57 protein-coding genes and 1 pseudogene (2 of these 58 cut by a window edge) are annotated in these 56,943 nt (G+C 71.9%); 43 read left to right on the top strand and 15 right to left on the bottom strand.

Features of this window, described 5'->3' with window-relative positions; translation table 11 throughout:
- The 4 genes from O3438_RS15830 to O3438_RS15815 all read left to right on the top strand — a co-directional run.
- On the top strand, positions 1–386 hold the 3' end of the coding sequence (locus O3438_RS15830; protein WP_269680681.1) for an NAD(P)H-dependent glycerol-3-phosphate dehydrogenase. Its footprint begins 634 nt before the window's first position; the window shows 386 of its 1,020 coding nt (coding positions 635–1,020); the start codon falls outside the window, past its left edge; the stop codon is at positions 384–386.
- 7 nt (positions 387–393) lie between these two features.
- Positions 394–1,512 (top strand): cystathionine gamma-lyase, encoded by a 1,119-nt coding sequence (locus O3438_RS15825; protein ID WP_269680680.1) that lies wholly within the window; start codon positions 394–396, stop codon positions 1,510–1,512.
- A gap of 8 nt (positions 1,513–1,520) precedes the next feature.
- Entirely contained in the window at positions 1,521–2,309 is a 789-nt protein-coding gene (locus tag O3438_RS15820; RefSeq protein WP_269680679.1) for a putative protein N(5)-glutamine methyltransferase, read from the top strand.
- Positions 2,310–2,509: 200 nt separating this feature from the next.
- The gene (locus O3438_RS15815; RefSeq protein ID WP_269680678.1) at positions 2,510–3,559 is read left to right on the top strand and encodes an ROK family protein; all 1,050 of its coding nucleotides are present in this window, start codon (positions 2,510–2,512) and stop codon (positions 3,557–3,559) included.
- A 198-nt stretch (positions 3,560–3,757) separates the two neighbouring features.
- On the opposite strand, the gene O3438_RS15810 is transcribed toward O3438_RS15815, so the two are convergent.
- Both O3438_RS15810 and O3438_RS15805 read right to left on the bottom strand, forming a co-directional pair.
- On the bottom strand, positions 3,758–3,958 hold the full coding sequence (locus O3438_RS15810) for a DUF397 domain-containing protein (protein ID WP_269680677.1): 201 nt from the start codon (positions 3,956–3,958) through the stop codon (positions 3,758–3,760).
- A 5-nt stretch (positions 3,959–3,963) separates the two neighbouring features.
- Positions 3,964–4,809, bottom strand: a complete 846-nt coding sequence (locus tag O3438_RS15805) for a helix-turn-helix domain-containing protein (RefSeq protein WP_269683658.1) — start codon at positions 4,807–4,809, stop codon at positions 3,964–3,966.
- 281 nt (positions 4,810–5,090) lie between these two features.
- Here O3438_RS15805 and O3438_RS15800 point away from each other — a divergent pair, with 281 nt between their 5' ends.
- Both O3438_RS15800 and O3438_RS15795 read left to right on the top strand, forming a co-directional pair.
- Positions 5,091–5,309, top strand: a complete 219-nt coding sequence (locus O3438_RS15800) for a hypothetical protein (RefSeq protein ID WP_269680676.1) — start codon at positions 5,091–5,093, stop codon at positions 5,307–5,309.
- Between the two features lie 196 nt (positions 5,310–5,505).
- Entirely contained in the window at positions 5,506–6,606 is a 1,101-nt protein-coding gene (locus tag O3438_RS15795; protein ID WP_269680675.1) for a D-alanine--D-alanine ligase family protein, read from the top strand.
- A gap of 72 nt (positions 6,607–6,678) precedes the next feature.
- Here the strand turns inward: O3438_RS15795 and O3438_RS15790 are convergent, their stop codons facing one another.
- Both O3438_RS15790 and O3438_RS15785 read right to left on the bottom strand, forming a co-directional pair.
- Positions 6,679–7,383: a DUF3515 family protein gene (locus O3438_RS15790; protein ID WP_442929611.1), complete on the bottom strand. Its 705-nt coding sequence runs from the start codon at positions 7,381–7,383 to the stop codon at positions 6,679–6,681.
- Between the two features lie 9 nt (positions 7,384–7,392).
- Positions 7,393–7,626 (bottom strand): Lrp/AsnC ligand binding domain-containing protein, encoded by a 234-nt coding sequence (locus tag O3438_RS15785; RefSeq protein WP_030487446.1) that lies wholly within the window; start codon positions 7,624–7,626, stop codon positions 7,393–7,395.
- Between the two features lie 153 nt (positions 7,627–7,779).
- Between O3438_RS15785 and O3438_RS15780 the strand changes: the two genes are divergently transcribed.
- Both O3438_RS15780 and O3438_RS15775 read left to right on the top strand, forming a co-directional pair.
- Positions 7,780–8,712: a thiamine-phosphate kinase gene (locus O3438_RS15780; RefSeq protein WP_269683657.1), complete on the top strand. Its 933-nt coding sequence runs from the start codon at positions 7,780–7,782 to the stop codon at positions 8,710–8,712.
- Between the two features lie 30 nt (positions 8,713–8,742).
- A complete protein-coding gene (locus O3438_RS15775) occupies positions 8,743–9,204 on the top strand; it encodes a GNAT family N-acetyltransferase (RefSeq protein WP_269680673.1) in 462 nt (153 codons plus the stop codon).
- Between the two features lie 86 nt (positions 9,205–9,290).
- Here O3438_RS15775 and rpmB read toward each other — a convergent pair whose 3' ends face one another.
- The gene (gene rpmB / locus O3438_RS15770) at positions 9,291–9,482 is read right to left on the bottom strand and encodes a 50S ribosomal protein L28 (protein ID WP_011905179.1); all 192 of its coding nucleotides are present in this window, start codon (positions 9,480–9,482) and stop codon (positions 9,291–9,293) included.
- Between the two features lie 287 nt (positions 9,483–9,769).
- Here rpmB and O3438_RS15765 point away from each other — a divergent pair, with 287 nt between their 5' ends.
- Together O3438_RS15765 and recG are read left to right on the top strand one after the other, a co-directional pair.
- The gene (locus O3438_RS15765; RefSeq protein WP_269680672.1) at positions 9,770–11,383 is read left to right on the top strand and encodes a DAK2 domain-containing protein; all 1,614 of its coding nucleotides are present in this window, start codon (positions 9,770–9,772) and stop codon (positions 11,381–11,383) included.
- A complete protein-coding gene (gene recG, locus O3438_RS15760; protein ID WP_269680671.1) occupies positions 11,380–13,578 on the top strand; it encodes an ATP-dependent DNA helicase RecG in 2,199 nt (732 codons plus the stop codon). The genes O3438_RS15765 and recG overlap by 4 nt, the downstream gene beginning before the upstream one ends.
- Before the next feature lie 316 nt (positions 13,579–13,894).
- Here recG and O3438_RS15755 read toward each other — a convergent pair whose 3' ends face one another.
- On the bottom strand, positions 13,895–15,403 hold the full coding sequence (locus tag O3438_RS15755) for a cell wall anchor protein (RefSeq protein WP_269680670.1): 1,509 nt from the start codon (positions 15,401–15,403) through the stop codon (positions 13,895–13,897).
- 305 nt (positions 15,404–15,708) lie between these two features.
- Between O3438_RS15755 and rsmD the strand changes: the two genes are divergently transcribed.
- From rsmD to O3438_RS15710, 9 genes and pseudogenes are all read left to right on the top strand, one after another.
- Entirely contained in the window at positions 15,709–16,272 is a 564-nt protein-coding gene (gene rsmD, locus O3438_RS15750) for a 16S rRNA (guanine(966)-N(2))-methyltransferase RsmD (protein ID WP_269680669.1), read from the top strand.
- A complete protein-coding gene (gene coaD / locus O3438_RS15745; protein WP_088991071.1) occupies positions 16,269–16,751 on the top strand; it encodes a pantetheine-phosphate adenylyltransferase in 483 nt (160 codons plus the stop codon). Before rsmD ends, coaD begins: the two co-directional genes overlap by 4 nt.
- A gap of 205 nt (positions 16,752–16,956) precedes the next feature.
- Complete coding sequence (locus O3438_RS15740) at positions 16,957–17,454, top strand: hypothetical protein (RefSeq protein WP_088991070.1); 498 nt, start codon at positions 16,957–16,959, stop codon at positions 17,452–17,454.
- 111 nt (positions 17,455–17,565) lie between these two features.
- Entirely contained in the window at positions 17,566–18,129 is a 564-nt protein-coding gene (locus O3438_RS15735) for a YceD family protein (RefSeq protein ID WP_088991069.1), read from the top strand.
- A 5-nt stretch (positions 18,130–18,134) separates the two neighbouring features.
- The gene (rpmF, locus tag O3438_RS15730) at positions 18,135–18,308 is read left to right on the top strand and encodes a 50S ribosomal protein L32 (RefSeq protein ID WP_030335284.1); all 174 of its coding nucleotides are present in this window, start codon (positions 18,135–18,137) and stop codon (positions 18,306–18,308) included.
- Between the two features lie 108 nt (positions 18,309–18,416).
- Entirely contained in the window at positions 18,417–19,403 is a 987-nt protein-coding gene (locus O3438_RS15725; protein ID WP_269680668.1) for a phosphate acyltransferase PlsX, read from the top strand.
- A pseudogene (gene rnc / locus O3438_RS15720) lies at positions 19,400–20,164 on the top strand (ribonuclease III); the annotation flags it as partial. The gene O3438_RS15725 and the pseudogene rnc, both read left to right, overlap by 4 nt.
- A 214-nt stretch (positions 20,165–20,378) precedes the next feature.
- A complete protein-coding gene (mutM, locus tag O3438_RS15715; RefSeq protein ID WP_269680667.1) occupies positions 20,379–21,236 on the top strand; it encodes a bifunctional DNA-formamidopyrimidine glycosylase/DNA-(apurinic or apyrimidinic site) lyase in 858 nt (285 codons plus the stop codon).
- A 222-nt stretch (positions 21,237–21,458) separates the two neighbouring features.
- Positions 21,459–23,678: an MMPL family transporter gene (locus O3438_RS15710; RefSeq protein WP_269680666.1), complete on the top strand. Its 2,220-nt coding sequence runs from the start codon at positions 21,459–21,461 to the stop codon at positions 23,676–23,678.
- 52 nt (positions 23,679–23,730) lie between these two features.
- On the opposite strand, the gene O3438_RS15705 is transcribed toward O3438_RS15710, so the two are convergent.
- Positions 23,731–24,567 carry an endo alpha-1,4 polygalactosaminidase gene (locus O3438_RS15705; RefSeq protein ID WP_269680665.1) on the bottom strand — a complete coding sequence of 279 codons (837 nt, stop codon included), beginning with the start codon at positions 24,565–24,567 and terminating at the stop codon, positions 23,731–23,733.
- A 116-nt stretch (positions 24,568–24,683) separates the two neighbouring features.
- Positions 24,684–25,817: a CAP domain-containing protein gene (locus O3438_RS15700; protein ID WP_269680664.1), complete on the bottom strand. Its 1,134-nt coding sequence runs from the start codon at positions 25,815–25,817 to the stop codon at positions 24,684–24,686.
- 372 nt (positions 25,818–26,189) lie between these two features.
- Here O3438_RS15700 and O3438_RS15695 point away from each other — a divergent pair, with 372 nt between their 5' ends.
- From O3438_RS15695 to O3438_RS15685, 3 genes are all read left to right on the top strand, one after another.
- Positions 26,190–26,384 (top strand): hypothetical protein, encoded by a 195-nt coding sequence (locus O3438_RS15695; RefSeq protein WP_007456482.1) that lies wholly within the window; start codon positions 26,190–26,192, stop codon positions 26,382–26,384.
- A gap of 350 nt (positions 26,385–26,734) precedes the next feature.
- Positions 26,735–30,349 carry a chromosome segregation protein SMC gene (smc, locus tag O3438_RS15690; protein WP_269680663.1) on the top strand — a complete coding sequence of 1,205 codons (3,615 nt, stop codon included), beginning with the start codon at positions 26,735–26,737 and terminating at the stop codon, positions 30,347–30,349.
- Positions 30,349–30,969 carry an HAD family hydrolase gene (locus tag O3438_RS15685; protein WP_269680662.1) on the top strand — a complete coding sequence of 207 codons (621 nt, stop codon included), beginning with the start codon at positions 30,349–30,351 and terminating at the stop codon, positions 30,967–30,969. Before smc ends, O3438_RS15685 begins: the two co-directional genes overlap by 1 nt.
- Before the next feature lie 7 nt (positions 30,970–30,976).
- Here O3438_RS15685 and O3438_RS15680 read toward each other — a convergent pair whose 3' ends face one another.
- The 5 genes from O3438_RS15680 to O3438_RS15660 form a co-directional block, all read right to left on the bottom strand.
- Entirely contained in the window at positions 30,977–31,498 is a 522-nt protein-coding gene (locus O3438_RS15680; RefSeq protein WP_269680661.1) for a DinB family protein, read from the bottom strand.
- Between the two features lie 44 nt (positions 31,499–31,542).
- Entirely contained in the window at positions 31,543–32,037 is a 495-nt protein-coding gene (locus O3438_RS15675; protein ID WP_269680660.1) for a universal stress protein, read from the bottom strand.
- Positions 32,038–32,046: 9 nt separating this feature from the next.
- A complete protein-coding gene (locus tag O3438_RS15670; RefSeq protein WP_269680659.1) occupies positions 32,047–33,672 on the bottom strand; it encodes an MDR family MFS transporter in 1,626 nt (541 codons plus the stop codon).
- A gap of 145 nt (positions 33,673–33,817) precedes the next feature.
- Positions 33,818–34,258: a MarR family winged helix-turn-helix transcriptional regulator gene (locus O3438_RS15665; protein ID WP_269680658.1), complete on the bottom strand. Its 441-nt coding sequence runs from the start codon at positions 34,256–34,258 to the stop codon at positions 33,818–33,820.
- Positions 34,259–34,268: 10 nt separating this feature from the next.
- On the bottom strand, positions 34,269–35,996 hold the full coding sequence (locus tag O3438_RS15660) for an alkaline phosphatase D family protein (protein WP_269680657.1): 1,728 nt from the start codon (positions 35,994–35,996) through the stop codon (positions 34,269–34,271).
- A gap of 149 nt (positions 35,997–36,145) precedes the next feature.
- Between O3438_RS15660 and ftsY the strand changes: the two genes are divergently transcribed.
- From ftsY to O3438_RS15610, 10 genes are all read left to right on the top strand, one after another.
- Positions 36,146–37,327: a signal recognition particle-docking protein FtsY gene (ftsY, locus tag O3438_RS15655; protein ID WP_145785096.1), complete on the top strand. Its 1,182-nt coding sequence runs from the start codon at positions 36,146–36,148 to the stop codon at positions 37,325–37,327.
- Positions 37,328–37,333: 6 nt separating this feature from the next.
- A complete protein-coding gene (locus tag O3438_RS15650; RefSeq protein WP_197699270.1) occupies positions 37,334–38,197 on the top strand; it encodes a phosphotransferase in 864 nt (287 codons plus the stop codon).
- Between the two features lie 276 nt (positions 38,198–38,473).
- A complete protein-coding gene (locus O3438_RS15645; protein ID WP_269680656.1) occupies positions 38,474–39,886 on the top strand; it encodes an ammonium transporter in 1,413 nt (470 codons plus the stop codon).
- 25 nt (positions 39,887–39,911) lie between these two features.
- Positions 39,912–40,250 carry a P-II family nitrogen regulator gene (locus O3438_RS15640; RefSeq protein WP_172862163.1) on the top strand — a complete coding sequence of 113 codons (339 nt, stop codon included), beginning with the start codon at positions 39,912–39,914 and terminating at the stop codon, positions 40,248–40,250.
- A gap of 7 nt (positions 40,251–40,257) precedes the next feature.
- Positions 40,258–42,588 (top strand): [protein-PII] uridylyltransferase, encoded by a 2,331-nt coding sequence (locus O3438_RS15635; RefSeq protein WP_269680655.1) that lies wholly within the window; start codon positions 40,258–40,260, stop codon positions 42,586–42,588.
- Positions 42,589–42,932: 344 nt separating this feature from the next.
- Positions 42,933–44,075, top strand: coding sequence for a sensor histidine kinase (locus O3438_RS15630; protein ID WP_269680654.1), 1,143 nt, complete (start codon positions 42,933–42,935; stop codon positions 44,073–44,075).
- Positions 44,072–44,728, top strand: a complete 657-nt coding sequence (locus O3438_RS15625; protein ID WP_269680653.1) for a response regulator transcription factor — start codon at positions 44,072–44,074, stop codon at positions 44,726–44,728. The genes O3438_RS15630 and O3438_RS15625 overlap by 4 nt, the downstream gene beginning before the upstream one ends.
- 109 nt (positions 44,729–44,837) lie before the next feature.
- Positions 44,838–46,397 carry a signal recognition particle protein gene (gene ffh, locus O3438_RS15620; protein WP_269680652.1) on the top strand — a complete coding sequence of 520 codons (1,560 nt, stop codon included), beginning with the start codon at positions 44,838–44,840 and terminating at the stop codon, positions 46,395–46,397.
- Between the two features lie 68 nt (positions 46,398–46,465).
- Positions 46,466–47,044: a Uma2 family endonuclease gene (locus tag O3438_RS15615; protein WP_269680651.1), complete on the top strand. Its 579-nt coding sequence runs from the start codon at positions 46,466–46,468 to the stop codon at positions 47,042–47,044.
- Between the two features lie 18 nt (positions 47,045–47,062).
- Positions 47,063–48,142: an amidohydrolase family protein gene (locus tag O3438_RS15610; RefSeq protein WP_269680650.1), complete on the top strand. Its 1,080-nt coding sequence runs from the start codon at positions 47,063–47,065 to the stop codon at positions 48,140–48,142.
- A gap of 174 nt (positions 48,143–48,316) precedes the next feature.
- Here O3438_RS15610 and O3438_RS15605 read toward each other — a convergent pair whose 3' ends face one another.
- Together O3438_RS15605 and O3438_RS15600 are read right to left on the bottom strand one after the other, a co-directional pair.
- Entirely contained in the window at positions 48,317–48,913 is a 597-nt protein-coding gene (locus O3438_RS15605) for a TetR/AcrR family transcriptional regulator (protein ID WP_269680649.1), read from the bottom strand.
- Positions 48,914–48,934: 21 nt separating this feature from the next.
- On the bottom strand, positions 48,935–49,492 hold the full coding sequence (locus O3438_RS15600; RefSeq protein WP_269680648.1) for a hypothetical protein: 558 nt from the start codon (positions 49,490–49,492) through the stop codon (positions 48,935–48,937).
- A 69-nt stretch (positions 49,493–49,561) separates the two neighbouring features.
- Here O3438_RS15600 and proS point away from each other — a divergent pair, with 69 nt between their 5' ends.
- The 11 genes from proS to O3438_RS15545 all read left to right on the top strand — a co-directional run.
- Positions 49,562–50,968 (top strand): proline--tRNA ligase, encoded by a 1,407-nt coding sequence (gene proS, locus O3438_RS15595; RefSeq protein WP_269680647.1) that lies wholly within the window; start codon positions 49,562–49,564, stop codon positions 50,966–50,968.
- A gap of 14 nt (positions 50,969–50,982) precedes the next feature.
- Positions 50,983–51,630 carry a DUF402 domain-containing protein gene (locus O3438_RS15590; RefSeq protein ID WP_269680646.1) on the top strand — a complete coding sequence of 216 codons (648 nt, stop codon included), beginning with the start codon at positions 50,983–50,985 and terminating at the stop codon, positions 51,628–51,630.
- Between the two features lie 230 nt (positions 51,631–51,860).
- Positions 51,861–52,349, top strand: coding sequence for a 30S ribosomal protein S16 (gene rpsP, locus O3438_RS15585; RefSeq protein ID WP_269680645.1), 489 nt, complete (start codon positions 51,861–51,863; stop codon positions 52,347–52,349).
- Positions 52,324–52,584: an RNA-binding protein gene (locus O3438_RS15580; protein WP_172862164.1), complete on the top strand. Its 261-nt coding sequence runs from the start codon at positions 52,324–52,326 to the stop codon at positions 52,582–52,584. Before rpsP ends, O3438_RS15580 begins: the two co-directional genes overlap by 26 nt.
- The gene (rimM, locus tag O3438_RS15575) at positions 52,584–53,141 is read left to right on the top strand and encodes a ribosome maturation factor RimM (protein WP_269680644.1); all 558 of its coding nucleotides are present in this window, start codon (positions 52,584–52,586) and stop codon (positions 53,139–53,141) included. Before O3438_RS15580 ends, rimM begins: the two co-directional genes overlap by 1 nt.
- Before the next feature lie 11 nt (positions 53,142–53,152).
- Positions 53,153–53,926, top strand: a complete 774-nt coding sequence (gene trmD, locus O3438_RS15570; protein ID WP_269680643.1) for a tRNA (guanosine(37)-N1)-methyltransferase TrmD — start codon at positions 53,153–53,155, stop codon at positions 53,924–53,926.
- A 143-nt stretch (positions 53,927–54,069) separates the two neighbouring features.
- Entirely contained in the window at positions 54,070–54,426 is a 357-nt protein-coding gene (gene rplS / locus O3438_RS15565; protein WP_088991045.1) for a 50S ribosomal protein L19, read from the top strand.
- 181 nt (positions 54,427–54,607) lie between these two features.
- On the top strand, positions 54,608–55,480 hold the full coding sequence (gene lepB / locus O3438_RS15560) for a signal peptidase I (RefSeq protein WP_269680642.1): 873 nt from the start codon (positions 54,608–54,610) through the stop codon (positions 55,478–55,480).
- A 10-nt stretch (positions 55,481–55,490) separates the two neighbouring features.
- Entirely contained in the window at positions 55,491–56,126 is a 636-nt protein-coding gene (lepB, locus tag O3438_RS15555; RefSeq protein ID WP_145785079.1) for a signal peptidase I, read from the top strand.
- A gap of 53 nt (positions 56,127–56,179) precedes the next feature.
- On the top strand, positions 56,180–56,713 hold the full coding sequence (locus O3438_RS15550; protein WP_442929725.1) for an NUDIX hydrolase: 534 nt from the start codon (positions 56,180–56,182) through the stop codon (positions 56,711–56,713).
- A protein-coding gene (locus O3438_RS15545) for a ribonuclease HII (RefSeq protein ID WP_269680640.1) crosses the window boundary here: on the top strand, positions 56,707–56,943 show its beginning. Its footprint extends 576 nt past the window's final position; the window shows 237 of its 813 coding nt (coding positions 1–237); its start codon is at positions 56,707–56,709; its stop codon lies off the right edge, out of view. Before O3438_RS15550 ends, O3438_RS15545 begins: the two co-directional genes overlap by 7 nt.

The following is a 56,943-nucleotide window of genomic DNA, read 5'->3' as shown; positions in this document are numbered from 1 at the left end:
GCGACAACACCCGGGCCATGCTGATGACCCGAGGGCTGGCCGAGACGGCCCGACTGGGCGTGGCGCTCGGCGCGGACCCGATCACCTTCGCCGGCCTGGCGGGCATGGGTGATCTGGTCGCCTCCTGCTCCTCCCCGTTGGCCCGCAACCGGACCTTCGGGGAGCACCTGGGCCGGGGCGAGACGCTGGAGCAGGCCCAGACCGCCACCCGCCAGACCGCCGAGGGCGTGAAGAGCTGCCTGGCGATCCGTGACCTGGCCCGCGCGCACGGCGTGGAGATGCCGATCACCGAGCACGTCGAGCGGATCTGCCACGAGGGGATGGATCCGCGCCTCGCCGTGGAGACCCTGATGAGCCGCACCGCCAAGCCCGAGTCGTACGAGTGAGCATCCGATGAGCGAGTTGGGAGACGGCACCCGCTGCGTGCGCGCCGGCCTGCCCGAGGCGAAACCAGGCGACCCGTTCCTGCCGGGGCCGGTCTTCGCCGCGCCGTACCACCTCGACCCGTTCCAGGGCCCCGGCGCGTCGCCGAACGGCTACGGTCGCCCGGACAACCCGACGCGGCGGCTGCTGGAGGCCGCCGTGGGCGAGTTGGAGGGCGGTGAGTGTCGCGTCTTCGCCACCGGTCAGGCGGCCATCACCGGCCTGCTGCTGACCCTGCTGCGCCCCGGGGACACCGTGGTGCTGCCCACCGACGGCTACTTCCCGGTCCGGGCGTTCGCCACCGACGTGCTGGAGGCGATCGGCGTCCGGGTGCTCTTCGTGCCGACGGTCGGGCCGTACCCGTCGTTCGAGGGGGTCCGGCTGGTGCTGGTGGAGACGCCGGCCAACCCGGGTCTGGACGTGGTCGACGTGGCGGCCCTGGCCGAGAGGGCGCACGCCGCCGGCGCGCTGCTCGCCGTGGACAACACCACGGCCACCCCGCTCGGTCAGCGCCCACTCGACCTCGGCGCCGACCTGGTGGTCGCCTCCGGCACGAAGGCGCTCACCGGCCACTCCGACCTGCTGCTGGGTTACCTGGTCAGCCGGTCCGCCGAGCTGATCACCGCGGTGACGACCTGGCGGACGACCACCGGTTCGGTTCCGGGGGCGTTCGACGCCTGGCTGGCACACCGGTCGCTGGCCACCCTCGACCTTCGGCTGGCCCGGCAAAGCGCGAACGCCGCAGCCGTCGTCGACCTGCTCGCCGGCCGTCCGGATGTGAAGGGCCTGCGCTGGCCGGGGCGGCCGGACGACCCGGCCTACCCGGTGGCCTCGACCCAGATGCGCCGGATACCGGGGGTGCTCTCGTTCGACCTGGGCAGCGCCGAACGGGTGGGCCGGTTCGTCGAGGCCGCCCGGCTGGTGGCGGCGGCGACCTCCTTCGGTGGCCTGCACACCACGGCGGACCGTCGGGAGCAGTGGGGTGACGACACCGCCCCGGGCTTCGTCCGGCTCTCCTGCGGGGCCGAGGACACCGCGGACCTGGTGGCCGACATCGCCGCCGCCCTGGACGCGGCCGGGCCGGTCTGAGGCCGCCGGTGCCACCGCCGTCCCCGACCGGCCGGGCCGCTCTCGTGGACCGGCTGCGCGCCGCCGGTTGCGTCTACGCCGAGGACGAGGCCGAGTTGTTGCTGGCCGCCGCCGACTCCCCGGCCGCGTTGGTCGACCTGACCGACCGTCGGGTGGCCGGTGAACCGTTGGAGTACCTGCTCGGGTGGGCCGAGTTCGCCGGCCTGCGGATCGCCGTCGACGCCGGCGTCTTCGTGCCGCGTGCCCGGACCGCCCTGCTGGTCCAGGTGGCGGCCGAGGTTACCGGCCCGGCCCCGGCTGTCGTGGACCTCTGCTGCGGGTCCGGGGCCACCACCGTCGCGCTGGCACACCGGCTCACGCCACGCTGGCTGGCCGCCGCCGACATCGACCCGGCGGCGGTGGCGTGTGCGCGGCGCAACGTGGACGGGCTGAACGTCGAGGTGTACGAGGGCGACCTCTTCGCGCCGCTGCCGCCGCAGTGGCGGGGTCGGCTGGACCTCGTCGTCTGCAACGCCCCGTACGTGCCGACCGGGGCGGTGGCGCTGATGCCTCCCGAGGCGCGGCTGCACGAGGCCCCGGTGGCGCTCGACGGCGGGCCGGACGGGCTCTCCGTGCTGCGGCGGGTGGGCGTCGACGCGGCCGGATGGCTGACCCCGGGAGGACACCTGGTGGTCGAGGCCGGCACCACCCAGGTGGACGCGCTCTGCGCCGCGTTCAGCGCCGCCGGCCTGATCCCCGCCGTGCGCCACGACGAAGACCTGGACGCCACAGCAGTAGTAGCCCAAAACCCCACCTGACTCCCGGCCCGGGCTGAACCGGTCGATCATGGAGTTGTGGTGTCCAGTTTTCGCCACATCGCATCATTTCCTCCCCACCGCAACTCCATGATCGACGGGGAGAGGCTGGGCTCGGAGCCGGGCGGGGTGGCCGGGCGTGGCGGGGGAGAGGGCTTGGCACTAGCCTCGGCTCACACTCATGACGGCGGGAGGCGGTTTCGGTGGGCAGCGCAGGGGTGCCGGTGGTCGTCGGGTTGGACAACGGCGGCACGAGCAACAACGCCACGGTGCTGACGGTGGACGGCCGGTTCCTGGTGGACGGGCTGCTGGAGATCCCCAGCGAGGTACGGGCCGGCCCGGACGCGGCGATCGAGGCGCTGGCCCGGGCGCTGGACGGGGCCCTGGCACAGACCGGGGTGCCGCGCGAGCTGGTCCAGGCGGTCGGGTTGGACACTCCCGGCCCGGCCAGCGCCGACGGCGTCATCTCGTCCCGGGGTTCCACCAACTTCTCCCAGCCGGCCTGGCGGGGCTTCGACGTGCGCGGAGCGCTGGAACGACGGCTCGGCCTGCCGGTGATCTACCACAACGACGGCAACGCGGCGGCGCTCTACGCCCACCACGTGCACTTCGGCGCCGAGGCGATGACCCGGTCGTCGGTCTCCGCGATCGTCGGCACCGGCCTCGGTGGCGGCGTGGTGGAGAGTGGTCGGGTGATCGCCGGTGCGGCCGGCATGGCCGGGGAGCTCGGTCACGTGCACGTCCCGCTGACCGGGCTGCTCGGCCCGGACCAGCCGGAGCCCACCTGTGCCTGCGGCTTCACCGGTGACGTCGAGAGCGTTGCCTCACTGACCGGCATCGAGCGCAACCTGCTGCCGTACTGGCTGACCCGGTACCCGGACCACCCGCTCGCCGCCGAACCGGTGGCTCGGGCGGCGAAGCTGGTGCGCGGGTACGGCGAACGGGGAGACGCCCTCGCGCGGGATCTGTTCACCCAGCAGGCGATGGCGCTGGGGCGGCTGTTCACGGTGGCGGCGAACTTCACCGACCCGCACGCGTACTTCGTCGGTGGTGGGGTGGTCGAGGCGGCACCGGAGTTCCGTGACTGGTTCCTGGCGACGGTCCGGGAGCACACGGTGCTGCGCGAGGAGCAGGCGGCAGTGGCCACCTTCGCGCTGGTGCCGGACCGGGACATGGCCGGTGCCCGGGGCGTGGCGATCGCCGCTCTGGAGAGGCTGCGCGCGGCCCCGGAGCCTCGCCCGCTGGTGGCCTGAGCCTGCCCACAGTCGCCTCGTCTGGCCGGCCGTGCCAGGAGTCTGCCGTGTCGTCGGTGCCACCGGCCTGCGGGTTGGTCCCGGTCCGGCGTCGGGTAGGTCGTGTCCCGGCCTGGCCCGCCGCGCGCCCTGAGAGGCGGCGCGGCGGGCGGTCGGCAGGTGGGGTGTCGGTTCGGTGAGTGGTGTGCGGCGGTCTGGTCAGGGGCGCGGTGGCGCCTGGGCGAAGGCCGCCCACGCGGCCGTCGCGAACAGCAGGGCCGGGCCGGCCGGGTCCTTGGAGTCGCGGACGGCCACCAGCCGTGGCAGCGCGGCAACCTCGACGCAGGCGCCCTCGTCGCCGCTGCGGCTGCTCTTGCGCCACGCCGCCCCGGCCAAGGCCGCTGTGATTGTCGGTGTCATCGGTCCTACCGTCCCTTCAGGGCTGACAGGAGCATCTCGCGGCTGTCCGCCGGGCTGAGCGCCACGCTTCGGAGATGCTCCATGATCTTGGTGCAGGTACGCGTCTCGCCGGCCCGGTCGAGGATCATCTGACCTGCCACGGTCTCCACCGAGGCGATGATCGGATCCTCCGGGTCGGCGAACTCGAGGATGTGCAGTGAGCCCCGCGTGCCCCGGTGGTAACCGGCCGACAGGGGGATCACCTGGACGCTGATGTTCGGCAGCTCGGCCATCTTGACCAGGTGTCGCAGTTGCCCGTCCATCACCGACTGGTCGCCGACCGGGCGTAGCAGCGCGCCCTCGTCGATGATCGCGTCGAAGATGGGTGGGTTGTCGCCGGTGAGGCGCTGTTGCCGGTCGAGCCGGATCTTGACCCGCTGTTCGACCAGGTCGTCGCCGAGGGTGTGCGGTCCGCCGCGCATCACGCCACGGACGTAGTCGGCGGTCTGCAGCAGGCCGGGCACCACCGAGGGCTCGAAGTTGGCGATGGCGGTCGCCTCGGCCTCCAACGCGATGAAGTCGATCGTGCGTGGATCCAGCAGGTACGAGTACGACACCCACCAGCCCGGCTTGCGGGCGTCTTTGGCGAGTAGCACCGCTGCGGCCACCTCCTCGGCACTCACCCCGTACGACGTGAGCAGGGCGCGCACGGTGGCCGGGGTGATCAGGGTCTGGGCGTTCTCGTACCGGGAGAGGGTGCTGCGGGTGCTGTTGATCTCATCCGCCGCGGTCTCCAGCGTCAGCCCGGCGGCTTCCCGGTGTTGGCGCAGGGCGATGCCGAGCCGGCGGGCGCGGGCGGTCTTGGGGGCCAGGCATCGATGGTCGCACACATTTGCGGGAACGTCTGCATGAGAGAACGTCGATGAGAGTTGCATTCACGGCTGTACACGTGTCAATCTGTTATCGCGTCCTCACCGCCGGTTGTCGTGGCGACGGTGGTGGTGAGCGACCGGAGGGGATGGGGCGCGCGGCGATCGGGTTTCTCCCCCGTACCCGATCGTCGCGTGCCGCCCCTCCATCCCGGCCCGCCGGAAGGAGACGACGTGGGAACCTGCCCGCAGCCCCCCGCCGTGTGCGACGCGGGCGGCTTTCGATGACCCGCTTCCTCGTGGTGCTCACCGACGTACGCCCGGTCGACGGCATCGAGCGCAACGAGCGGGTCGCGCCGGAACGGCGCCGCCAGGTGGTCGGCGCCAACAGCCGGGAGGCCGCCGACCGGATCGCCGGAGCGTTCATGGCGTTGGGCATGGTGCGGGCCGGCCGACAGCGGGTCAAGGTCATAGCCGTCGGTCGGCGGCACTCCCGGGACTGAATAGCCCCAGGTCAACGGCCCTGTGAGACAGCCACTGTCTCGTCACGCACCGTATATCTCCTGTTGACCGATTGCCGTGTCGTGCTGCGGCTCGCCGGGTATCGCCTCGCCCTGCCGCCACGCACAGTAAGGTCAACCGGGTGAGCGCCACCGGCGAGCACGACCAGCCGCAGTCGCGTACGAAGAGGTGACCGGAGTGACCACCCCAGGCAAGACCCGCGTGGCGATCGTGTTTGGCGGCCGCAGCCCGGAGCACGGCATCTCCTGCGTCAGCGCCGGCAGCGTGTTCGGCGCGCTCGACCCGGACGAGTTCGAGGTGGTGCCCGTCGGCATCACCCGGGCCGGCCAGTGGGTGCTGACCGACGGAGATCCCGCCCAGCTCGCGATCAACGCCCGCCAGCTGCCGGAGATCACCGCCGAATCCGGCGACGACATCGTGCTGCGCGCCGACCCCACCGGCAACGGGCTGATGGTCCTCGACCCCACCGAGGGTCCGCGGGTGCTGGCCGACGTGGACGTGGTCTTCCCGGTGCTGCACGGCGCGTACGGCGAGGACGGCACCATCCAGGGAATGCTGGAGATGGCCGGCATCCCCTACGTCGGGGCGAACGTGTTCGCCTCGGCCGCCGCGATGGACAAGGAGTTCACCAAGAAGCTGTGTGCCGTCGAGGGCATCCCGGTCGGCACGTACGCGGTGCTGCGCAACGGAATGACCCTCAGCGAGCAGGACAAGGAGCGGCTGGGCCTGCCGGTCTTCGTCAAGCCGTCCCGGGCCGGCTCGTCCTTCGGTGTCAGCAAGGTCAGCGACTGGGCGCAACTGGACGACGCGGTCGCCGCCGCCCGGAAGTTCGACCCGAAGGTCATCATCGAGGCCGCGATCATCGGCCGCGAAATCGAGTGCGGGGTCTTGGAGGGCGAGGCCGGCGGCGCGCCGGAGGCGTCCGTGCTGGCCGAGGTGCGGGTCGTCACCGACCACGACTTCTACGACTTCGAGGCGAAGTACCTCGACGACTCGTGCGAGTACGACATCCCGGCCAACCTGCCGGAGCGGGTGACCCGTCAGGTGCAGGAGTACGCCGTCCGCGCGTTCACCGCGCTGGACTGCGCCGGCCTGGCCCGGGCGGACTTCTTCGTCACGCCCGAGCTGGACGTCTACCTCAACGAGATCAACACGATGCCCGGGTTCACCCCGACGTCGATGTTCCCGCGGATGTGGGCGGCTTCCGGCCTGGAATACCCGAAGCTGGTCAACCGACTGATCCGTACCGCCCAGCGGCGCGGCATCGGCCTGCACTGAGCGCGGCGTCGGCCTGCACTGAGCCGGCCGGCCCCGCCCGCGTACGTCAGCCGGTGCGGGGCCCGCTCAGCGTCAGCGCTGGCAGCCGGACGGGATGGCGCCGCCGGACGGCACAGTCGCCACGATCGTGCTGGAGATGGTCGGCACCCACTGCAACGGCTGCTCGTACGAGCGGGGGACCCGCACGGTGATCAGTGTTTCCCGGTCGACGGTGCTGAGCACTGCCGCGTCGGCCTGCTCGGCCAGGTGCCAGCAGACCCGGTTGACCGTCCAGACCTCGTCGGTGTCGGGGAACGTCGGCTCGGCGCCGCCGCAGGCCACGGTGAGCGCCGGGTCGCCGTAGGCGGCGTTCTGCTCGGGGCCGGCGGTCACCGGCCGCTGCGCCAGATCGCGGATGCTCGCCGGAAGCTGGGAGAGCAGAGCCCGGCAGACGGTGGCCGGGCGGGCGGCCAGCGCCGGGGCGGCCATCTGCACCGGAGTGGTGGACTGCACCCGGGCGCTGCTGGCGGACGGGCTCGGCGCGGCGGCCGGGGTGTCCGGGGCGAGCTTGGTGAAGGCCAGCACGGCCACCAGCAACGTGATGGGCAGCGCGATCACCGTGGCCAGCAGGGCGGCGCCGCGGATGGTCCGGTCCCGACCGGCCGGCGCGGCGGCGGCCGGGTCGACCGGTTCGCGGTTACCGTCAGCCGGCCCACGCGTGCTGTCGGCCGCCTCGCGCGTGCCGTCAGCTGCCTCGCGCGTGCCGTCGTCGTCCAGAGCGGAGGAGGAGGTCGTCATCTCGTCCACTTACAGCCGCACCACCGAACACGTGAGGGTGCGGGTGATGCCGGGCACCATCTGCACCTTGCTGACGATGAGTTTGCCGAGCTCGTCGACGGTGTTCGCCTCGGTGAGGACGACCACGTCGTACGGCCCGGTCACGGCGTCGACCCGTACGACGCCGGGGATGTCCGCGATGAGACCCGCCACGTCACGTGCGCGGCCGACCTCGGTCTGGATGAGGATGTACGCCTGTACCACGACTCGACCTCCGTCCGTCGCCGCCCGGGAGCGGCCCGAAGGGTGAAACTACCTTACGGACCAGGTCTGATCCCTATCGGTGGTCAAGGAGCAGCGGTGAGCGAGCAGGGCGGGGCCGGGCGGCACGGGCGGAACTCCGGTGGTGGCGTCAGCGTGTCCGGGATCGGGGAGTTCGGGCTGATCGGGAAGATCACCGCTCGGCTGTCGTACGGGCCGACGACACTGCTGGGTCCGGGTGACGACGCGGCGGTGGTGACTGCGCCGGACGGCCGGGTCGCGGCCTCCACCGACGTGCTCGTCGACGGGCGACACTTCCGGCGGGACTGGTGCTCGGCCCTCGACGTGGGGCACAAGGCGGCGGCGGCCAACCTGGCGGACATCGCGGCGATGGGCGCGACGCCGACGGCCCTGCTGGTCGCCCTGTGCATGCCGGCAGACCTGGAGACCGGCTGGGCGGAGGGGTTGGCCGACGGGCTGTCCGCGGAGGCGTCGTCGGTCGGCGCGAGCGTCGTCGGCGGGGACATGTCCTCCAGCCCCACGCTGACCGTCGCGGTCACCGCTCTCGGCGACCTGGAGGGGCGTCCGCCGGTGCTGCGGTCCGGCGCCCGTCCCGGGGACGTGCTCGCCCTGGCCGGTCGCACCGGGTACGCGGCAGCCGGGCTGACCGTGCTCACCCGGGGCTTCCGCACGCCCCGGGTGCTGGTCGAGGCGTACCGGCGGCCGCAGGTGCCCTACCCGGCCGGTCCGCAGGCCGCCAAACTCGGCGCCACCTCGATGATCGACGTGTCGGACGGGCTGCTCGCCGACCTCGGGCACGTGGCGACGGCGAGCGGGGTGGCCATCGACGTACGCCGGGACGCCTTCGAGGTGCCCCGGCAGATGGCCGACGCCGCGCAGGCGCTCGGCGTCGACCCGTACACCTGGATCCTGACCGGTGGCGAGGACCACGCGCTGGCCGCGACCTTCCCTCCGGCGGTGGCGCTGCCGTCGGAGTGGCGGCCGATCGGCGTGGTCACGCACGGTGGCGGTGTGACGGTCGACGGGGCGCCCTACGACGGCCCGACCGGCTGGGACCACTTCCGTTAGGGTCCGGTGCCCCGCCGTACCCTGGATACCGTGAGTGAGATCGAGATCCGATTGGTGCGGTTCGACGCACCGGTGGCGCAGCAGTTGATCAAAGCCGCACTGGCCGACCTCGGTGCCCGCTACGGCGGCACCGGCGACGACACACCGGTGGACGCCACCGAGTTCGAGCCGCCGGACGGCGCGTTCCTGGTCGCCTACCTGGCGGGTGAGCCGGTCGGCTGCGGTGGCTGGCGCAGCCACGGTGCGGACACCGCGGAGCTGAAGCGGATGTACACGGCACCGGCGGCGCGGGGCCGGGGCGTGGCCCGCAGGGTCCTGGCCGCCGTGGAGCGCTCGGCGCGTGAGCAGGGCCGCAAGCGGGTGGTCCTGGAGTGCGGGGACAAGCAGCCCGAGGCGATCGCCATGTACCGCTCCGCCGGATACGAGCGGATCCCGAACTTCGGCTTCTACAAGGACGCGGAGGGCTGCGTCTCCTTCGGCCGCATCCTCTGACCACGAGCGGTCCCCACCACACGACAGAGCCGGCGGACCTCAAGGGTCCGCCGGCTGAGCCGTACGAGAAAGTGGGTGCTACCGCGTCAGGCGCGGGTGACCTTGCCGGCCTTGATGCACGAGGTGCAGACCTTCAACTTCTTGGTGTTGCCGCCACCGGCCGGGGTACGCACCGACTGGATGTTCGGGTTCCAGCGGCGGTTGGTCCGCCGGTGCGAGTGGGACACGTTGTGGCCGAAGCCCGGTCCCTTGCCACAGACGTCGCACACGCTAGCCACGGGATACTCCTGGGATTGATACGTTCATGGGGTCGCCGGCAGGTGCTGCCCGGGCAACCTGGTCAGGTTACCCGATGACTCGCCGACCCGGCCAACCGGCCCGGTCCGGCGCTCGATTGTGCTCCGGCTCCCACCTGGTCGCGGGCCCGTCCGCCCGAGAGTGGGCCGGCCCGGCGGCAAGGTTACCGGAGGGGCCCGGTCGCGTTGCGGTGACCGCCGGACCGGGAGGCGGGGGACACGCCGGACGACTCCGGCGCGTGTCGGTGCGCGCCAGTAGGCTTCTGCCCGTGCTGGACACCCTCGACGCCGCCACGGTCCGCCGCTGGTGCGCGAGCGGGTTGGCCGCGCTCAAGCGCCACCAGGGCGAGATCGACCAGCTCAACGTCTATCCGGTGCCCGACGGCGACACCGGCACCAACCTGGTGCTCACCCTCACCTCGGCCCAGCAGGCACTCGCGATGGACCTGGACACTCTGCCCCACAGCGGGCCGACCGCACACGGGCACGCGCTGCGGTTGATGGCGCAGGGCGCGCTGCTCGGCGCGCGGGGCAACTCCGGCGTGATCCTCTCGCAGATCCTGCGGGGCTTCGCCGACGAGGTCGCCGTCGCACCGGTGGTGCGGGGCCGGGAGTTGGCCGCCGCGCTGCGCTCCGGCACCGCGGCCGCGTACACAGCGGTCACCCGGCCGGTCGAGGGCACTCTGCTCACCGTGGTCGCGGCGGCCGCCACGGCAGCCGACCAGGCGGACACCGACGATCTGCCGGCGGTGGCCCGCGCGGCGGCCCGAGCCGCTACCGAGGCGCTCGCCCGGACACCGGAGCAACTGCCGGCCTTGGCCCGCGCGGGTGTCGTGGACGCCGGCGGCCGAGGGCTCTGTGTGCTGCTCGACGCCCTGGTCGCGGTGCTCACCGGCGAGACCGCAACCCACCCCGCGCCGACGCCGCGCTCCGCCCGTCCGGCGGCCACCGCCGCCCGGGAGACGGGTTCCGAGGAGTACGCGTACGAGGTGCAGTTCCTGCTCGACGCCCGGGCGGAGGCGGTCGACGGGTTGCGCCGGGCATTGGACGCGTTGGGAGACTCCCTGGTCGTCGTCGGCGACGGACGGGAGCCGGAGGGCACCTGGAACGTGCACGTGCACGTCAACGACGTGGGCGCGGCGGTCGAGGCGGGGGTCGCCGCCGGTCGCCCGTACCGGATCTCGGTGACCCGTTTCGCCGACCAGCAGGAGCCGCCTCCCGGGCCGGTGGCGACCGGTCGGGCCGCGGTCGTGGTCGCCACCGGGGGTGGCATCGCCGAGCTGTTCGCCGCGGAGGGCGCGACGGTGGTGCCGGGCAACCCGTCCACCGGTGAGTTGCTGGACGCCGTCCGCAGCACCGGCGCGGCCCGGGTGGTGGTGTTGCCCAACGACGCCAACACGGAGGCCGTGGCCAGCGCGGCGGCACGCGAGGCCCGCCGGCACGGCGTCAGGGTGAGCGTGGTGCCGACCCGCTCACCGGTGCAGGCGCTCGCCGCCCTCGCGGTCCGCGACGGCGACCGCCGCTTCGAGGACGACGTGATCGCGATGGCCGAGGCGGCGGGCGCGTGCCGTTACGCCGAGGTTTGCCATGCCAGCCGGGAGGCGCTGACCGTGGCCGGCCCGTGCCGGCCCGGCGACGTGCTGGCGCTGGTCGAGGGGGAGGTGCACCTGATCGGCACCGACCTCACCGACACCTGCGCCGCGGTGGTCGACCGGATGCTCGGCGGCGGTGGCGAGATGGTCACCCTGTTGGCCGGGCTGGACGCCCCGGCCGGGCTCACCGACGCCGTCCGCGCCCACGTCGAGAGTCGCTGGCCGTTCGTCGAGGTGCACGCGTACCCGGGCGGCCAGCCGTTTTATCCGCTCCTGGTAGGGATCGAATGAGCGAACCAGCCACCGTGGACACTCCGCTGAAGAAGCTGGTCGGGGACAAGACGGCCAAGGCGCTGGCCGCCCACCTCGACCTGCACACGGCGGGTGACCTGGTCTACCACTTCCCGCGCCGCTACGACGAGCGCGGCGAGCACACCGACATCCGTTCGCTGGACGTCGGCGAGCAGGTCACCGTGCTGGCTCAGGTGCAGCGCACCGCGGTGCGTCCGATGCGGCAGCGGCGGGGCAACCTGCTGGAGGTGACCGTCGGCGACGGCTCGGGCGGAGTGCTGATGTTGACGTTCTTCGGCAACCAGGCATGGCGGGAGCGCGAGCTGCGTCCCGGTCGGTGGGGGCTGTTCGCCGGCAAGGTCACCGAGTTCCGGGGCAAGCGACAGCTCAACGGCCCGGAGTACGTGCTGCTCGGCGAGGGTGGGGAAGGCGAGGCGGCGGTCAGCGACGAAATCGAGGAGTTCGCCGGCGCGCTGATCCCCGTCTACCCGGCCGCCGCGGCCTTGCCGACCTGGGTGATCGCACGGTGCGTACGGGTCGTGCTGGACACGTTCACCCCGCCGGACGACCCGCTGCCCGCCGAGGTGCGCGCCAGCCGCAAGCTGGTCGGGCTGGGCACCGCACTGAAGGAGATCCACCGGCCGTCCAGCAAGGAGGCGCTGCACCGGGCACGGCGGCGGCTCAAGTGGGACGAGGCGTTCGCCGTCCAGTTGACACTGGTGCAGCGCAAGCACCGGGCAGCCGACTGGCCGGCCCGACCCCGCCCGGCCCGCACGGGTGGGCTGCTGGAGGCCTTCGACGCCCGTCTGCCGTACGAGCTGACCGAAGGCCAGCGCGACGTGGGCGTGGAGATCGCCGAGGATCTGGCCGCACCGCACCCGATGCACCGCTTGTTGCAGGGCGAGGTGGGCTCGGGCAAGACGGTCGTGGCGTTGCGGGCGATGCTCCAGGTGGTCGACGCCGGTGGCCAGGCCGCGCTGCTGGCACCCACCGAGGTGCTGGCGGCCCAGCACCACCGCGGCATGCTCGACCTGCTCGGGCCGCTCGGTCGTGCCGGTGAGCTGGGCGCCGCCGAGCACGCCACCCGGGTCGAGCTGGTCACCGGCTCGCTGGGCGCGGCGGCCCGTCGCCGGGCGCTCGGCGAGGTGGCCAGCGGTGCCGCCGGCATCGTGCTCGGCACCCACGCCCTGCTCTACGAGGGGGTCGACTTCGCCGATCTCGGCCTGGTGGTCGTCGACGAGCAGCACCGCTTCGGCGTGGAGCAGCGCGACGCCCTGCGGGCCAAGGCCGACCAGCCGCCGCACGTGCTGGTGATGACGGCCACCCCGATCCCACGCACGGTGGCGATGACCGTCTACGGCGACCTGGAGGTCTCCACCCTCTCCCAACTGCCCCGGGGGCGGTCACCGATCGCCTCGCACGTGGTGCCGGCCGCCGAGAAGCCGGCGTACCTGGACCGGGCCTGGCGTCGGCTGCGTGAGGAGGTGAGCGCCGGCCACCAGGCGTACGTGGTCTGTCCCCGGATCGGTGACGGTCCCACGTCCGACGAGGAGCCGCCACCCGAGGACGACAACGGTCGACGCCCGCCGCTGGCGGTGACCGAGGTGGCCCCGCTGCTGGCCGAGGGGCCACTGCACGGCCTGCGGATCGGGGTGCTGCACGGTCGCCTGCCGGCCGACGAGAAGGACGCGGTGATGCGCTCCTTCGCGGCCGGCGACCTGGACGTGCTGGTGGCGACCACGGTGATCGAGGTCGGCGTGGACGTGCCGAACGCGACAGTGATGATCGTCCTCGACGCCGACCGTTTCGGTGTCTCCCAGCTGCACCAGTTGCGGGGCCGGGTCGGGCGGGGTGCCGCCGCCGGGCTCTGCCTGCTGGTCAGCGAGGCGGCCGAGGGCTCCTCGGCACGGGAGCGGCTGGACGCGGTGGCGTCCACGAGCGACGGTTTCAAGCTCGCCGAGCTCGATCTGGAGCAGCGCCGCGAGGGCGACGTGCTGGGCGCCACCCAGTCCGGTCACCGTTCACATCTGCGGCTGCTGTCGCTGCGGCGGGACACGGATCTCATCCGCGACGCCCGCGCCGAGGCGATCACCCTGATCGAGGCCGACCCGGAGCTGAGCCGTAACCCGGCGCTGGCCGCCTCGGTGGCCGCGCTCGTCGACGAGGACCGCGCGGAGTACCTGGAGAAGGGCTGAGCCCGCCGGACCTGCCCTGCACCGGGCAGCCTTGACCTGCCCGGCCCTGACCAGCTCCGGGCCCGGCCTCCCTGGGCCCGGCCGGCCCAGCCCCGGCCCGCGCTCCGCGCGTGATCCACTCCTGTTTCAGGAAACCGGGGTGTCGAGCCCTGAGGGATGCCCCGACTTCAATGACTCCGAGTTGATCACAGCGCACGGGGCATGACGGGCCAGGGCTGGGATGAGGCCGCGCAGGGCTCGGCGGGCCACCCCGCGCATGACGAAGGGCGCGCCGACCGGGTGGTCGGCGCGCCCTCAGTTGTCAGAGCGGGTTGTCTCAGGCGGTGAAGGTCACCCGACGACGCCGAGCGATGACGAAGAGCACCGCGCCAGCGATCAGCAGCGCGATCGCGCCGGCGGCGATGCCGCCCGCCGCCGCACCGGTGACCGGGAGGCCCGGCTCCTCGCCGCCGGCGCCACCGCCACCGCAGTTGCCCTCCGGCGTGTAGACCGCTTCCATCTCCAGGTCGAGGTCAGGCAGCGCGACGAGAGCCGACTCGGCCTTGCTGGCCTTGAAGGTCACCGTCTCCGACTTGCCGGCCGCGACCGTGCGGGTCTCGTTCTTGTCGCCGTAGGTGAACGTCGCCTTGACCGGGAGACCACCCTCGGGGTTGGTCACGGTGAGGGCGAAGTCCTTGCAGTCGGCCTTGGTGGTGACGACCGGCAGCGGGCAGTCCTCGGGGCGCTCCCACGCGTACGTGCCGTTCTCGACCACCTTGCCGTCGACCAGCACCTCGATCTTGCCGGCGTCAGCCGCGGGCACGACAACGCTGGTGTCGGCCTTGCCAGCCGGGACGGAGACCTTCTTGGTGAAGCCGTTCTCGCCCTTGACCTCGAACTCGACGGCGTACTTGCTGATCTTGCCGTCGTTGCTCAGCGACACGGCGACCGAACCGTCGCAGTTGGACGCGAAGGTCGAGGCGGGGGTGGTGCAGCTCTTGTTGCCGCCGTTGTACCAGCCCTGCGGGCCCTTCGAGCGGTTGCCCGGGGCGCCCGGGGAGCCGAGCTTCTTGTTGTCGTAGCGCTTGCCACCCTCGACCAGCTCGTCGATGACCTCGTCCTTGCCGCCCCAGATCAGGTCGACCTGCGTGTGGCAGTCCGGGATCTCGACGTTCAGCGTGATCTCGGTCTGGGTGCCGCCGATCCAGTTGCTGTCCGGCGTGCCGTAGACGTACTGCGGGGTGGCGAACTGCGGCCGGGGCGCGAAGTACGACACCAGCGTGAACCACTGCTTGCCCTCGCCGCAGAGCGGCAGGTCACCGTCGAGCTTGACGGTGGCGGTGCCCTTCGGGCCGTCGAAGGTGTGGCTGTACTTGGCCTTGTCGACGTCGACGCACTTCGGGGTCGGCGCGCAGGAGCTGTCGGCGGCCAGGTTGATGCTGCCGTCGTTGGTGGCTTCCTGCCCGTTCTTCTTCCACTTGCCGAACACCGTGAGCTTGGCGCTCTTGGTGTCGCCCGGCACGCGCTGGACAGCCAGCACGCTGCCGCTCTTGCGGATGACGGAACCCTCCAGCGGGACGGCCTTGGAGCCCTTGACCGGCACGGTGACCTCGGTCGACGGGTCCGCGGTCACCTTCTTGAGGGTGACAGCCTTGTCGCGCTCGCTGTTCTCCACCTTCCAGGTGATCACTCGCTCACCGGTGAGGCGGTCACAGTCGGCTACGGCGGTGATCGTGGTGTGGTGCGCGCTGGCCGGGCCGGCCACCGCGACTGCCCCGGTGAGGCCGATGAGGGCGGCTCCCAGGATGGCCAGCGGTCGCTGTAGCGACAGCTTGGGACGGATCACGGGTACTCCTGGAGTGCTGAAGCGTCAGGGGTGTGGCACGGGAGTGACAGTGGACGGTCGCTGCACGTCCGATCGGAGAGGCGCCCTCCCGTACCGCGGGCCGGTGGGTTGCCGCCGGCACCCGGCAGACCCTAGCGAGATCGCCTCACATGAGACAGCGCTCAGGATTCGCTAAGACGGATGTTATGAAGTTGAGATCATTGATATACGAGAAGTGATCACGTGATCTTCCTGGTGGTACCGACCGTGTCGGCCGGCGGGTCCGAAGAGTCGCGTAGCGTCGCGGGCATGAGCAGGTGGAGACCATGACCCGGATCGTGGCCGGCACACTCGGTGGCCGGCGGATCGCCGCGCCTCCCGGTGCCGGCACCCGACCCACGTCCGACCGGGTTCGGGAGGCACTGTTCAGCGCCATCGAGGCCGAGGTCGACCTGGACGGCGCCCGCTTCGCCGACCTGTACGCCGGCTCCGGCGCGGTCGGGCTGGAGGCGCTCTCCCGGGGTGCTCGGCACGTGCTGCTGGTCGAGTCCGACCCACGCGCGGCCCGAGTGATCCGGGAGAACGTCGCGACCCTCGGGGTCGGCCCGGCAGCCCGCCTGGTCGCCGGCAAGGTGGCGACGGCGCTGGCCGCCGGCCCGGACGGCGGCCCGTACGACGTGGTCTTCGCCGACCCTCCCTACGCGGTGCCGGACGAGGAGATCACCGCTCTGTCGGCGGCGCTGGTCGGCGGTGGGTGGCTGGCGCCCGACGCGCTGGTGGTGGTGGAGCGGTCCAGTCGCACCAGGCAGTTCGACTGGGTGGACGGCATCACCCCGGACCGCAGTCGCCGTTACGGCGAGACCACACTTTGGTACGGTCGCCGATCATGAGACGTGCGGTGTGCCCCGGTTCGTTCGATCCGGTCACCAACGGACACCTCGACATCATCGGGCGGGCCAGTCGGCTCTTCGACGAGGTGATCGTCGGTGTGCTGGTGAACCAGTCGAAGAGTGGTCTCTTCACCGTCGAGGAGCGGATCGACATGCTCCGCGAGGTCACCTCGTCGTACGGGAACGTGCGGGTCGAGTCGTTCCGCGGGCTGCTGGTCGACTTCTGCCGGGCCCAGCAGGCGAGTGTGCTGATCAAGGGCCTGCGCGCGGTCAGCGACTTCGACTACGAGTTGCAGATGGCCCAGATGAACATCGGGCTGGCAGGCGTCGAGACGCTCTTCATGCCGACCAACCCGCTCTACTCGTTCCTCTCGTCGAGCCTGGTCAAGGACGTGGCCAAGTGGGGTGGCGACATCTCCGCGCATGTTCCCGACCCGGTCCGTAAGGCTCTCCAGGCCCGTCTCGGCCCCCGTAGCTGATCCGCCCTCCGTCACCGGGCGCCCCTTTTGCCAGAAATCGAGGCAAGAGTACGGGCACGGTGGGCGCCGGGTGACGATGTCGCGACGCGCCGGGTTGGGGCGGATGGGGCGCGGGTGGGGCGGGCACGCCATGATTGGTGGCGCGGGGAACGGCCGTAGCCCGCATCATGGAGGTCGGCCGAAGAACGACAGGAGTGAGGTACCGGTGGACCCGCTCGATCGCATCGACGAACTGATCGCCATGGTGGAGCAGGCCCGCTCCGTCCCGATGTCGCGCAACAACTGCATGGTCGACCGGGGTGAGACGATCGCGGCCCTCGACGAGATACGTGCCGACCTCCCCGCCGACCTGCGTCGCGCCGCCGCGCTCCTCGAGGAGCGGGACAAGATCATGGAGGCCGGCAAGCGTGAGGCGGACCGGATCATCAGCGAGGGTGAGGCAGAACACGCCCGCCTGGTCTCGGTGAACGAGATCACCGTGTCGGCCGAGCACGAGGGTGCCCGGATCATCGCGGAGGCCCGAGCCGAGGCGCAGCGCCTGCGTGAGGAGGTCGACGACTACGTCGACACCGCGCTGGCCAACTTCGAACAGTTCCTCACCCGGGCGCTGGCCTCGATAGAGCGCGGCCGGGACAAGATGCACGCCCTGCGGGAGATCGGCACGTTCGCTGGGGACGAGGCGGAACGCCCGCTACCCTTCTGAGCGGCACCTCACCAGCCGACATTCTCGCCGAAGGCGTCGCCCCCGGTTCGACGGTCCGGCGGTCGTCCAGGTAACCTTTTTTGTCGGCCTCTCACCGGCCGGAGTCTAACTATGCCCAAGCACTCGCCATCGACACTCAACCCCAGGTCGCCGCTGGTCCTCGACACGAGGGACCTGCCGCGCCGCCCTGGCGCGTTGCGTGAGGTCAAGCGGGTCGTGCCGGCACCGGCGGACCTCGGTGTGGAGTTGATCGGCGTGCCGGAGGGTGCGGATCTCGACCTCGATCTGAGGTTGCAGTCCGTGTCCGAGGGCGTGCTCGTCTCCGGGACCATCACCGGTCCCGTCAAGGGCGAGTGCGGCCGTTGCCTGCGCGAGATCAACGACTCGATGGGCGTGACGATCCAGGAGCTGTACGCGTACGAGGACAGCACCACGGACGCCACGACCGACGAGGACGAGGTGGGCCGGATGCAGGGCGATCTGATCGACCTGGAGCCGGCGCTGCGGGACGCGTTGGTGCTCACGCTGCCGACCAACCCGCTCTGCCGGGAGGACTGCCCAGGACTGTGCCCCGAATGCGGGGCGCACTGGGACGATCTGCCGGCCGACCACAGTCACCAGCAGATCGACCCGCGTTGGGCGGGCCTGTCGCAACTGACCGTTACAGAGGAGTAAGAACCGTGGCCGTCCCGAAGCGCAAGATGTCGCGCAGCAACACCCGGTCCCGCCGGGCGAACTGGAAGGCGACGGTGGTCGCGACCGTTGCGTGCCCGCAGTGCAAGTCCCCGAAGCTGCCGCACGCCGCCTGCTCCGTCTGCGGCACCTACAACGGCCGCCAGGTTCTCGAGGTCTGACCTGGACGCCCAGTGACGCCCCCGACCCCAGGTCGGGCGGCGCGCGCATCCTGGCATTCGCCCGGTGCCCCGGCTCCCGATGCCCGGCCGACTCCGGCCGGCGTTCCCGTGGAGCCGGGCACCGCGCGGATCGCCGTTGACCTCCTCGGCGGGGACGACGCTCCCGCCGTCGTGGTTGACGGCGCTCTGCGGGCCATGCGTGCCGACCCTGACCTGCACCTGCTCCTCGTCGGTCCGACCGAGGTCGCCGACGAGTTGATCGCTGAGCTCGATCCGGCGCAGCGCGTCCGGGTCGCCGTGCGGCCGGTGCGCGACGTCGTCGGCATGGCCGACTACCCCAGTGCGGCCCGCAAGGAGAGCACCGTCCGCGCCGCGGTCACCGCCGTGCGCGACGGCACCGCCGATGCGCTGGTGTCCGCCGGCGCCACCGGCGCCACCGTCACCGCCGCCGTTCTCGGCCTCGGCCGTTGGCCGGAGATTCGCCAACCCGCCCTGGTCGCCACCCTGCCCGCCGTGGTCGGGCCGGTGGTCCTGCTCGACGTCGGTGGCTCCCTGGAACCCCGCCCGGCCACCCTCGCCCGCCACGCCGTCCTCGGCGCCGCGTACGCCGCGGTGGCCCACTCGATCTCCGCGCCCCGGGTCGGGCTGCTGTCGGTCGGCACCGAGGCTGGCAAGGGCGACCGGGTCCGCCGGTCCACGGACCCGCTGCTCGCCGCCGAACAACTCCCCGCCGGGGCGCGCTACGTCGGCCTGGTCGAGGGGTACGACGTGACCCTCGGCGCGCGCGCCGATGTGGTCGTCACCGACGGGTTCACCGGTAACGTGCTGCTCAAGGCCATTGAGGGCGCGTACGCCATGGCCGGCGGCCCTCCCGCCGAAGGTGGCGCTCCCCGCGCTGCCGCCCTGCTGGGCGTGGCGGGGACGGTGGTCGTCTGCCACGGTTCCGCCCGCGCCGGCGACGTCGCCTCCGGCATCGCCCTCGCCGCTCACCTGTGGCGACGACGCGCCACCGATCTGGTCTCCGCGTTGCTCGACGGCGACGCCGCGACGGACCGCGCCAACCGTTCCACCGACACCGAGGTACGCACATCATGAGCAACGACAAGAGGCGGCGGGTATCCGTCGGTCACCTGGAAGCCGCCTTCGGCGTGAGTCTCGAACCCGAGCTGCTCCAGCGCGCGCTGACCCACCGCTCGTACGCGTACGAGAACGGTGGGCTGCCCACCAACGAGCGGCTGGAGTTCCTCGGCGACTCGGTGCTCGGCGTGGTGATCACCACAGCGTTGTTCCACAACCACCCGGACCTGCCCGAGGGGCAGCTGGCGAAGCTGCGCGCCAGCGTGGTCAACATGAGGGCGCTCGCCGACGTGGCCCGTGGTCTGGGCCCGGACGGCCTCGGCGCGTACCTGCTGCTCGGCAAGGGTGAGGAGACCACCGGCGGTCGGGACAAGGCGAGCATCCTGGCCGACACGCTGGAGGCGCTGCTGGGCGCGATCTACCTCCAGTACGGGCTGGACACCACGGGCATCGTCATCCACCGACTCTTCGACCCGTTGATGGCCGAGTCGGCTGGTCGGGGTGCCGCCCTGGACTGGAAGACCAGCTTGCAGGAGTTGACGGCGGCGCTCGGGCTCGGCGTTCCGGAGTACCGGATCGAGGGCACCGGCCCGGACCATCTGAAGACGTTCACCGCGTGGGTGGTGGTGGCCGGCAACCGGTACGGCGGCGCCGAGGGGCGCAGCAAGAAGGAGGCCGAGCAGCGCGCCGCCGAGGCCGCCTGGCGGACGCTCGCCGAGCAGAACGGCCACACCGGCGACGACAGCCAGACCAGCGGTGGCGGCCAGAACGGCGCTGCCAGCCAGAACGGTGCTGCCAGCCAGACCGGTGAGGCCAGCCAGAACGGCGCTGCCGGTCAGAACCGCGAGGCCAGTCAGAACGGCGAGGCCAATCAGGACGCCCGGGGCGGGCTGCTGGAAAGCGCCGAGCGGGCGGCCGAGGCCGAGCAGGCCGACCACCTGGCGCAGGCCCTGCCGGCCGGGGGCGCCGACGGCCACGAGACGGGGTCGCGGCGTGCCTGAACTGCCCGAGGTCGAGACCGTCCGGCAGGGGCTGGCCCAGTGGGTGGTCGGCCGCCGGATCGTCTCGGTCGAGGTCCGTCACCCACGTGCGGTCCGTCGGCACGTGCCCGGTGATGTGCACTTCGCCGACGTACTCGCCGGTCGGACGGTGCTCGACGCCCGCCGCCGGGGCAAGTACCTGTGGCTGCCACTGGACAGCGGCGACGCGATCATCGGTCACCTCGGCATGTCCGGCCAGATGCTGCTCCAGCCAACCGGCACCGCCGACGAGACCCATCTGCGGGTCCGGTTCCGGTTCGCCGACGACGGGCCGGAGCTGCGTTTCGTCGACCAACGCACGTTCGGCGGCCTCTCGGTGAGCGAGGGCGGCGCCGAACTGCCCGACGAGATCGCGCACATCGCCCGTGACCCGATCGACCCGGAGTTCTCCGACGCGGATTTCGTCGCCGCTCTGCGCCGCCGACACACCGAGGTGAAGCGGGCGCTCCTCGACCAGACCCTGATCTCCGGGGTGGGCAACATCTACGCCGACGAGGCGCTCTGGCGTGCCCGGCTGCACGGCGGCCGACCCACCGACGCGTTGACCGCCCCGGCCGCGCAGCGCCTGCTCGGCCACGTCCGTGACGTGCTCGGCGAGGCGATCGGTCAGGGCGGCACCAGCTTCGACGCCCTCTACGTCAACGTCAACGGCGAGAGCGGTTACTTCGACCGGGCGTTGAACGCGTACGGCCGCGAGGGCGAGCCGTGCCGTCGGTGCGGCGCGCCGATTCGCCGCGAGGCGTTCATGAACCGGTCCTCGTACAGCTGCCCGCGCTGCCAACCGCGCCCCCGGGGTTCCCTTCGGGGATGACCCGGAGTCGACTCCGGGGCGGCGTCGGCGGGTCGCCGCGGGTCGCTCCGGGCTGGACCCCGGCGTACGTCCGATTCGTGGCTGATGCCCGCCGCGCCGACCCCCGCCGGCCAGCCCAGGGTTTCCGGGGCGGGCCGGGGCCGATCCCCGATGTGACCGCCTCGTCACGCCCCTAACGTCAGCTCCGTTGACTGGGGGGCTGACGTGACAGGGGGATCCGAGATGCGGAAAAGACCGGTGACGGTGCGGCTGGCGCGGTGGAGCGCCGAGCACCCGTGGCGGGCGATCGCGCTGTGGGCGGTGTTCGTCGCGGTGTGCTTCGTCGGCGGCAACGCCGCTGGTCTCAACGAGGCCACGAGCGGTGACCAGGCCATCGGTGAGGCGGGGCGGGCCGGTCTGATCGTGGACGCCGCCAACTTCGACGACCCGGCCGTGGACAACGTCCTGATCACCTCTCGGGGCGGTGCGCTGGACCGGGCGACGGCGACGGCAGCGGCCGACGACGCGGCGGCCCGGCTGCGAACCGTCGTCGGGGTGGCCGCGGTCGGTCAGCCGGTCACCGCCCGGGACGGATCGGCGTTACTGGTGCCGATCACCATGTCCGGTGACCCGGAGACGGCCTCGGATCGGGTGCAGCCGTTGCGCGACGCGACAGCCGCCGTGCAGGCCGCACATCCGCAGGTGCGCGTGGAACAGGTCGGTGGACCGTCGATCGGCCAGGCCCTCGACGACACCCTGGGCAAGGACTTCGAGCGTGCCGAGCTGCTCAGCCTGCCGGTCACCCTGGCGATCCTGATCATCGCGTTCGGGGCGTTGATCGCGGCCAGCGTGCCGGTGCTGCTGGCGCTCTCGTCGGTCGCCGCCGCGATGGGTCTGTCCACCCTCGCCTCGCACCTGGTGCCGGCGACCGACACCACGGCCCCGGTGATCCTGCTGATCGGTATGGCGGTCGGGGTCGACTACTCGTTGTTCTACATCCGTCGCGAGCGGGAGGAGCGCGCCAAGGGCCGCTCCGGCCTCGACGCCGTGGAGATCGCGGCGGAGACGTCCGGTCACGCTGTCGTGGTCTCCGGCCTCGCGGTGATGATCTCGATGGCCGGGCTGCTGCTCGCCGGCGACGTGGTCTTCTCGTCCCTCGCGGTCGGCTCGATCCTGGTGGTCGCCGTCGCGGTGACCGGCTCGCTGACAGTGCTGCCCGCCCTGCTGGCCCGGCTCGGCCGCTGGGTCGACCGGCCCCGGGTGCCGCTGCTCTGGCGGCTCACCGCACCGCGCACCGGCCGGCACGGCCAGCCCCGCGCGCCCCGGCTCTGGCCCGCCGTGCTCCGCCCGGCGCTGCGCGCGCCGGTGGTGACGCTGGTCATCTCGGTCGGACTGCTGCTCGCCCTGGCCGCGCCCGCGCTCGGCATGAAGCTGAAGTTCCCCGGCATGGAGGACCTGCCTCGCACCACGCCGGCAATGCAGGCGTACGACAGGCTCACCGCCGCGTTCCCGAGCACCGGCACCAACCACGTGGTCGCTGTGCGGGCCCCGGCCGACCAGGCCGACCGGGTACGCGCCGCCCTGACCGACCTGTCCAGCCGGGCGGCCGGCGATCCGCTGTTCGCCCCGGTCGAGGCGGACGGCCCGAAGATCGAGGTGTCGGCCGACCGGCGGGTGTCGGTGCTGGACGTCGCCACCCCGTACGCCAGCCGGGACGACCGGTCGGTGCAGTCGTTGGAGAAGCTGCGCGAGGATCTGGTCCCGGCCGGATTGCGGGGCATCCCCGGCATCGAGTACGCGGTCGGCGGCAGCGTCGCCGACAGCGAGGACTACGCGGCCCACGTGCGGGACAAGTTGCCGCTGGTCATGGGCTTCGTGCTGGTGCTGACCTTCCTGGTCATGGTGTTCACCTTCCGGTCGGTGGTGGTCGCGGCGAGCTCCATCGCGTTGAACCTGCTCTCCGCCGGCGCCGCGTACGGGCTGCTGGTGCTGGTCTTCCAGGGTGAGTGGGCCGAGGGACTGCTCGGCTTCACGTCGATGGGCGCCATCGTGTCCTGGTTGCCGCTGTTCCTCTTCGTGGTGCTCTTCGGCCTCTCGATGGACTACCACGTCTTCGTGGTCAGCCGGATCCGCGAGGGGGTACGGGCCGGAATGCCCAACCGCGATGCCGTGTCCTACGGGATCACCTCGTCCGCCGGGGTGGTGACCAGCGCGGCGATCGTGATGGTCGGCGTGTTCTCGATCTTCGCGACGCTGAGCACGATCGACATGAAACAGCTCGGCATCGGCCTCGCGGCGGCGATCCTGCTGGACGCCACGATCATCCGGGGAGTGGTGTTGCCGGCCCTGATGACCATGTTGGGCGACGCCAACTGGTGGGCCCCGCGCTTCCTGCGCCCTCGCCCGGCCGCCGCGCCGGTCGACCCGCCGGCGCCCACCCCGGAGCTGGTGCCGGTGCCCTGACGTCGAGAGCGTCGGGCCGGGTCGCGACCGCGCGACCCGGCCCGACACCGGCTCAGGGCAGCGGGCAGGCCTCCCGGGACGCGTCCAACGCGCGGTCCTTCCGGATCGACGCGAAGCCGTATCCGACGGTGGTCACACAGAAGTCGTCGGTAGAGCCGGAGTATTCCACGTGGAAGACCGGCTTGCCGGCGTCGGCGAACGGCAGCAGCTTGGCGCACTGGGCCAGCCGTACGCACTCCTCGTTGACCACGAAGTCGAAGTCCGGGGCCAGCGCGGCGAGCTGCGGCACGTCGTTGACCAGCCCGGGGGAGAGGCTCAGCGAGCGGGCCAGCTCGGCCAACCGTCGGTTGAACAGCAGTTGGTCGTCGAAGTCGAGCGGGAAGCCGGTGCGGAACGCGTACCCGTCGGCGTCGGCGAGCGCGACAGCGCCGAACCCCTTGCCCCGGCACAGCCGGAACCGGTCGGCCAGCACCGGTTCGAGCGCGTCCCAGCCCCTCACGTCCAGCCACCGGCTGTCCGGCCGGGGCCCGGTCGAGCCCTGGACGACGTGCGGGAACCGGTTGGCGTCCGGGTCGGTGGAGCGGACCGACCCGACGTGCACCTGGCAGATCAACCGGCGGTCCCGGGAGCGCAGTTCGGCGGTCTCCGCAGCGGTGGTGGCCACCGGGTCGAGCAGGAAGACCTCCGCCTGCACCGTCGGGTCCAGCGGCCCGCTGAGCTGCCACTGCCACTGCCAGTGGCGGGACTGCCCGGCGGGCCAGGCGGTGGGCGCGCCGGGCGGGGTCAGCGCCGGGCGGCACCCGTACGCCGGCACGGCCAGGAGCAGCGCGACGCCGGCCGACGCGACGCGGTGCAGTGGGCGTCGCCGTAGCCGTGGCCGGATCCGCATCGGCTGCTCCCGGGGCCGGGGCGGCCCGTCGCCGCCCTCACCGGTACGCCGGCCCCACGCTCGGCCCGACGTACCTCATCGGGTCAAACGAGCGCGGGGGCGCGGACGACGCGCGGTCAGCGCGGTGCGGCGAAGACCTGCGTCCAGTACGGCCCGTTGCTGTCGGCGATGCCGACGCCGATCTCGGTGAACGCGCAGTTCAGGATGTTGGCCTTGTGGCCGGAGCTGTTCATCCAGGCGTCCATCACCGAGGTCGGGGTCTTCTGGTTCCAGGCCACGTTCTCGCCGTACGTGCGCCAGGCGTAGCCGACCCGGTCCAGCCGGACGCCGGCGTTGCTGCCGTCACTGCCCGTGTGCGACATGTTCTGGTGGTCGGCCTGGTCCTGGCTGTGCTTCTGCGCGGCGGTCATCAGCTTGTCGTTGATGCTCAGCGCCTTGCAGCCGGCCTTGGCCCGCTCGGCGTTGACCAGGTCCACCACCTCGCGGGCCTGCGAGCTGACGGTGCCGCTGGCACCGCCGGAACCCGAACCGTTGGTAGTGCTCGGCGCGGTGCTGCGGGCGCGGCGCGACGCGGCGGTGGTCCGCGACGCCGCAGGGGTCGGCTTGACGACCTTGGTCGGCGAAGGGCTCGGCTGCGCCGAGCTGGGCGCGGCGGACGGGGAGGGCGCTGCCAGGGTGTCGAGGGCCGGCGGTTCGGTCGGGGCCTGCGACGCGGCGAAGGTGTCGTCGACAGCGGTCGGCTGGTCGGCCCCGTCGCCACCGCCGGGCATCGCGAGGGCACCGACACCGAAGGTCACCACGAGGGTGGCCGCGGCAGCGGCACCGCCGATCATCATCGGCTTGCGCCAGCGGCGCGGGGAGCGGTGCCGTCCCTCGCCGGAACGGCCGGTCGCCCCGTCCTGGGTACGCCATTCGCCGGTGGTCGCGGGGTCACTGTCGGTGTGCCACCTGCCGGTGGTGTCCTCGACCGGGTGGCTGTCGCCCCGGTGGCCGTTGTCGCCGCCCGGGCGGTGGGCCGGCCAGGCGGCGGTGGGGGCGTCGGCCGGGGAGGCGGGCGTCGACCGGCCCGACTGCCAGCCGTCGGCGGGCTGTTGTGGGTGCCAGTCGTCGCCGGGCTGGTCGGTGTCGTCACCGAACAGGTAGGCCGAGCGGGGCTCCGGGCGGTCGTGCAGCCAGGCCGGCTCGTCGGTCGGCCGTTCAGCGCGCCGGGGTGCGCCGTTCGGGTCCATCGGGTCGGTCCAGCCGTACACGCCTATGCCTCCAGAGGTCGGTTGCGGGCCGGGGTGACGCTACGGCGCGCCCGCGACCTGCGGCAACGTGGCTAAGGAAGAGTTAAGGGGAAGTCGGACGACAGGGGGCGGACTTCCGGGAATCCGGGCGTACAGTAAAGGTGTCCGGACAGAGCGTGTCCGTGCCGTGAAGGCAGCCCCCCGACAAGTGGACAGGTCGACGTAGAGATGATCTACGGCCTGCGAGAACTTGACGAAGGAGGGGTTTGCGGCTCAATATATAGGTGTCGCCAGTCGCGCCCGGTCATGCCCAGATACAGCCTGGAATGACAGCCGCGTACAAATGGGCGCGCGTTGGCCGGCCTTTCCGGCAGCGCATATCAAGGAGTCAGCATGGCGAAGGCCCTCTACGGCCACGTAGGTGCAGCGCCCGATCGGCGTCTGCTCGACGAGGTCACCCGGCTGCGTGCCAGGGTGCAGGCACTGGAGTTCGAGATCACGCGTCTGCGTGCCGACAATGATCGGCTCGCGGCGGCTGCGGCGGAGGCGGACGATCTGCTCCGTCTGGCCGAGCCGGCGCTGACCTGATCTCCGGGTCGACAAAACTGAATCGCACCATCGCAGAAAAGCGCGCCGACACGTCCTGTGCCGGCGCGCAACACTGTCCGGTTCTTTTCGGGTCGACGATTTATGATCTTGCGACCGGTCGCGCGGGAACCGTCCCGGTCGCGTCCGAATAGCGCACCGGCGGATAAGCCGATCATGAACTGCTCTCGCCATTATCGCGGCCGTCCGAACAACAGTGCGTGCGCGCCTCGCGCCCTCGACGTGTCCGACCCGGGGCGGGTCGCGTGCCGGCCCGCTTCCACCACCGGGTTAGTCTGCGAGTTCACCCAGGTCCCCAGAGCCGGGGCGGCCACCGGACGAGGATCGAGAAGGTGTATCTCAAGAGTCTGACGGTGAAGGGGTTCAAGTCCTTCGCCTCCGCGACGACGTTGAAGCTGGAGCCCGGGATCACCTGCGTGGTGGGCCCGAACGGCTCCGGCAAGTCCAACGTCGTGGACGCCATCGCCTGGGTCCTCGGCGAGCAGGGCGCCAAGGCGCTGCGCGGCGGCAAGATGGAGGACGTCATCTTCGCCGGCACCGCCGGTCGGGCGCCGCTGGGTCGCGCCGAGGTCACCCTCACCATCGACAACACCGACGGCGCGCTGCCGATCGAGTACACCGAGGTCTCGATCACCCGCCGGATGTTCCGTTCGGGTGAGAGCGAGTACGAGATCAACGGCAACTCCTGCCGGTTGCTCGATATCCAGGAGCTGCTGTCCGACTCCGGCATCGGCCGGGAGATGCACATCATCGTCGGGCAGGGCCGACTCGACGGCATGCTGCACGCCAAGCCGGAGGACCGCCGGGCGTTCATCGAGGAGGCGGCCGGCGTCCTCAAGCACCGCAAGCGCAAGGAAAAGGCCCTGCGCAAGCTCGACGCGATGCAGGTGAATCTCAACCGCTTGGCCGACTTGACCACTGAGCTGCGCCGCCAGCTCAAGCCACTGGGCCGGCAGGCCGAGGTGGCCCGCCGCGCCGCGGCCATCCAGGCCAACCTGCGCGATGCCCGACTGCGTCTGCTCGCCGACGACCTGGCCACCCTGCGCACCACGCTGGACCGGGAGATCGCCGACGAGACCGCGCTGCGGGAGCGGCGCGAGCAGATCGAGGGCGAGCACGTCGAGGTGCAGGGCCGGCTCGGTGAGTTGGAGGCCGCGCTGGCCGAGGACGCGCCGTTGCTCGCCGCCGCACAGGACACCTGGTACAAGCTGTCGGCCCTGCAGGAACGCTTCCGCTCGATCGAGCAGCTGGCCCGGGAACGGCTGCGACACCTCAGCGCCACCGGCGACGACGAGCGGCCCGGCCGCGACCCGGACCAGCTGGAGGCGGAGGCCGAGCGGGTCCGCGAGCAGGAGGAGGAGCTGCGCGCGGCGCTCACCGACGACCAGATCCGGCTGGCCGAGGCCGTTGAATACCGGCAGGAGCTGGAACGGCAGCTCGCCGCCGCCGAACGGGAACTGGTCGCCGCCGCCAAGGCCATCGCCGACCGGCGGGAGGGGATGGCCAAGCTGACCGGACAGGTCAACTCGGCCCGCGCCCGCACCACCAGCTCCAGCGAGGAGATCGAACGACTCGCTGTCGCGCACGCCGACGCGCTGGGCCGCGCCGAGCAGGCGCAGGCCGAGCTGGACGCGGTGGCCGCACAGTCCACCGAGGCCGACCGGGACAACGCGGACCTGGACGCCCGGCACGCCGAGGCGGTCGCCGCGCAGGAACGGGCACAGGCGACCGTACGCTCGCTGGCCGACTCGGAGCGGGCGGCCGAGAAGGACGCCGCGACCTGGAAGGCCCGTGAGGAGGCACTGGCGCTGGGGCTGCGGCGCAAGGACGGCGCGGGAGCGTTGCTCTCCCGCGCGGACGACGTACCCGGCCTGCTCGGCAGCCTCGCCGGGCTGCTCACCGTCGCGCCGGGCCACGAGGCCGCGCTGGCCGCCGCGCTCGGCGGCCTCGCCGACGCCGTCGCCGTCAGCGGGGTGGACGAGGCCGTCGAGGCCATGCGACTGCTCAAGATCTCCGACGCCGGCCGAGCCGGCCTGCTCGTCGGCAGCCCGGCGGGCCCGGGCATGACCGGCTCCGCCGACGCGCTGCGCCCGAAGCTGCCGGACGAGGCCCGGTGGGCCCCCGATCTCGTGGAGTGCAGCGCGGAACTGCGTCCGGCGGTGCACCGGGCCCTGCGGGACGTGGCGCTCGTCGACGACCTCGCCGCCGCCGCCGACCTGGTCGCCAGCAACCCCGAGCTGCGGGCCGTCACCCCGGACGGCGATGTCGTCGGGGCGTACGCGGCGGCGGGAGGATCGGCGAAGGCCCCCAGCTTCATCGAGGTGCAGGCGGCCGTCGAGGAGGCTCGCGCCAACCGACTGACCGCCGAACGCGCCGGTGCGGAGCTGCGGGACCAGCTCGTCGAGGCCCGTGCCGAGGTGGCCGCCGCCAAGGAGGCCGTGCAACACGCCGCCGCCGAGAAGAGGGAGGCGGAGAGCCACCGCAACGCCGCCGCCCGCCGACTGGCCGAGCTGGGCGCCGCGGCCCGCTCGGCGAAGGCGGAGACCGACCGGCTCGGCGAGTCCCGGTCCCGGGCCGAGGCCGCCCGGCAACGGGACCTCACCGCGCTCGACGAGCTGGAGGAGCGGCTGCGGCTGGCCGAGGAGACCCCTGTCGACGCGGAGCCCTCCACCGAGGAACGGGATCAACTCGCGGCCATGGTGCCGCAGGCCCGGCAGAACGAGATGGAGGTCCGGCTCGCGGTGCGTACCGCCGAGGAGCGGGTCTCCTCGATCGCCGGCCGGGCCGACTCCCTCGCGCGGCAGGCCACCGCCGAGCGGGCCGCCCGGGAACGCGCCGCGGCCCGGCGGGCCGCGCGCACCCGGGGCGCCGGCATCGCCCGGGCCGTCGCCGGCGGCGCCCGGGAGGCGCTGACCCGGCTCACCACCTCGATCGCGACGGCCGAGGAACACCGCGACGAGGTCGCCCGGGAGCGCGCCGCCCGCGAGGCGGAGCTCCAGGAGGTACGCGGCGCGGCCAAGCGGCTCGGCGCGGAGCTGGAACGGTTGACCAGCCAGGTCCACCGCGACGAGGTCGCCCGCGCGGAGCAACGGCTGCGCATCGAGCAGTTGGAGGCGAAGGCCGCCGAGGACTTCGGGCTGGACGTGGAGACGCTCGTCGCCGAGTACGGCCCGACGCAGCCGGTCCCGCCGACCCCTGTCGACATCGCCACTGCCGAACGCGACGGCCTGCCGGTGCCCGAGCCGGTCCGCTACGAGCGGCCGGTGCAGGAGAAGCGGGCCGCCAAGGCGGAACGGGAGCTGACCCTGCTCGGCAAGGTCAATCCGCTCGCGCTGGAGGAGTTCGCCGCGCTGGAGGAGCGTTTCAAGTTCCTCTCCGAGCAGTTGGAGGACCTCAAGGCGACCCGCCGGGACCTGCTCACCGTGGTCAAGGACGTGGACGAGCGGATCCTGGAGGTCTTCGCCAGCGCGTTCGAGGACACCGCCCGGGAGTTCGAGCAGGTGTTCAACGTGCTCTTCCCCGGTGGCGAGGGCCGGCTGATCCTCACCGAGCCGGAGGACCTGCTCACCACCGGTGTCGAGGTGGAGGCCCGCCCACCGGGCAAGAAGATCAAGCGGCTGTCGCTGCTCTCCGGTGGCGAGCGGTCGCTGACCGCGGTGGCCATGTTGGTGGCGATCTTCCGTGCCCGGCCCAGCCCGTTCTACATCATGGACGAGGTGGAGGCGGCCCTGGACGACGTGAACCTGGGCCGGTTGATCACGTTGATGGCACAGTTGCGGGAGAAGAGTCAGCTGATCGTCATCACCCACCAGAAGCGGACGATGGAGATCGCTGACGCGCTCTACGGGGTCACCATGCGCAGCGGTGTCACCCAGGTGATCAGCCAACGGCTCAACAGGGCCGACGAGGACGACGAGCGGCAGGGCCGCGGCGAGGAGAACGGGTAGTGGCTCGGGAACGCGCGACGGCGCTCCTGCTGGATCTGGACGGCGTCCTGCGCCGGTTCGACCCGGCGGTGGCCGCCGGAGTGGAGCGGGAGTACGGCCTCGCCGACGGGGTTCTCCTCGAGATCGCCATGCAGTGGGGCCGGCTCCGGCCGGTGCTCACCGGCCAGGTCAGTCACGCCCAGTGGGTGGACAGCGTGGCCGACGCGCTGGCCGAGCCGGCCGGCGGCCCGGACCGTGCCCGGGCGGCGGTGGAGCAGTGGCAGCGCTACCGGGGCGAGGTGGACACCGAGGTGCTCGACTTCGTCCGGGAGGTGCGCGCCGCCGGCATCACCGTCGGCCTCGCCACCAACGCCACCGACCTGCTCGACGCCGACCTGGCGGACCTCGGCCTGGTCGGTGAGTTCGACGTGGTGGTCAACTCGTCGACGCTCGGCGTGCACAAACCCGCCCCGGAGTACTTCCAGGGCGCCTGCGTGGCGCTGGCCACCGCGCCGGCGCGCGTCCTCTTCGTCGACGACGAGGACTGGGCCGTCCGGGGCGCCCGCGCCGCCGGGCTGTCGGCGCACCGCTGGGGCGGTCACGCCGACCTGCGCTACCTGCGGGCGGCCCTGGACTACTGAGCGCCGGTCACTCGCCGGTGACGCCGTCGATGCGTTCCCGGATCAGGTCGGCGTGGCCGTTGTGCCGGGCGTACTCCTCGATCATGTGCACGTACACCCAGCGCAGGTTGAAGGTGCGCTTCTTCGGCCCGACCTCGGTGAACGTCTCGTCGAGCGAGTGACCGGCGGCGGCCTCGCGGGCCAGTGCCACCTCCCGGTGAAAGACGGCGAAGTCCGCCTCGGCGTCGGCCTCGCTGACGTCGTGGTCGGCGTCCGGCGTCTCCGGGGTGAAGTACGGGTAGTCGACAGGCTGGGCGGCGAAGTTCTCCCGGAACCACCAGGCCTCCACCTCGGCCAGATGTCGGACCAGGCCGAGCAGGGTCAGCCCGGAGGGTTGCACGCTCGGCGTCCGCAACTGCTCCTCGGTTAACCCGGAGCACTTGAGCAGCAGGGTCTGGCGGTGGTAGTCGAGCCAGCCGTCGAGCATGGTGCGCTCGTCGCCGACGTACGGTTCGGGGGTCCGGGTGATCTCCGGTGCGGTCCACGTCATGGCGCGCATCCTGCCCGGCACGCCCGACATTCCGCGACGGGTTATCAGGGCACCACGACGACGGGCCAGCGACCGGCCCGCACCAGGCGGGTGGCGACCGAGCCGACCAGCCGGTGACCGGCCTGCTCGGACGCGCCCACCAGCAGCATGTCGGCCTGGAACTCGTCGGCCGCGGCGCACAACTCCCCGTACGCGTCGCCGCGCCGGCAGACGAACGTCACCGGGATGCCCCACTGCTCGGCCCCGCGCCGGCACTCGCGGCGCAGCTCGTCGGCCAGCTCGTCGTGGGTGCGCTGCACCGCGCCGGCGTCCATCCCGGGCACCAGGGCGGTCAGGCCGCTCGCCGAGCTGACGAAGACCACGACCAGGGAGGCGCCCTGCCGGCGGGCCAGGCCTGCGGCGTAGGAGCCGGCCCGCTCGGAGGTGCGGGTGCCGTCGACGCCCACCATGATCACCCGAGGGCCGTCCGTGCCCCGTTCGAAGGGCAGCGGTCGGGTCCGGGGGCCGTACTCCTCGCGGTCCGGTGCTCCCACGCTCATGGCTCTACCTCACCTCTGCTCACCGGTACGGACGACGACCGCGCCGGCGCCGGCGGCGACTGTCGATTCCCGCTCGACCTCCGCCGAAACCGGGTCGCCGTTGTGCTGCCGCAGCGGCACCTCCTTGATGAAGGCCACAGCGATCAACGCGATCAGCGCGAAGGGCGCGGCGGTCAGGAAGATGTCACCGGCACCGTGGCCGTACGCGCTCTCCACCACGGCCCGCAGCGGGCCGGGCAGGGTGTGCACGTCGGGCAGGGCACCGCCGGAGCCGGAGCTGGACGCGGGGATACCGAGCTGGGCCAGGCCATCGGCGGTGTAGTCCTTGACCTTGTGGGCGAGGACCGCGCCGAGGGCGGAGACACCGATCGCGCCACCGAGGCTGCGGAAGAACGCGACCACCGAGCTGGCTGCGCCGAGCTCGTGCGGGCCGACGGTGTTCTGCACGGCGAGGACCAGGTTCTGCATGGTCATGCCCAGGCCGACACCGATGACTGCCATGTAGACGCTGAGCAGGGCGAAGCTGGTGTCCGCGCGCAGCGTGCCCATCAGCGCGAAGCCGACGGTGAGCAGCGCCGAGCCGATCACCAGGTACCGCTTCCACCGGCCGGTCTTCGTGATGACCCGTCCGATCACGGTGGAGGCGACCAGCAGGCCGAGGATCATCGGCAGGGTCATCAGACCGGACATGGTCGGGCTCTGACCGCGGCTGATCTGGAAGTACTGGCCCAGGAAGATCGACGCGCCGAACATCCCCACGCCGACCGCGATGCTGGCGACGACGGCGAGGGTGATGGTGCGGTTGCGGAACAGGCGCGGCGGGATCATCGGCTCGGCGGCCCGGGTCTCGACCCGGATCGCCAGGGCGCCGAGAACCAGCGCGCCGAGGACCATGGCGGCGGTCTGCCAGGACGCCCAGGCGAACTGGTCACCGGCGAGCGAGACCCAGATCAGCAGCAGCGACACGGCCGCGGTGATCAGGGTGGCGCCCCACCAGTCGATCTGGGCCTTCCGCTTGACCACGGGCAGCTTCAGGGTCTTCTGCAGCACGATCAGCGCCACGATGGCGAACGGCACGCCGACGTAGAAGCACCAGCGCCAGCCGAGCCAGGAGGTGTCTACGATCACGCCGCCGATCAGCGGGCCACCGATGGTGCCGACGGCCATCACGGCCCCGAGGTAGCCGCTGTAGCGGCCCCGCTCGCGCGGCGCGATCATCGTGGCCATGATCACCTGGGCCAGTGCGGTGAGGCCGCCGGCGCCGATGCCCTGGAGAACGCGGCAGGCGATCAGCTCGCCGGTGCCCTGGGCGAGGCCGGCCAGGACCGAGCCCAGCACGTAGATGCCCAGGGCGAGCTGGACGAGTGTCTTCTTACTGGTCAGGTCGGCCAGTTTGCCCCAGATTGGGGTCGTTGCGGTGGTCGCGAGCAGGGCCGAGGTAACCACCCAGGTGTACGCGGACTGGCCGCCGTGCAGTTCGGTGATGATCCGCGGCAGCGCGTTCGAGATGACCGTGGAAGAGAGAATCGCGACGAACAGGCCCAGCAGCAGGCCGGAGAGTGCCTCCAGGATCTGCCGGTGGGTCATGTCGACGGCGGTCGCCTTCGTGGGCGCTGTCGCTGTCGCCTGGCTCATCGTTTGGTGCCTCCGAGCGGAGTGAGATGGAACGGCGACGGGCTCATGTGTGCGGGCCGCCTGGGAGTTGCCTGAAGCAACCGTATGCCTTAGTTGCCTAGAGCAACAACTTGACGGACCGCGACACTATTCCCCGCTCGGAGGCTTACTGCCAGGAGTCGTTGAACCGGCCCAGCAGCCGGGCGAACTCCTCGATGTCCCGCTCCGGCCAACCGTCCAGCGCGCGCAGGAACTCGCCCAGCCGGGCAGCCCTGGCCACGTCGAACCGACGCTGCCCCTCCTCGGTGAGGCTGATCTGCGCGGCCCGCCGATCACTCGGATCCGGATCGCGGTGGACCAGGCCGAGGACCTCCAGGGCGTTGATCTGTCGGCTCAACGTCCCCTTGCCCACACCGAGGCGCGCCGCCAACTCGGTCAACCGGATCGACCCGCTACGCCGCAGCCAGAGCAGCAGCCCGTAGGTGTTCGGCTCCAGGGTCGGGTGCACCTCGCGGGCGATCTCCCAGGAGACCGCCCGCCCACGACGCAGGAGGGCGGTCAACTCGTGCTCGACCGCCCTGATCGGTTCCGGCAGGTGCTCGTCCACGGCGTAGAGACTACGGCGAGGTCGGTGGTGCGGCGGCCGACAGTCGACGCCGCATCACGGTGCGTAGGTGCCCGTCCTTCGTGGTGCCCTCGATGACGACGTCCGCCCCACGCCCCCGATGCGTCAGGGTCGCGACCGCGTTGCCGAAGTACGGCCCCGCCAGCTTGCGCCACCGCACGCTCGGTCGACGCACACCTGCGGAACGCGCCAGCGCCCGGGTGGCACCGGCCGGACCAGCCGACCAACCCATCTTCATCAGCGGACGGATGCCGGCCGGCACCTGGTTGTGGATCGGTGAACAGGTGAGCTGGTGTACAGGCGTGACCACCGCCGGGTCGCCGAACCGGGCCCGGGCCACGTACGAGTGGTGCACGTCCCCGGAGAGCACACTGATCGACGCCGGTGGGGCGTACGCCGGGCCGGCGCCGATCCGCGCGCCGGACTCCCTCGGAGTGCCGGTGCCGATCCGGGCGAAGGTCTCCGCGAGCCCCTCGAAGGAACGCCGGAACGCCGCCCAGTGCTCCAGGTCGAGTGCGCGACGCAGCTTCTCCGCCCCACGCGCCACCCACGGGCGACGCGACTCCGCCAGCTTCTCGTTCCACGCCTCGATGTGGTGGATGCCCTGCGGCAGCAGCCAGGGCAGCGAGGCACCGACCACCAGGTGGTCGTAGACCCCGTGTGCCTGGTCCAGGAACCAGGACCACTCGCCCGGTGGCAGCATCGCCCGGCTGCCCGGGTCGAGCACCCGACTGCACCGGTTGTCGAGCATGACCAGGCGGGTACGCCCCAGGTCCAGTGCGTAACTCCACTGGTACTGCACCGCGCGCCAACGCTCCGTGTCGTGCGCCACGTCCGACTCCTGGTCGACCCGGTGCCCGAACTCGCGCAGCACGCCCGTCGCGTCCTCGGCGGCGATCACCTTCGCGAAGACCGGGTCGGCGGTGATCTCGTCGGGGGAGAGGTTGCCCAGGTGCTGGTAGACCCAGTACGAGGCCAACCCGCTGCCGATCCGCTCCTGCCACCACGGCTGCTCGCGGACGTCCGCCCGCCAGGCCGCCGAGGTGTTCCAGTCGTCGATGATCTCGTGATCGTCGAAGATCATCACGCTCGGCACCGTGGAGAGCAGCCAACGGATCTCCGGATCACGCCAGGACTCCAGGTAGAGCTTGGTGTACTCGTCGAAGCTCACCACCTGGTCGGCCGGGGCGCCCTTCGGACGCCGACGCCGCCGACGCAGCAACCGGCGCACCGTGGGCGAGGTGACGTCGGCGTAGACCTGGTCGCCGAGCAGCACCAGCAGGTCCGGCAGCGGGTTCGACTCCGGGTCGGCCATCAGCCTTCGGGCGTACGCGTCCAGCGCGTCCGGCGGCAGCTTGCGGGTGGTGGCGTGCTGGGTGGTCTCCCGGCACGAGCCGAAGATCAGGCTGACCGGCTGGTCCCGGTCGTCGGCGGCCCGGGTGCGGATCACGCTCGGCGGGAAGCCGCTGCTCGACACCGGCCAGACCAGCTCGTCGTCGACCAGCACCTCGTAGGTGGTCTCGCTGTCCGGGGCGAGCCCCTCCACCACCACGAGCGCGTAGTGGTGGTCGTACGCCGAGAAGGTGGGCGCGGTGCCGGTGGCGCCGCCCGCGGTGCGGACGGTGACCACGGCGGGCGCGGCGGTCTCCACCCAGATGGTCGCTCGGGTGTCCACCACTCGCCGCAGGAGTGGGCCGATGAGGAGGTGTGCGGCGGGCATGCGGCCGAGCCTACCGCCGGTTTCTGGCACCGGCCGGATGCGGTGGCTGAGACCCAGGGCACCGCTCGGGGTGCGGTGGCGGAGACCCCGGGCACCGCTCGGGGTGCGGTGGCTGGGACGCGGCCGCCCGCATCTGACAGGATTCCGGCATGGCCGAATATCTCGTCCTCGCTCTGGTCCTGCTCGGTGTGCTGATCGCCGGCACAGTCGGGCTGGTCGTCCCGCGACTGCGGCGGCGACCCGAGCCCCCGTTGCCGCGCACGGAGGTCGACACCAGGGCAGAGGAGGATCTCGCCGGCCCGCCGGTCGAGGCACCGGAGTCCGATCTGTCCACCGGCGTCCTGGTCGAGCCGCCGCCGGTCATCGAGGCGCCCGTCGAGGTGCCCGAGCCGACCGCCGGGCGGCTGGTCCGGCTCCGCTCGCGGCTGTCCCGCTCGCAGAACGTCTTCGGCAAGGGCCTGCTCGGCCTGCTCGCCCGCGACCACCTCGACGAGGACGTCTGGGAGGAGATCGAGGACAGCCTGATCACCGCCGACGTCGGTGTCGACGCCACCCGCGACATCGTCGACCGCCTCCGTGAGCGCACCCGGGTGCTCGGCACCCGCTCGGCCTCCGAGCTGCGGGCACTGCTCGCCGCCGAGTTGGTCAACGCCCTCGACCCGAGCATGGACCGGTCGTTGCGGACCGCTCCGAAGGACGGCGTGCCTGCTGTGGTCCTGGTCGTCGGCGTCAACGGCGCCGGCAAGACCACCACCTGCGGCAAGATCGCCCGGGTGCTCGTCGCCGACGGCCGCAGCGTGCTGCTCGGCGCCGCGGACACCTTCCGGGCCGCCGCCGCCGACCAGTTGGAGACCTGGGGCTCGCGCGTCGGAGCGGAGACGGTCCGGGGGCCGGAGGCCGCCGACCCGGCCAGTGTCGCCTTCGACGCGGTCAAGCGCGGCATCGACACCGGCGTGGACACCGTGCTCATCGACACCGCCGGCCGACTGCAGAACAAGGTCGGCCTGATGGACGAGCTGGGCAAGGTCAAGCGCGTGGTGGAGAAGCAGGGCCCCATCGACGAGACGCTGCTCATCCTGGACGCCACCACCGGTCAGAACGGCCTGGAGCAGGCCCGGGTCTTCACCGAGGTGGTCAACGTGACAGGTGTGGTGCTGACCAAGCTCGACGGCACCGCGAAGGGCGGCATCGTGATCGCGGTGCAGCGCAAACTCGGCATCCCCGTGAAGCTGGTCGGCCTCGGTGAGGGCAAGGACGATCTGGCCCCGTTCGACCCGGCGCAGTTCGTCGATGCATTGCTGGGGACCGAGGCCGCCGGACGGGACGCGTAGTCTCGGGTGTCCAGTGACAACCGCGCATACGCGGGCTGGCGCGAACCCGGCCACCCTTCGCAGCGCCTCGGGAGACCGTACGTGACTTCGCAGGAGATCCCGCTGCACGGCGGCAACGTGAGCACCGTCGTCCGCGTCGGTGACACGGTCCGCCGCAACGCCGGGCCGTGGACACCGTCCGTGCACGCCCTGCTGCGGCACCTGGAGTACGTGGGCTTCACCGGCGCCCCGCGAGCGCTCGGCATGGACGAGCGCAACCGTGAGGTGCTGTCGTACCTGGAGGGGGAGTGCGGGGAGTACCCGCTCGCCCCGCACTGGGTGACCGACGAGGCGCTGGTCACCGTCGCCACGATGCTGCGGATGTTCCACGACGCGCAGTACGGCTTCACCCCGCCACCGAGCGCGGTCTGGCGCTCGTTCGGCCCCCCGCCACCGGACACCGAGGTGATCTGCCACCACGACGCCGCGCCGCACAACGTGATCTGGCGGCCGGACGGCACCCTTGGGTTGATCGACTTCGACCTCGCCTCGCCCGGCGCACGGATCTACGACGTGGCGTACGCGGCCTGGACCTGGGTGCCGATCTTCGCGGACCGGGACTCGATCACGCTCGGCTGGAAACACCCGGACCGGCCCCGCCGCCTCCGCCTCTTCGCCGACGCGTACGGGCTGATCCCCCGGGACCGGCACCGGCTGATCCGGACCATCCGCAAGCGGATCGTGGACCACGTCGAGGGCATTCGCCGGATGGCCGCCGCCGGTGAGCCGGCGTTCGTTCGGATCGTGCACAAGGGCCACCTGCGCCGACCGATGCGCGATCTCCGGCTGCTCGACTACGAACGGCACGCGCTGGAGAACGCCCTCCGCTGAGGGGCGACCGGGCGATGCTCGGGTGGTCCTGTCGGGCGGACCGGTCGATGGGTCGGGCCGGTCGGCCATCGACGTCCACCGTCCGGGCGATCCACCACCGTCCATGCCGCTGAGCGTGCGGACTTCGTGACACGTACGAAACAACCCGTCACGAACCGGAAACCCGCGCGGGACCCTGGGTGAAACAGCCGGCAACAAAGCTTCCGCGCAACCGGCCTACGGGCGACGCTGCCCCGGAAAGCCGCGAAGGAGGACTTCACCCTTTAGGAGGCCAGCGTGCCTGAAGCACCGACGATCGACGGCGCCAATACCACGTGGCTGCTGGTTTCGACCGCGCTCGTGCTGCTCATGACCCCCGGACTGGCGCTGTTCTACGGCGGCCTCAACCGGGCCAAGGGCGTACTCAACATGATGATGATGAGCTTCTCCGCCATCGGGCTCATCTCCATTCTGTGGTGGTTCTACGGTTTCAGCGTCGCCTTCGGGGCCGACGTGAACGGCTTCTGGGGCGACCCGGGCGCGTACCTCGGCACCAAGACCTTCCTCGCCGAGACCGACCTGTGGGGTGCCACCGCGGAGAACCCCAGCGGCATCGGGGTCCCGCTCTACGTGTTCATGGCCTTCCAGATGGTCTTCGCGGTGATCACCGTCGCACTGATCAGCGGCGCCATCGCCGACCGGGCCAAGTTCGCCGGCTGGCTGCTGTTCGCCTTCGGCTGGGCCACCCTGGTCTACTTCCCGGTCGCCCACTGGGTGTGGGGCGGCGGCATCATCGGCGGCGACATCCACGCGCTGGACTTCGCCGGTGGCACCGCGGTGCACATCAACGCCGGTGCGGCGGCCCTGGCCGTGGCGCTGGTGCTCGGCAAGCGGCTCGGTTGGCCGCGCGAGGGCATGAAGCCGCACAACATTCCGCTGGTCGCGCTCGGTGCGGGTCTGCTGTGGTTCGGCTGGTTCGGGTTCAACGCCGGCTCCGAGCTGACCGTCGACTCGGTCGCCGGCCTCGCCTTCATCAACACCCAGCTCGCCACGGCCGCCGCGGTGCTCGGCTGGATCGCTGTCGAGTGGATCAAGGACCGTAAGCCGACGATGGTCGGCGCCTCGTCCGGCGCCGTCGCCGGCCTGGTCGCCATCACCCCGGCCTGTGGTTTCATCGCGCCGTGGGCCGCCGTCCTGCTCGGCATCGTCGCCGGTGCCGTCTGCGCGCTGGCCATCAGCCTCAAGTACAAGCTCGGCTACGACGACTCGCTCGACGTCGTCGGCGTGCACTTCGTCGGTGGCTGGATCGGGTCGCTCTGGCTCGGCCTGTTCGCCACCAACTCGGTCAACGCCGCCATCAGCGACGTGGTGGGCGCCTCCGACGGGCTCTTCTACGGCGGCGGCGTGACCCAGCTCGGGCGGCAGGCGCTCGCCGGTCTGATCGTCACCGTCTGGTCGTTCGGCATCGCCTGGGTGCTCGCCTTCGTCATCGAGAAGACGATCGGCTTCCGGGTCAAGGCCGAGGCCGAGGTCGAGGGCATCGACATCGGCGAGCACGCCGAGAGCAGCTACGACCTGTCCCCGGCCGGTGGCGGCACGGGCGGCGCGTTCGCGATGGCCGGCATCGGAACCACCGGTGGCGGTTCGACGAGTGGTGCCAAGCCGGAGGCGGAGCCCGCCGAGCCGGTCAGCGAAAAGGTCGCCGGTTAACGTTCCTGGGATGGAGGGGTTGGACATGAAGCTGGTGACCGCGGTCATCAAGCCGTACCAACTGGACGCGGTGAAGGAGGCCCTGCACGCCCTCGGGGTGGCCGGGCTGACCGTCAGCGAGGTTCAGGGGTACGGGCGGCAGAAAGGGCACACCGAGGTCTACCGGGGTGCCGAGTACACGGTCGAGTTCCTGCCCAAGATCCGGGTCGAGGTGCTCACCGACGAGATCGACGTCGACAAGGTGGTGGACGCCATCGTCGGGGCAGCCCGTACGGGCAAGATCGGTGACGGCAAGGTCTGGGTCACCGGTGTCGAGGAGGTCGTCCGGGTGCGTACCGGCGAGCGCGGCCTAGACGCGCTCTGACGACGACATGACCTCGTTGATCAGGAAGAACGCGTCAGGGCACGCCGCCGATGGTGACGCGAACCTCTTGGTCAACGAGGTCGTCGGCGTTACCGGGGGGATCGGAGAGGCTGCTCGACTCTCCCGGGCGGCGGCGTACGACGTGTTCCTGCGCGGCCTGCTCCCGGAGCGGGACGGGGTGGCGCTGCTCGCCGTCGGTGGGTTGGGTCGGCGGCAGTGTGCCCCGTACGGCGACCTCGACCTCGTCCTGCTGCACGCCGGGGTGCCCGGCATCGACGAGGTGGCCGCCTCGGTCTGGTACCCGATCTGGGACGCGGGCCTGCGGCTCGACCACTCGGTGCGTACCGTCTCCGAGGCGCTGTCCGTGGCCCAAGACGACGTCAAGGTCGCCCTCGGGCTGCTCGACGCCCGCCTGGTGGTGGGCGACCGGGCGCTGGCCGACTCGCTGATCCGCACCGCCGCCGACCACTGGCGGCGCACCGCCGTCCGGCACCTGCCCGGCCTGCGGGAGGTGACCGAGGCCCGCTGGCAGGCCCACGGCGAGTTGGCCTTCCTGTTGGAGGGTGACCTCAAGGAGGCCGCCGGCGGTCTGCGCGACGTGGGGCTGCTGCGGGCCATCTCCGCCGCCGGCATCACCGACGCGTTGCGTCCCGCCGTGCGCGCGGCTCACCTGCGCCTGCTGGACACCCGCGACGCCCTGCACCAGCAGGTCGGTCGCCGGGTCGACCGGCTGGTCGCCCAGGAACGCGACGGAGTGGCACGACTGCTCGGTCTGCGACAACTCCAGCCCGGCGTGTCTGACGCCGCCCGGCAGCCTGGCACCGTGGTGGAAGACGGTGACGCGCTGCTGCGCCGGGTCGCCGGTGACGCCCGCACGGTCAGCCACGCGTTGGACGACGCGTTCCGCGCCGCCGACCGGTTGCGCTCCGGCCGCTCCCGCAACGGTGGTGGGCGTCCCGTGCGCCGCCCGGTGGCCCGCGACGTGGTGGAGCACGACGGTGAACTGGTGCTGGCCCGGACGGCGATCGGGGCACGGCCCGACCCGAGCCTCTCCCTGCGGGTGGCCGCCGCGGCTGCCACGACCCGGCTGCCGATCGCCCGCGCCACCTGTGAGTGGCTGGCGGCGTACTGCCCCCCGCTGCCCGCGCCCTGGCCGGCCGATGCCCGGGCGGCCCTGACCACCCTCCTCGGTGCGGGTCCCGGTCTGGTGCCCGCCTGGGAGACCTGCGACAGGTACGGGCTGGTCGACAACTGGCTGCCCGAGTGGACCCGGTTGCGCAGCCTGCCGCAGCACAACCCGGTGCACCGCTACACCCTCGACCGGCACCTCGTGCAGACCGCCCACGAGGCCAGCCGGCACGCCCGTGACGTGGAGCGTCCTGACCTGCTGCTCCTCGGCGCGCTCCTGCACGACATCGGCAAGGGACTCACGGGTGACCACAGCACCGTCGGTGTGCCACTGGCCCAGGCGGTGGCGACCCGGATCGGTCTGCCTCCCGCCGAGGTCGAGCTGATCGGCATGCTGGTCCGGTTGCACCTGCTGCTGCCGGACGTGGCCACCCGCCGGGATCTGGCCGACCCGGTCACCATCGCCTCGGTGGCCGACGCGGTGGGGGACACCGGCACCCTTGACCTGCTGCACGCGTTGGTCCGCGCCGACGCGGCGGCGACCGGGCCGGCAGCCTGGTCGGACTGGAAGGGTCGGCTCGTCGCCGAACTGGTCGCCCGGGTCCGCACCGCGCTGGACACCGGCGTACTCCCGGAGCCGCCCTCCCCGGACCCGGCGCTGCTGGCCGGGCCGCTGCCGGTCGTCCACCTGACCGGCGACCAGGTGTCGGTCGCCGCGGCCGACCGGCGGGGCCTGCTCGCCACGGTGGCGGGCTGCCTGGCCCTGCACCGGTTGGAAGTGATCTCCGCGGACGCCTCGGTGGTGGACGGCCGGGCCCTGGTCGAGTGTCGGGTGCAACCCCGCTACGGCCTTCCGCCGGACCCGGTCCCGCTCCGCGCGGACCTGCGTCGGGCTGTCGGCGGCGACGTGTCGGTGACCCAGCGGCTGCGCGGCCGGGCGCTCGCCGCCCGAGGCAGCGGGGCTGCTCCCCGGGTCGTCTGGCACCGCGAGGCGGCCACCGACGCGGTGCTGCTCGAGTTGCGCGCCGCCGACGCCGCCGGGCTGCTCTACCGGGTGACCTGCGCGCTCGACGAGGCGGGCGCACTGGTCCGCGCGGCTCGCATCTCCACTCTCGGTGCCGACGTGGTCGACGCGTTCTACCTGGTCGGCGGCTGGCCGGACGACGCCACCCGGGCCCGCCTGGAGGCCGCGGTCCTCGCCGCCGTCTGACCGCGGTCGCTGTCCGTCGCGTCGGCCACCCACCGGATCGGTGGTCACGGGCCGCGCGTCGGACGACGGCACGTCCGTCCCGGCGAGCCGGTCACCTCGATAAGCGATATACCGCAGAGTCATATTCATACCTGAGAGTCATATCGCTCACCGCAGTGTCCGCCGCCGGTCTGGGCGGCTGGGCCGCCGGTCTGGGCCGCTGGGCCGCCGGGGCGCGTGGCCGCGACCCGGCGCGCGCAGATGCGGCAGGCTCTGCCGTTGGTGGCCGATACGTCGGCGGACGTAGTGGCGGTGCCGCCGCCGGACGCACGACGGGCGCCTCCGGCGCGGGCAGAATGACGGCCATGCGACCAGGTGGGCGGTGGGGATGGCCGGACGCCGTGCCGGCCCTGGTGCTGCTCGCGTTCGGGCTGCTCGCCACTGGGCTGGCCGGGGACAACCAGCCGGGGTCCAGGCCGGTGGACGCCGCCTGCCGGGTGCTGATCGTGGTCGCCGCGCTCGCCCTGCTGTTCCGGCGGAGTGCCCCGGTGGCCACCCTCGCCGCGGTCACCGTGGCCACCTCGACGTACCTGGTGCTCGGTTACCCGTACGGACCGATCCTGCTCGCGTTCCTGCTCGCGGTGTACACGGTGGCGGCGCGACTGCCGGTGCGCCCGGCGGCGCTCGCGGCCGGCGGCGCGTTCGTCCTGTTGGTGCCGCACGTCTTCGTCGCCCGAGGGCCGGCGCCGGGTTGGGCGGGAGTGCTGCCCGCGTCGGCCTGGGTGGTCGTACCGTTCGCGGTGGGCGTGGTGGTGCGGGTCACCCGTGAGTCGGCCGCCCGTACCCGTGCCGAGGAGGCCCGCACCCGCGCCGAACAGGCTCGGCGGCAGGCCGACGAGGAGCGGCTGCGCATCGCGCAGGAGGTGCATGACGTGGTGGGGCACGGGTTGGCCGCGATCAGCATGCAGGCGGAGATCGCCCTGCACCTGCTGCCGAAACGGCCGGAACAGGCGGAGACCGCCTTGACCGCGATCAGCCGGACCAGCCGGGAGGCCCTCGACGAACTCCGGGTCACCCTCGGCGCCGTACGGCAGGGCGCCGAGCGCGGACCGGTGCCCGGCCTGGCCCGGCTCCCGGCGCTGCGCGACCGGCTCGCCGGTGCCGGGCTCGCCGTCGAGGCGCGGGTGACCGGCGACCCTCGGGAGTTGCCCGCGGCGGTGGACCTGACCGCGTACCGGGTGGTGCAGGAGGCGTTGACCAACGTGCTGCGGCACGCGGGGGTGACCAGCGCCGAGGTGACCGTCGACTACCGCGCCGACGAGGTGACAGTCGAGGTCACCGACCGGGGGACGGGCACCGGGACCGTGGTGTCGGACGGTGGGGACGGGCACGGTCTGGCCGGGATGCGGGAGCGGGTCGAGGCGCTGGGCGGGCGGTTGGACACCGGGCCGCGCTCCGGCGGCGGGTTCCGGGTGTACGCCCGGCTGCCCGTGGAGCCGACCGCGTGATCCGGGTGCTGGTCGCCGACGACCAGGACCTGGTCCGGCTCGGTCTGCGCGCGCTGGTGGAGAGCGAGGACGACCTGGCGCTCGCCGGTGAGGCCGCCGACGGGTTGCGGGCTGTCGAGCTGGCCCGCCGGGAGCGGCCGGACGTGGTGCTGATGGACATCCGGATGCCCGGCATCGACGGCATCGAAGCGACCCGGCGGATCGTCGCCGATCCCGACCTGACCGGCACCCGGGTGGTGGTGCTCACCACCTTCGAGCTGGACGAGTACGTCTTCGACGCGTTGCGGCACGGCGCGAGCGGGTTCCTCACCAAGGACACCCGTCCGGCCGATCTGCTGCGCGCGATCCGGCTGGTCGCCGAGGGGGAGGCGCTGCTGTCGCCGTCGGTGACCCGCCGGGTGGTGCGGGAATTCGCCACCCGGCCGTCCCGGGTGCTTCGCCCGCACCCCCGACTGGACGCGCTCACCGACCGGGAGCGCCAGGTCGTCGGCCTCGTCGGTGAGGGCCTGAACAACGAGGAGATCGCCGTCCGGTTGGTGGTCAGCCCGGCGACCGCGCGGACCCACGTCAGCCGCGCGATGGGCAAGCTGGGAGCCCGGGACCGGGCCCAGCTCGTCGTCTTCGCGTACCAATCGGGCTTGGTCTCGGGGTGAGGCCGGGCCGCCAGCGGCCTTGCGGCCGGGCGGCTACCCTAGCGGTGGCCGGACTCCGCAGTGCCGGCCGGGTTGTGCCCGCCGGAACACTGACAAACGGGATGTTCGCGTGTTTGACACCTTGAGTGACCGCCTGTCCGGGATCTTCACCAAGCTCCGCGGCAAGGGGCGGCTCACCGACGCCGACATCGACGCCACCGCGCGCGAGATCCGCCTCGCGCTGCTGGAGGCGGACGTCGCGCTGCCGGTGGTCAAGGGCTTCATCGCGGCCGTGAAGGAGCGGGCCCGCAGCGCGGAGGTCTCCCAGGCGCTGAACCCGGCCCAGCAGATCATCAAGATCGTCAACGAAGAGCTGATCAACGTGCTCGGCGGCGAGGGCCGACGGCTCCAGTTCGCCAAGCAGCCGCCGACGGTGATCATGCTGGCCGGCCTCCAGGGTTCCGGTAAGACCACCCTGGCCGGCAAGCTGGCCCGCTGGCTCAAGGGCCAGGGGCACCAGCCGCTGCTGGTCGCCGCCGACCTCCAGCGCCCCAACGCCGTCGGGCAGCTCCAGGTGCTCGGTGGTCGGGCCGGTGTCGAGGTGTACGCCCCGGAGCCGGGCAACGGCACCGGTGACCCGGTGCAGGTGGCGCGCGCGTCGATCGAGCACGCCAAGCGCGCGGCCCGCGACATCGTCATCGTCGACACCGCCGGCCGACTCGGCATCGACGCCGAGATGATGCAGCAGGCTGCGGACATCCGCGACGCCGTCTCGCCGGACGAGGTCATCTTCGTCATCGACGCGATGGTCGGTCAGGATGCCGTCCGCACCGCCGAGGCGTTCCGCGACGGCGTGGGGATCACCGGCGTGGTCCTCTCCAAGCTCGACGGCGACGCCCGTGGTGGTGCCGCGCTGTCGGTGCGTGAGGTCACCGGGCAGCCGATCCTGTTCGCCTCCACCGGTGAGAAGTTGGAGGACTTCGACGTCTTCCACCCCGACCGGATGGCCAGCCGCATCCTCGGCATGGGCGACGTCCTCACTCTGATCGAGCAGGCCGAACAGGCCTTCGACTCGGATCAGAAGGAGAAGATGACCGCCAAGCTGATGGGCGGCGAGCAGTTCACCCTGGACGACTTCCTCGACCAGCTCATCGCGGTTCGACGGATGGGCCCGATCGCCAACGTGCTGGCCATGATGCCCGGCATGGGGCAGATGAAGGACCAGCTCTCCGAGCTGGACGACAGCCACTTCGACCGGGTCACCGCGATCATCCGGTCGATGACCCCGGGCGAGCGGACCAACCCGAAGATCATCAACGGCTCCCGTCGGGCGCGTATCGCCAACGGTTCCGGCGTCACCGTGATGGACGTCAACCAACTGCTCAACCGCTTCGCCGACGCGCAGAAGATGATGAAGCAGATGGGCGGCATGATGGGTCTGCCTGGCGGTGGCCGGCGCAAGGCGACCAAGTCTCCGAAGAACAAGCGCAAGGGCACCAAGGGCGGCGGTCGCCCGCGCACGGGCGCCGGCGCCGGGATGCCGGGCGGCTTCCCGGGTGGCATGCCGCAGCTCCCGCCGGGGATGGACCCGAACGACCTCGCCGGTGGCCAGGGCCTCCCGCCCGGCTTCAAGCTTCCGAAGATCGACTTCAACAAGCTCGGCAAGGGCGGCGACAAGGGCCCGCGCTGACGCGTGTCGGTGACGGCGGGCGACTGATCCGGCGCTTAGGGTGATGTCGCCCCCTGGAAGGAGATGTCATGACCGCAGCCCCGATCCTGCCCGAACGGCACGAGTGGACGGTCGACGACCTCGGTGACCTGCCGAAGGACCTTCCGTACGAACTGATCAACGGAAGGTTGATCGTGCCGTCGCCGACTGCCGTGCACCAAGATCTCTGTGTTCGACTGCTGCTGGCCGTCGAAGTCAACTGCCCACCGGAATACCTGGTCAGCATCGACCTGTCCATGCGGGTCGACCGGCGCAACGAGCCACGCCCGGACGTGGTGGTCATCCGTCGTACGCACGCCAACCGGTCGCCCGTCCCGGTCGAGGACGCCCTGCTTGCCGTGGAGGTCGTCTCCCCGACCTCCAGCTTCCGTGACATGTACGACAAGGCGAAGGTCTACGCGCACGCCGGCATCCGGTCGTACTGGGTGCTCGACCCGAGCCAGGAACGTGTCACGCTCACCGAGTACGCGCTCGGCGCGAACCGGGAGTACGAGCAGGTCGCGCACACCGAGGACCTGTTCGTCACCGAGCGGCCGTGGAAGGTCTCCGTGGACCTGCCCGCGCTCACCGCTCGGAAGAACGACCTGCTCGCCCCCGACGAGGAGTGATCGGGTAGGACTGTGCGCATGGCCCTTCATGTGCGCGGCGTGCTGCTCCCCGACGGCGAGGTCCGGGATCTCTGGCTGGTCGACGACCGGGTGACCTTCACCCCGGTGCCCGACGCGGAGACGGTTGTCGACGGCGGCTTCGTGCTGCCGGGGCTGGTCGACGCGCACTGTCACATCGGCATCGCCCGAGGCGGCGCCCCGATCACCTCACTCGACCAGGCCCGCGCGTTGGCCCGCCTCGACCGGGACGCCGGCGTGCTGGCGATCCGCGACGCCGGCTCGCCGTACCCGTACCCCGAACTCGACGACGAGCCGGACCTGCCGCGACTGGCCCGCGCCGGCCGGCACGTCGCCCCGCCGAAGCGCTACCTGCGCGACATCGGCGTGGAGGTCGACGCTACCGAGGTCGCCGCGACGGTCGCCGCCCAGGCGAAGGCCGGCAACGGTTGGGTCAAGCTGGTCGGCGACTGGATCGACCGGGGAGTGGGTGACCTGGCCCCGGCCTGGGACGCGGACACCCTCACCGCCGCCGTGCGGGCCGCGCACGACGCCGGGGTACGCGCCGCGGTGCACACCTTCTCCGAGTCCGCCGTCGAGATCATGGTGCGGGCCGGAGTGGACTCGGTGGAGCACGGCACCGGGCTCAGCCTCGACCTGATCGACGAGATGGCCCGGCAGGGCAGCGCGCTCGTCCCCACAATGATCAACATCGCCACCTTCGGGGGCATCGCCGAGCAGGCGCGCGGCAAGTTCCCCGGGTACGCCGAGCACATGCTCGCGCTGCGCGACGGTTTTCCCGAGGTGGTGCGCGCCGCACACGAGGCGGGCGTCCCGATCTACGTGGGCACCGACGCCGGCGGTGGCATCGACCACGGGCTGGCCGCCGAGGAGATGCTGCTGCTGCACGAACGGGCGGGCATGGCCCCGATCGACGTGCTCGCCGCCGCCTCCTGGGGCGCCCGGGAGTGGCTCGGCTTCCCCGGCCTGGTGGAGGGCGGCCTCGCCGACCTGACCGTCTACCCCGAGGACCCCCGCCTCGACCTGCGCGTCGTCCGCGCCCCGTCCCGCACGATCCTCCGCGGCCACGTCGTCCGCTGACCTCACGCGCCTCGCGTGCGGGGTGCTTAGCGTGCGGGGTGCTGTGCACCGCGTGCCTCGTGCCCTGCGCCGCACCCAAGATCCGCGCAGCTTCGGTGAAGTTGCTGCCTCAGCGTGCGGCGAGCCAGCACTTTCCCCGATGTTGTGAGGATCTTGCGCGCGGGGCGCGGCGGGTCAGTGGGGTGGACGGACGGCGGCGCTGAAGAGGTGTACGGCCAGGTTGGCGAGGGTTGTCGCGGTCTGGTCGATTGGGGTGCGGGGGAGCACGATGTGGCTCACCACGAGCCGGACGGTCGTGTCGGCGGCGAAGGCCAACGCGGCCTGGTCCGCTCCGGGTAGGTGGTCGCCGGCCCAGTCGATCAGCGCGCCGGACGCCTCGGTGAGCACCACCTCGGCCCGCGTGGTGAGGTACGGAAGAAGCTCGTCCGAGCCGCCTCGGGCGCTGCTCAGGATGGCCTTGACCAGGGGGTTCTCCGCCGCTGTGGTGAGTGTGTGCGCGATCGCCGCGTACGCGCCGGCCCGGACGTCGGCGCCGTGCGCGAGCAGGGCGGCACGGACGTCGCCGACGAAGGTGTCCACTTCTCGCCGGGCCAGCGCCTCGGCCAGCCCGGCCTTGCTCCCGAACTCGTTGTAGACGGTCTGGCGGCTCACCCCGGCGGCACCCGCGACGGCACCCATCCGGACACCGTCCCAGCCGGTCGCCACGGTCAGGGCCCGGGCGGCGTCGACGATGCTGTCCCGCACCGGGGTGGTGCCGCGCTGTTCAATCATGGTGGTCGAAGTGTAGGCGGTTCAGCGCACGTCGATCTGGTACTGCGCCTCGACCCAGAACCGCCCACCGTCGCTGCCGCCGAAGCTCAGTTCGTGCTGACCGGGGGCGGGCGGCGGCACCAGTGCCCACAGACCCCAGCAGGAGACCGGCCTGGGCCACGGCCAGACGGTGACGACGTTGTTGAAGAAGCCGCTGACCGGGAACGACTGGGCCGAACCGGCTTCGCGTAGGGCGACGGCCACCCCGTCGAGCTGGGCGTGACCGGTCGCGTTGTCCATGGCCTCCGCCGGTTCGTCGGTGCGACCGACCTGCCAGTAGCAGAACGTCGGGAAGAACAGCGGCCGTCCGGCGGGAACCACGCATTGACGTCGCGCAGAGCCACCGAACGTACCCGCGAGGAACCACACGTCGGCGGGTTGGTGGTGCCCGGCGTGCCGGCCGGACCCGTCGCCGATCGGATTGGCGGGTTGCCGGTGCCGGGCCACCCAGCGCACCCATCGGCTCGCGAGGTGTGCCAGCTCGACGGGGTCGGGCGTCGGGTTGAAGGCCGCGCCGGGGTGTGGATCGAGGGGGGTCATGACGGCAGATGCTAACGATGCCGCGCCCGACCGCACTGCCCCGACGAGCGGCGCATAGGATGTGCGGTCATGGCACGCGTGCTCACTCCCCGTGCGGAGGACTTTCCCCGCTGGTACCAGGACCTGATCGCCAAGGCAAAGCTGGCCGACAACGGCCCGGTCCGCGGCACCATGGTCATCCGACCGGCCGGCTACGCCATCTGGGAGCGTATGCAGGCCGAGATGGACGCCCGGATCAAGGCGGCGGGTGCGGAGAACGCGTACTTCCCGCTGTTCATCCCCGAGAGCTACCTCAAGCGTGAGGCCGAGCACGTCGAGGGTTTCTCGCCGGAGCTGGCGGTCGTCACGCACGGTGGTGGCAAGCCGCTCGCCGAGCCGGTGGTGGTGCGCCCCACCAGCGAGACGGTCATCGGCGAGTTCATGGCCAAGTGGATCGACTCGTACCGGGACCTGCCGCTGCTGCTCAACCAGTGGGCGAACGTGGTCCGGTGGGAGCTTCGTCCGCGCATCTTCCTGCGTACCAGCGAGTTCCTGTGGCAGGAGGGGCACACCGCGCACGCCACCCGCGAGGACGCCCGGGCGTACGCGCGGCGGATCCTGCACGAGGCGTACGAGGACCTGATGGTCAACGTGATCGGCATTCCGGTGGTGGTGGGCCTGAAGACGGCGCGTGAGCGGTTCGCCGGCGCGACGGCCACGTACACCTGCGAAGGCATGATGGGCGACGGCAAGGCGCTCCAGCTGGGCACCAGCCACGAGTTGGGGCAGAACTTCGCGAAGGCGTTCGACATCACCTACTCCTCGAAGGAGGGCGGGCGGGAGCACGCCTGGACCACCTCCTGGGGCACGTCCACGCGGATGCTCGGTGGTCTGATCATGGCGCACGGCGACGACAACGGTCTGCGCGTGCCGCCGAAGCTGGCGCCGATCCAGGCGTACATCATGATCGTCAAGGATGGTGAGGGCGTCGCGGAGGCGGCGGCCAAGCTGCACGACGGCCTGCGCGACGCCGGTGTCCGGGTCGCGCTCGACGACCGGACCGACACCGCGTTCGGCCGCCGGGCCGTCGACGCCGAGCTGCGTGGCTATCCGGTACGCGTCGAGGTCGGCCCCCGCGACCTGGCCGTGGGCAACGCGACGGTGGTGCGCCGCACCGACGGGTCGAAGTCCCCGACGCCGGTGGCCGACGTCGTCGCCGCGGTGCTGGCGGCGCTGGAGACCGACCAGCAGGTGCTGCACGACCAGGCGCTGGCCAACCGCGAGTCGCGCACGGTGGAGGTCGCGACCCTGGCCGAGGCGATCGAGGCCGCCGCGACGGGCTGGGCCCGGGTGCCGTGGTCGGCGGTCGGTGTGGCCGGCGAGGCCGAGGCGAACGGCCAGGGCGTCACGGTGCGCTGTTTGGTGCGCGCCGACGGCTCGGTGCCGGACTCCGAGGACGAGCCCGACCTGGTCGCCATCCTCGCCCGCGCCTACTGAGGCGTAGGACGGTCGTGCGCTTCGCGCCAGGCCGGTTGATCATGCACCGGAACGTGCGGCACGGTCGGATCGGATGGGTCCGGCCGGGCCGCGTGGTCAGCGACGACGAGCGGGGTCTGCTGGTGTGGATCGCCCGGGACTCGCCGGTGGCCCACGAGGTGACCGAGGCGGGCCTGGGCATGCGGGCGATGCCCTTCGCCCAGTGGATCTCGTCGTCGTACCGGTTGGCGCACGGGCGCTGGAACGGCCCGCCGCTGTTGAAGTTCCTGCCGACCGGCGCGGCACACTCCGTCTGGTGGTTCCGCGACGCCCACTGTCGGTTCGCCCACTGGTACGTCAACCTGGAGGAGCACGGTGTCCGGTGGGACGACGGCCCGGTGGCCGGCGTCGACGTGGTGGACCAGGACCTCGACGTGGTGGTGCGCCCGGACCTGAGCTGGGAGTGGAAGGACGAGGACGAGTTCGTCGAGCGGCTCGCCTTCGGCGACGACTACTGGGTGACCGACGAGAAGGCGGTCCGGGCCGAGGGGGAGCGGGTGATCGCCCTCGCCGAGGCCGGTGAGTTCCCGTTCGACGGCACCTGGTGTGATTTCACACCTCCGGCAGACTGGGACGTACCGGACGAACTGCCGCCAGGATGGGACCGTCCGCCGGTGCGGTGAGGGGTGTCTCCGGTCACCGGTGACACGGTGTCCGGGTCCGATGCGGGAGATCGGCATCGGATCTGGCAGAATGGGTCGCTGGTATCCGGCGCGCGTCCGGCGCCCTCTAACCCGGGCGCGTCGCCAGTCCACCGAGTAGTCTCCGGCCCAAACCCCACTGTGCCGTCGGCGCTCACCCATGCACACCGCCCGTACGGGGCCGGTGAGATCGCAACAGGAGCGAAACAACTGTGGCCGTAAAGATCCGGCTCCTGCGGATGGGCAAGATCCGCAACCCGCAGTACCGCATCGTCGTCGCCGACTCGCGCACCAAGCGCGACGGCCGGGCGATCGAGTTCGTCGGGGTTTACCAGCCCAAGGAAGACCCTTCGATCATCGAGGTCAAGTCGGAGCGGGTCCAGTACTGGCTGTCCGTCGGCGCTCAGCCGAGCGAGGCGGTGCAGCGGCTGCTGGAGCTGACCGGTGACTGGCAGAAGTACAAGGGCCTGCCGGCCCCGCCGCCGCTCCTGGTCGCCCCCGAGAAGGCCGACCGCAAGGCGGCGTACGAGGCTGAGTCGAAGGCCGCCGCCGGGCTCGCCCCGGAGACCCCGGCCAAGCCGGCCAAGAAGGCCGCCAAGGCCGCCGAGGCTCCGAAGGCTGAGGCTGAGGCCGAGGCGCCGAAGACCGAGGCTCCGGCCGAGGCCCCGGCTGCCGCTGCCGACGCCGGTGAGCAGGCCTGACATGCCTCTGCGTCCGGCGTTGGAGCACCTGGTCAAGGGCATCGTCGACCACCCGGACGACGTCCGGGTGCGGATGGTCGATTCCCGTCGGGGCAAGCGGCTCGAAGTCCGCGTGCACCCCGAGGACCTCGGCACGGTGATCGGGCGGTCCGGCCGGACCGCCAAGGCGCTGCGTCAGGTGATCGGCTCCATCGGCGGGCGCGGTGTGCGCGTCGACATCGTCGACTCGTACTGATGCAGCTCGTCGTCGGCAGGATCGGCAAGCCGCACGGTGTCCGCGGTGAGGTCACCGTGGAAGTGCGGACCGACGAGCCCGAAGCACGGTTCGCCCCCGGGTCAGTGCTGCGCACTGAGCCGGGGGCCGTCCCGGCGCCGGTGCCGGCGGACGGGCCGGGCGTGCCGTTCCGGGTTCCCGCGGAGCTGACCATCGAGGAGGCCCGTTTCCACCAGGGCCGCATGCTCGTCGCCTTCGACGGCATCCTGGACCGCAACACCGCCGAGGCGCTGCGCGGCACCCTGCTCGTGGTGGACAGCGCCGACGTGGACCCGCCGGACGATCCGGAGGAGTTCCACGACCACCAGTTGGTGGGTCTGGCCGTGGTCACCCCGGCCGGCGAGCGTCTGGGCGAGGTCGCCCGGATCGACCACGCCCCCTCCTCGGACCTGCTGGTGCTGCGGCGCCCCGAGGGGCGCACCGCGTTGATCCCGTTCGTCCGGGCGATCGTCCCCGAGGTCGACCTGGCCGGTGGACGTGTGATCGTCGACCCGCCGGCCGGCCTGCTCGACCTTTAGGACCACCCCGCATGCGCGTCGACGTCGTGTCGATCTTCCCGGAGTACTTCGTCCCGCTGGACCTGTCGTTGATCGGGCGGGCGCGGGCCAACGGCGTACTCCAACTCGCCGTGCACGACCTGCGGACCTGGACCCACGACGTGCACCGCACCGTCGACGACACCCCCTACGGCGGGGGGCCGGGGATGGTGATGCGCCCGGAACCGTGGGGTGCGGCGTTGGACGCCCTGGCGCCGGCCGAGGCCCCGCCGCCCCGGTTGCTGGTGCCGTCGCCGGCCGGTGTCCCGTTCACCCAGGCCATGGCGTACGAGTTGGCCGCCGAGTCGCACCTGCTCTTCGCCTGCGGCCGGTACGAGGGCATCGACCAGCGCGTCCTGGAGCACGCCGCCACCCGGATGCCGGTGACCGAGGTCTCGCTCGGTGACTACGTGCTCTTCGGCGGCGAGGTCGCGGTGCTGGTGATGGTGGAGGCGGTCACCCGGTTGCTGCCGGGGGTGCTGGGCAACGCGGGTTCGCTCGACGAGGAGTCGCACGCGCACGGGTTGCTGGAGGCGCCGATCTACACCAAGCCGCCGAGCTGGCGCGGGCACGACGTGCCGGAGGTGCTCCGCTCCGGAGACCACGGCAGGATCGCCCGTTGGCGACGCGAGGAGGGCCTGCTGCGTACCGCCGCCCGCCGCCCCGACCTGCTGGCCGCACTGCCCGCCGATCGGCTCGACAAACGGGACATCGCGGCCCTGGACCAGGCCGGATTTCAGGTGCCGCCGGGGGATGTGGCAAAGTAGGGAGGTTGCCGTATCCGTCCGCGCCCGCGGGCGGCTGCGAGGATCCCCGACCGGGGTCGGCCCGCCGACCACCACCCGGGGATCAGAATCACCCACCCGCGCACCGAGTGACGGTGCGCCGTGAGCCTTACGAGGACGCAGCGATGAACATCCTGGACGCCCTTGACGCCCAGTCGAAGCGGACCGACCTTCCCGACTTCCGGGCCGGTGACACCGTCAAGGTGCACGCCCGCGTCGTCGAGGGCAACCGGTCCCGTGTCCAGATCTTCCAGGGCGTCGTGATCCGCCGCCAGGGTGACGGTCTGCGCGAGACCTTCTCGGTCCGCAAGGTCAGCTTCGGTGTCGGTGTCGAGCGGACCTACCCGCTCAACGGCCCGGGCATCGACCGGATCGAGGTCGTGACCCGTGGTGCCGTGCGCCGCGCCAAGCTCTACTACCTGCGTGAGCTGCGCGGCAAGAAGGCCAAGATCAAGGAGAAGCGGGAGAAGCAGCCCAGCTGACTTCCCGCTCGCCACGCCGCCTGAGCTGCGCGTATGCCGTACCGACCAGACCGCACTACCCTGGTCGTACGGGCGCAGCGAAGCGGCGGGTCCGCCCACACGGCGGACAGCCGTTCACTACCGCCCGTGGAGCCTCGTCGAGGCTCCCGGGCGGTAGTGCTTCTGTGGACCGGGGAGTGGCGTGGTGCAGACGCTTGACGAGGACGGCACCGTCGATCCGTGGCGCCGGCGGGCTCGCCGTACCCGCCGGCAGATGCCCCTCTGGCAGGAGCTTCCGCTGCTGCTGGTGGTCGCGTTCTGCCTCGCCGTGCTGATCCGCACCTTCCTGCTCCAGGCGTTCTTCATCCCGTCCGGCTCGATGGAGGACACCCTCCTCGTCGGGGACCGGGTGCTGGTCAACAAGGTCGTCTACGACGTCCGTGACCCGGTACGCGGTGAGGTGGTGGTCTTCCGGGGCACCGACCGCTGGGCGCCGCAGGTCGACGAGCAGCCGAAGCCGGGCGTCGCGGGTCGGCTCGCCCGCACCGTCGGCGACCTGGTCGGCGTGAGCCGCCCCGGTGAGAAGGACTTCATCAAGCGGGTGATCGGCGTTCCCGGCGACCGGGTCGCCTGCTGCGACAGCCAGGGGCGGGTGACTGTCAACGGCACGCCCCTCAACGAGCCGTACGTGCTGCGGGACTCCCCGCTGGACCTTCCGCCGAACCCGCAGGAGTGCCGGTCCCGGCGCTTCGACGAGGTCGTCGTACCGCCGGGTCAGCTCTTCGTGATGGGTGACCACCGCGAGGTTTCCCAGGACGCCCGTTGCCAGGGCCCGGTGCCGATCGACAACGTCGTCGGTCGGGCCTTCATGGTGGTCTGGCCCTCGTCACGATGGACCTCGTTGTCGGTGCCGTCGACGTTCGACGACGTGTCCGGGCCGGTCACGGCCTCCCCCGGAGCGCCACCGGTGCGACCGACCCCGCAGGGCGACGTGGTGCTGATGGTCCCGGCGTTGGTAGCCGCGCTGCGTGGTTCCCGCGCGTTCCGGACGGTGACGTCCAGCTCGGCAACGTAGGCTCCTTGGCGTGATTGACGAGCAGACCGACAAGCCGCGCAGCTCCTTCTGGAAGGAGCTGCCGATCCTGCTGGGTGTGGCGATCCTGGTCGCGGTTCTGGTCCGCGCCTTCGTGCTGCAGACCTTCTTCATCCCCTCTCCGTCCATGGAGAACACACTCAAGATCGACGACCGGGTGTTGGTCAACAAGCTGGTCTACGACTTCCGGTCGCCGCACCGCGGTGAGGTGATCGTGTTCAAGGCGCCCACCACGTGGAGCGGCAACCCCGACGGTGAGGACTTCATCAAGCGGGTGATCGGCGTCCCGGGTGACCACGTGGTCTGCTGCGACCCGCAGGAACGGCTGATGATCAACGGCAAGTCGCTGGACGAGCCGTACATCTTCTCCCTGGACGGGGTGCGCGACAAGCCCGCCGACCAGGAGTTCGACATCACCGTGCCGGAGGGGCGGCTGTGGGTGATGGGTGACCACCGCTCGGCCTCCGGTGACTCGCTGGAGCACTGGCAGCAGTCCGGGCAGAACATCACCGAGGCCACGATCCCCGAGGACGACGTCGTCGGGCGGGCGTTCACCGTCTTCTGGCCGGTCAACCGGGCCACCTGGCTCACCGTGCCCGACTCGTTCGACGGCATTCCCAAGCCGTAGACCACCGGGGCGTGGGCGATCCGCCGTCGGTCTGGCAGGCTGGTGCGGTGAACGTGAGCGCGAGGAGTGAGCTTGCGAGCTCCGCAGTCGCGAACAGCAGCAGCCGTGTCTACACCCCTCGACGCGCGGCCCGCGTGCTGCTCGTCGACGCGGCCGGTCGGGTCCTGCTGTTCGAGGGCTTCGACCCGGCCCGACCAGGGCACCGATACTGGTTCACCCCCGGTGGGGGGCTCGATCCGGCGGAGACCCCGGCAGCCGGCGCGGCACGGGAGTTGGCCGAGGAGACTGGGCTGCGGCTCGACCCGACCGCGTTGGGGGAGGCCGTCTTCTCCGACACGACCGAGTTCACCTTCGACGGCAACTGGTACCGCCAGGAGCAGGACTTCTTCCTCCTCCGGGTGCAGTCCTGGCAGGTCGACACCACCGGCTTCAACGACATCGAGCAGCGCAGCATCGCCGACCACCGCTGGTGGCTCCCCGACGAGTTGGTGGCCAGCGGTGAGCGGTTCTACCCGCCCGAGCTACCTGCCCTGCTGACCAGGCTGGGCCAGTCGGCCGCCGCGGGTCGGGGCGAGGCTCCGTGCTGACCCCGCCGCGCACCGTCGTGCGCCGGGAGGCCGGCCTCTACGCCCTGGAACGGGCACTGCAGCGGCGCGGGTTCCGGCACGTCGCCGGCGCCGACGAGGCGGGCCGAGGAGCGTGTGCCGGTCCGCTGGTCGCGGCCGCCGCGGTGCTGCCCGAGGGGCGGCGTGGCGAGATCGAGGGGCTGGCCGACTCGAAGCTGCTCACCCCGGCAAGCCGGGAGCGGGTGTACGCG

Source organism: Micromonospora sp. WMMC250, assembly GCF_027460215.1.
GTDB classification, from domain to species: Bacteria; Actinomycetota; Actinomycetes; order Mycobacteriales; family Micromonosporaceae; genus Micromonospora; species Micromonospora taraxaci.
The sequence above is the reverse complement of the archived record's forward strand: the minus strand, read 5'-3'. Positions and strand labels throughout refer to the sequence as shown.

What these genes read in the sequence shown, in the direction of transcription:
- O3438_RS15825 (WP_269680680.1), top strand. Translation starts at nt 394, where the DNA reads ATGAGCGAGTTGGGAGACGGCACCCGCTGCGTGCGCGCCGGCCTGCCC.
- proS (WP_269680647.1), top strand. Translation starts at nt 49,562, where the DNA reads ATGGCACGCGTGCTCACTCCCCGTGCGGAGGACTTTCCCCGCTGGTAC.
- O3438_RS15800 (WP_269680676.1), top strand. Translation starts at nt 5,091, where the DNA reads ATGACCCGCTTCCTCGTGGTGCTCACCGACGTACGCCCGGTCGACGGC.
- O3438_RS15630 (WP_269680654.1), top strand. Translation starts at nt 42,933, where the DNA reads ATGCGACCAGGTGGGCGGTGGGGATGGCCGGACGCCGTGCCGGCCCTG.
- O3438_RS15790 (WP_442929611.1), bottom strand. Translation starts at nt 7,383, where the DNA reads ATGACGACCTCCTCCTCCGCTCTGGACGACGACGGCACGCGCGAGGCA.
- O3438_RS15705 (WP_269680665.1), bottom strand. Translation starts at nt 24,567, where the DNA reads ATGCGGATCCGGCCACGGCTACGGCGACGCCCACTGCACCGCGTCGCG.
- rsmD (WP_269680669.1), top strand. Translation starts at nt 15,709, where the DNA reads ATGACCCGGATCGTGGCCGGCACACTCGGTGGCCGGCGGATCGCCGCG.
- trmD (WP_269680643.1), top strand. Translation starts at nt 53,153, where the DNA reads ATGCGCGTCGACGTCGTGTCGATCTTCCCGGAGTACTTCGTCCCGCTG.
- O3438_RS15615 (WP_269680651.1), top strand. Translation starts at nt 46,466, where the DNA reads ATGACCGCAGCCCCGATCCTGCCCGAACGGCACGAGTGGACGGTCGAC.
- O3438_RS15640 (WP_172862163.1), top strand. Translation starts at nt 39,912, where the DNA reads ATGAAGCTGGTGACCGCGGTCATCAAGCCGTACCAACTGGACGCGGTG.
- O3438_RS15660 (WP_269680657.1), bottom strand. Translation starts at nt 35,996, where the DNA reads ATGCCCGCCGCACACCTCCTCATCGGCCCACTCCTGCGGCGAGTGGTG.
- recG (WP_269680671.1), top strand. Translation starts at nt 11,380, where the DNA reads ATGAGCGAACCAGCCACCGTGGACACTCCGCTGAAGAAGCTGGTCGGG.
- O3438_RS15695 (WP_007456482.1), top strand. Translation starts at nt 26,190, where the DNA reads ATGGCGAAGGCCCTCTACGGCCACGTAGGTGCAGCGCCCGATCGGCGT.
- O3438_RS15605 (WP_269680649.1), bottom strand. Translation starts at nt 48,913, where the DNA reads ATGATTGAACAGCGCGGCACCACCCCGGTGCGGGACAGCATCGTCGAC.
- O3438_RS15610 (WP_269680650.1), top strand. Translation starts at nt 47,063, where the DNA reads ATGGCCCTTCATGTGCGCGGCGTGCTGCTCCCCGACGGCGAGGTCCGG.
- rimM (WP_269680644.1), top strand. Translation starts at nt 52,584, where the DNA reads ATGCAGCTCGTCGTCGGCAGGATCGGCAAGCCGCACGGTGTCCGCGGT.
- O3438_RS15635 (WP_269680655.1), top strand. Translation starts at nt 40,258, where the DNA reads ATGACCTCGTTGATCAGGAAGAACGCGTCAGGGCACGCCGCCGATGGT.
- coaD (WP_088991071.1), top strand. Translation starts at nt 16,269, where the DNA reads ATGAGACGTGCGGTGTGCCCCGGTTCGTTCGATCCGGTCACCAACGGA.
- O3438_RS15600 (WP_269680648.1), bottom strand. Translation starts at nt 49,492, where the DNA reads ATGACCCCCCTCGATCCACACCCCGGCGCGGCCTTCAACCCGACGCCC.
- O3438_RS15670 (WP_269680659.1), bottom strand. Translation starts at nt 33,672, where the DNA reads ATGAGCCAGGCGACAGCGACAGCGCCCACGAAGGCGACCGCCGTCGAC.
- O3438_RS15710 (WP_269680666.1), top strand. Translation starts at nt 21,459, where the DNA reads ATGCGGAAAAGACCGGTGACGGTGCGGCTGGCGCGGTGGAGCGCCGAG.
- rplS (WP_088991045.1), top strand. Translation starts at nt 54,070, where the DNA reads ATGAACATCCTGGACGCCCTTGACGCCCAGTCGAAGCGGACCGACCTT.
- ftsY (WP_145785096.1), top strand. Translation starts at nt 36,146, where the DNA reads ATGGCCGAATATCTCGTCCTCGCTCTGGTCCTGCTCGGTGTGCTGATC.
- O3438_RS15680 (WP_269680661.1), bottom strand. Translation starts at nt 31,498, where the DNA reads ATGACGTGGACCGCACCGGAGATCACCCGGACCCCCGAACCGTACGTC.
- O3438_RS15735 (WP_088991069.1), top strand. Translation starts at nt 17,566, where the DNA reads ATGCCCAAGCACTCGCCATCGACACTCAACCCCAGGTCGCCGCTGGTC.
- O3438_RS15810 (WP_269680677.1), bottom strand. Translation starts at nt 3,958, where the DNA reads ATGACACCGACAATCACAGCGGCCTTGGCCGGGGCGGCGTGGCGCAAG.
- O3438_RS15675 (WP_269680660.1), bottom strand. Translation starts at nt 32,037, where the DNA reads ATGAGCGTGGGAGCACCGGACCGCGAGGAGTACGGCCCCCGGACCCGA.